General features: G+C 66.8%; 60 protein-coding genes and 2 tRNA genes (1 of these 62 running past the window's edge). 39 read left to right on the top strand and 23 right to left on the bottom strand.

Features of this window, described 5'->3' with window-relative positions:
- The 3 genes in view from B0684_RS07655 to lptM are tightly spaced (each overlapping or abutting the next) and all read right to left on the bottom strand, a layout consistent with a single transcriptional unit that may run on beyond the window.
- A protein-coding gene (locus tag B0684_RS07655; RefSeq protein ID WP_018168778.1) for a class I SAM-dependent methyltransferase crosses the window boundary here: on the bottom strand, positions 1-515 show its 5' portion. It extends 160 nt beyond the left edge of the window; 515 of the gene's 675 nt are visible here — the first part of the coding sequence; its start codon is at positions 513-515; the stop codon falls past the left edge of the window.
- Positions 512-1,801, bottom strand: coding sequence for a diaminopimelate decarboxylase (lysA, locus tag B0684_RS07650; protein WP_018168777.1), 1,290 nt, complete (start codon positions 1,799-1,801; stop codon positions 512-514). Before lysA ends, B0684_RS07655 begins: the two co-directional genes overlap by 4 nt.
- Complete coding sequence (lptM, locus tag B0684_RS07645; RefSeq protein ID WP_018144932.1) at positions 1,802-1,936, bottom strand: LPS translocon maturation chaperone LptM; 135 nt, start codon at positions 1,934-1,936, stop codon at positions 1,802-1,804. It lies immediately after the preceding gene.
- Between the two features lie 79 nt (positions 1,937-2,015).
- On the opposite strand from lptM, the gene B0684_RS13885 reads away from it, so the two are divergent.
- The 14 genes from B0684_RS13885 to B0684_RS07575 all read left to right on the top strand — a co-directional run bounded on the left by B0684_RS13885 (position 2,016) and on the right by B0684_RS07575 (position 11,799).
- Positions 2,016-2,276 carry a hypothetical protein gene (locus tag B0684_RS13885; RefSeq protein WP_196799401.1) on the top strand — a complete coding sequence of 87 codons (261 nt, stop codon included), beginning with the start codon at positions 2,016-2,018 and terminating at the stop codon, positions 2,274-2,276.
- Positions 2,273-2,743: a thiosulfate oxidation carrier protein SoxY gene (gene soxY, locus B0684_RS07635; RefSeq protein WP_018144931.1), complete on the top strand. Its 471-nt coding sequence runs from the start codon at positions 2,273-2,275 to the stop codon at positions 2,741-2,743. The genes B0684_RS13885 and soxY overlap by 4 nt, the downstream gene beginning before the upstream one ends.
- Before the next feature lie 46 nt (positions 2,744-2,789).
- Positions 2,790-3,074: a thiosulfate oxidation carrier complex protein SoxZ gene (soxZ, locus tag B0684_RS07630; protein ID WP_018168776.1), complete on the top strand. Its 285-nt coding sequence runs from the start codon at positions 2,790-2,792 to the stop codon at positions 3,072-3,074.
- Positions 3,075-3,209: 135 nt separating this feature from the next.
- Entirely contained in the window at positions 3,210-3,587 is a 378-nt protein-coding gene (locus tag B0684_RS07625) for a hypothetical protein (protein ID WP_018168775.1), read from the top strand.
- A 409-nt stretch (positions 3,588-3,996) separates the two neighbouring features.
- Positions 3,997-4,590: an imidazoleglycerol-phosphate dehydratase HisB gene (gene hisB / locus B0684_RS07620; RefSeq protein WP_018144928.1), complete on the top strand. Its 594-nt coding sequence runs from the start codon at positions 3,997-3,999 to the stop codon at positions 4,588-4,590.
- Positions 4,591-4,790: 200 nt separating this feature from the next.
- Positions 4,791-5,447, top strand: a complete 657-nt coding sequence (gene hisH, locus B0684_RS07615; RefSeq protein ID WP_018175911.1) for an imidazole glycerol phosphate synthase subunit HisH — start codon at positions 4,791-4,793, stop codon at positions 5,445-5,447.
- A 10-nt stretch (positions 5,448-5,457) separates the two neighbouring features.
- Positions 5,458-6,186 (top strand): 1-(5-phosphoribosyl)-5-[(5-phosphoribosylamino)methylideneamino]imidazole-4-carboxamide isomerase, encoded by a 729-nt coding sequence (hisA, locus tag B0684_RS07610; RefSeq protein ID WP_018144926.1) that lies wholly within the window; start codon positions 5,458-5,460, stop codon positions 6,184-6,186.
- Between the two features lies 1 nt (position 6,187).
- Positions 6,188-6,982, top strand: coding sequence for an imidazole glycerol phosphate synthase subunit HisF (gene hisF / locus B0684_RS07605; RefSeq protein ID WP_018144925.1), 795 nt, complete (start codon positions 6,188-6,190; stop codon positions 6,980-6,982).
- Positions 6,979-7,350, top strand: a complete 372-nt coding sequence (locus tag B0684_RS07600) for a phosphoribosyl-ATP diphosphatase (RefSeq protein ID WP_018175910.1) — start codon at positions 6,979-6,981, stop codon at positions 7,348-7,350. Before hisF ends, B0684_RS07600 begins: the two co-directional genes overlap by 4 nt.
- Positions 7,351-7,570: 220 nt before the next feature.
- A complete protein-coding gene (tatA, locus tag B0684_RS07595) occupies positions 7,571-7,861 on the top strand; it encodes a twin-arginine translocase TatA/TatE family subunit (RefSeq protein WP_018144923.1) in 291 nt (96 codons plus the stop codon).
- 41 nt (positions 7,862-7,902) lie between these two features.
- Positions 7,903-8,604 carry a Sec-independent protein translocase protein TatB gene (tatB, locus tag B0684_RS07590; protein ID WP_018175909.1) on the top strand — a complete coding sequence of 234 codons (702 nt, stop codon included), beginning with the start codon at positions 7,903-7,905 and terminating at the stop codon, positions 8,602-8,604.
- Entirely contained in the window at positions 8,601-9,776 is a 1,176-nt protein-coding gene (gene tatC, locus B0684_RS07585) for a twin-arginine translocase subunit TatC (RefSeq protein WP_018168771.1), read from the top strand. Before tatB ends, tatC begins: the two co-directional genes overlap by 4 nt.
- Positions 9,777-9,880: 104 nt before the next feature.
- Positions 9,881-11,431, top strand: a complete 1,551-nt coding sequence (gpmI, locus tag B0684_RS07580; protein WP_018649593.1) for a 2,3-bisphosphoglycerate-independent phosphoglycerate mutase — start codon at positions 9,881-9,883, stop codon at positions 11,429-11,431.
- 11 nt (positions 11,432-11,442) lie between these two features.
- On the top strand, positions 11,443-11,799 hold the full coding sequence (locus tag B0684_RS07575; RefSeq protein WP_018168770.1) for a cupin domain-containing protein: 357 nt from the start codon (positions 11,443-11,445) through the stop codon (positions 11,797-11,799).
- Positions 11,800-12,048: 249 nt separating this feature from the next.
- On the opposite strand, the gene pyrE is transcribed toward B0684_RS07575, so the two are convergent.
- Positions 12,049-12,684, bottom strand: coding sequence for an orotate phosphoribosyltransferase (pyrE, locus tag B0684_RS07570; protein WP_018168769.1), 636 nt, complete (start codon positions 12,682-12,684; stop codon positions 12,049-12,051).
- A 103-nt stretch (positions 12,685-12,787) separates the two neighbouring features.
- Between pyrE and B0684_RS07565 the strand changes: the two genes are divergently transcribed.
- Both B0684_RS07565 and B0684_RS07560 read left to right on the top strand, forming a co-directional pair.
- Positions 12,788-13,561 carry an exodeoxyribonuclease III gene (locus tag B0684_RS07565; RefSeq protein WP_255349456.1) on the top strand — a complete coding sequence of 258 codons (774 nt, stop codon included), beginning with the start codon at positions 12,788-12,790 and terminating at the stop codon, positions 13,559-13,561.
- 36 nt (positions 13,562-13,597) lie between these two features.
- A complete protein-coding gene (locus tag B0684_RS07560; RefSeq protein WP_018649592.1) occupies positions 13,598-15,007 on the top strand; it encodes an AmpG family muropeptide MFS transporter in 1,410 nt (469 codons plus the stop codon).
- Positions 15,008-15,114: 107 nt separating this feature from the next.
- Here the strand turns inward: B0684_RS07560 and B0684_RS07555 are convergent, their stop codons facing one another.
- Positions 15,115-16,305 (bottom strand): hypothetical protein, encoded by a 1,191-nt coding sequence (locus B0684_RS07555; protein WP_018649591.1) that lies wholly within the window; start codon positions 16,303-16,305, stop codon positions 15,115-15,117.
- A gap of 382 nt (positions 16,306-16,687) precedes the next feature.
- On the opposite strand from B0684_RS07555, the gene B0684_RS07550 reads away from it, so the two are divergent.
- The 8 genes from B0684_RS07550 (at position 16,688) to asnB (ending at position 24,503) form a co-directional block, all read left to right on the top strand.
- A complete protein-coding gene (locus B0684_RS07550; RefSeq protein ID WP_018168765.1) occupies positions 16,688-17,224 on the top strand; it encodes a MarR family winged helix-turn-helix transcriptional regulator in 537 nt (178 codons plus the stop codon).
- A 22-nt stretch (positions 17,225-17,246) separates the two neighbouring features.
- The gene (locus B0684_RS07545) at positions 17,247-17,654 is read left to right on the top strand and encodes a hypothetical protein (RefSeq protein ID WP_018649590.1); all 408 of its coding nucleotides are present in this window, start codon (positions 17,247-17,249) and stop codon (positions 17,652-17,654) included.
- Between the two features lie 81 nt (positions 17,655-17,735).
- Positions 17,736-18,977: a Zn-dependent hydrolase gene (locus B0684_RS07540; protein ID WP_018144912.1), complete on the top strand. Its 1,242-nt coding sequence runs from the start codon at positions 17,736-17,738 to the stop codon at positions 18,975-18,977.
- Positions 18,978-19,002: 25 nt separating this feature from the next.
- Positions 19,003-19,746 carry a cysteine hydrolase family protein gene (locus B0684_RS07535; protein ID WP_018144911.1) on the top strand — a complete coding sequence of 248 codons (744 nt, stop codon included), beginning with the start codon at positions 19,003-19,005 and terminating at the stop codon, positions 19,744-19,746.
- Positions 19,743-21,200: a sodium:solute symporter family protein gene (locus tag B0684_RS07530; protein WP_018168761.1), complete on the top strand. Its 1,458-nt coding sequence runs from the start codon at positions 19,743-19,745 to the stop codon at positions 21,198-21,200. The genes B0684_RS07535 and B0684_RS07530 overlap by 4 nt, the downstream gene beginning before the upstream one ends.
- Positions 21,197-21,319, top strand: a complete 123-nt coding sequence (locus B0684_RS14005; protein WP_018168760.1) for a hypothetical protein — start codon at positions 21,197-21,199, stop codon at positions 21,317-21,319. The genes B0684_RS07530 and B0684_RS14005 overlap by 4 nt, the downstream gene beginning before the upstream one ends.
- Complete coding sequence (locus B0684_RS07525) at positions 21,307-22,389, top strand: aspartate/ornithine carbamoyltransferase family protein (RefSeq protein ID WP_018144908.1); 1,083 nt, start codon at positions 21,307-21,309, stop codon at positions 22,387-22,389. Before B0684_RS14005 ends, B0684_RS07525 begins: the two co-directional genes overlap by 13 nt.
- A gap of 95 nt (positions 22,390-22,484) precedes the next feature.
- Positions 22,485-24,503: an asparagine synthase (glutamine-hydrolyzing) gene (gene asnB, locus B0684_RS07520; protein ID WP_018649589.1), complete on the top strand. Its 2,019-nt coding sequence runs from the start codon at positions 22,485-22,487 to the stop codon at positions 24,501-24,503.
- Positions 24,504-24,730: 227 nt separating this feature from the next.
- Here asnB and glnA read toward each other — a convergent pair whose 3' ends face one another.
- Together glnA and B0684_RS07510 are read right to left on the bottom strand one after the other, a co-directional pair.
- A complete protein-coding gene (glnA, locus tag B0684_RS07515; RefSeq protein WP_018168758.1) occupies positions 24,731-26,140 on the bottom strand; it encodes a glutamate--ammonia ligase in 1,410 nt (469 codons plus the stop codon).
- Between the two features lie 220 nt (positions 26,141-26,360).
- Entirely contained in the window at positions 26,361-27,614 is a 1,254-nt protein-coding gene (locus tag B0684_RS07510) for a cation diffusion facilitator family transporter (protein WP_018649588.1), read from the bottom strand.
- 86 nt (positions 27,615-27,700) lie between these two features.
- On the opposite strand from B0684_RS07510, the gene glyQ reads away from it, so the two are divergent.
- From glyQ to B0684_RS07490, 4 genes are all read left to right on the top strand, one after another.
- Complete coding sequence (gene glyQ / locus B0684_RS07505) at positions 27,701-28,642, top strand: glycine--tRNA ligase subunit alpha (protein ID WP_018168756.1); 942 nt, start codon at positions 27,701-27,703, stop codon at positions 28,640-28,642.
- Positions 28,643-28,711: 69 nt separating this feature from the next.
- Complete coding sequence (gene glyS, locus B0684_RS07500; protein ID WP_018649587.1) at positions 28,712-30,793, top strand: glycine--tRNA ligase subunit beta; 2,082 nt, start codon at positions 28,712-28,714, stop codon at positions 30,791-30,793.
- Positions 30,794-30,802: 9 nt separating this feature from the next.
- On the top strand, positions 30,803-31,558 hold the full coding sequence (locus B0684_RS07495; RefSeq protein WP_018175899.1) for a lysophospholipid acyltransferase family protein: 756 nt from the start codon (positions 30,803-30,805) through the stop codon (positions 31,556-31,558).
- Positions 31,548-32,189: a hypothetical protein gene (locus tag B0684_RS07490; protein WP_018175898.1), complete on the top strand. Its 642-nt coding sequence runs from the start codon at positions 31,548-31,550 to the stop codon at positions 32,187-32,189. Before B0684_RS07495 ends, B0684_RS07490 begins: the two co-directional genes overlap by 11 nt.
- Positions 32,190-32,213: 24 nt before the next feature.
- On the opposite strand, the gene B0684_RS07485 is transcribed toward B0684_RS07490, so the two are convergent.
- The 7 genes from B0684_RS07485 to B0684_RS07455 form a co-directional block, all read right to left on the bottom strand.
- Positions 32,214-32,960 (bottom strand): tRNA threonylcarbamoyladenosine dehydratase, encoded by a 747-nt coding sequence (locus B0684_RS07485; RefSeq protein WP_018649586.1) that lies wholly within the window; start codon positions 32,958-32,960, stop codon positions 32,214-32,216.
- Entirely contained in the window at positions 32,957-33,739 is a 783-nt protein-coding gene (locus tag B0684_RS07480) for a TatD family hydrolase (RefSeq protein ID WP_018649585.1), read from the bottom strand. The genes B0684_RS07485 and B0684_RS07480 overlap by 4 nt, the downstream gene beginning before the upstream one ends.
- Before the next feature lie 12 nt (positions 33,740-33,751).
- The gene (locus B0684_RS07475) at positions 33,752-34,786 is read right to left on the bottom strand and encodes an NADP(H)-dependent aldo-keto reductase (RefSeq protein ID WP_018649584.1); all 1,035 of its coding nucleotides are present in this window, start codon (positions 34,784-34,786) and stop codon (positions 33,752-33,754) included.
- A gap of 30 nt (positions 34,787-34,816) precedes the next feature.
- Entirely contained in the window at positions 34,817-35,947 is a 1,131-nt protein-coding gene (locus B0684_RS07470) for an FIST signal transduction protein (protein WP_018649583.1), read from the bottom strand.
- Positions 35,944-36,402 carry a hypothetical protein gene (locus B0684_RS07465; protein ID WP_018168748.1) on the bottom strand — a complete coding sequence of 153 codons (459 nt, stop codon included), beginning with the start codon at positions 36,400-36,402 and terminating at the stop codon, positions 35,944-35,946. Before B0684_RS07465 ends, B0684_RS07470 begins: the two co-directional genes overlap by 4 nt.
- A 108-nt stretch (positions 36,403-36,510) precedes the next feature.
- Positions 36,511-37,401, bottom strand: coding sequence for a phosphoribulokinase (locus B0684_RS07460; protein ID WP_018144895.1), 891 nt, complete (start codon positions 37,399-37,401; stop codon positions 36,511-36,513).
- Positions 37,402-37,447: 46 nt separating this feature from the next.
- Positions 37,448-39,286, bottom strand: coding sequence for an SLC13 family permease (locus B0684_RS07455; RefSeq protein ID WP_018144894.1), 1,839 nt, complete (start codon positions 39,284-39,286; stop codon positions 37,448-37,450).
- Between the two features lie 267 nt (positions 39,287-39,553).
- Between B0684_RS07455 and B0684_RS07450 the strand changes: the two genes are divergently transcribed.
- On the top strand, positions 39,554-40,402 hold the full coding sequence (locus B0684_RS07450; protein ID WP_018168747.1) for a universal stress protein: 849 nt from the start codon (positions 39,554-39,556) through the stop codon (positions 40,400-40,402).
- A gap of 27 nt (positions 40,403-40,429) precedes the next feature.
- Here the strand turns inward: B0684_RS07450 and trmB are convergent, their stop codons facing one another.
- Genes trmB through thiS form a run of 3 tightly spaced genes read right to left on the bottom strand, consistent with a single transcriptional unit; the run spans position 40,430 to position 42,219 of the window.
- Positions 40,430-41,158 carry a tRNA (guanosine(46)-N7)-methyltransferase TrmB gene (gene trmB / locus B0684_RS07445; RefSeq protein ID WP_018649582.1) on the bottom strand — a complete coding sequence of 243 codons (729 nt, stop codon included), beginning with the start codon at positions 41,156-41,158 and terminating at the stop codon, positions 40,430-40,432.
- 2 nt (positions 41,159-41,160) lie between these two features.
- Positions 41,161-41,964, bottom strand: a complete 804-nt coding sequence (locus B0684_RS07440) for a thiazole synthase (RefSeq protein WP_018649581.1) — start codon at positions 41,962-41,964, stop codon at positions 41,161-41,163.
- Positions 41,965-42,012: 48 nt separating this feature from the next.
- Entirely contained in the window at positions 42,013-42,219 is a 207-nt protein-coding gene (gene thiS, locus B0684_RS07435) for a sulfur carrier protein ThiS (RefSeq protein ID WP_018175889.1), read from the bottom strand.
- A gap of 65 nt (positions 42,220-42,284) precedes the next feature.
- On the opposite strand from thiS, the gene B0684_RS07430 reads away from it, so the two are divergent.
- From B0684_RS07430 to B0684_RS07420, 3 genes are all read left to right on the top strand, one after another.
- Positions 42,285-42,358 (top strand) — tRNA-Gly (locus tag B0684_RS07430).
- An 82-nt stretch (positions 42,359-42,440) separates the two neighbouring features.
- Positions 42,441-42,878, top strand: coding sequence for a Fur family transcriptional regulator (locus B0684_RS07425; protein ID WP_018144889.1), 438 nt, complete (start codon positions 42,441-42,443; stop codon positions 42,876-42,878).
- Between the two features lie 73 nt (positions 42,879-42,951).
- Positions 42,952-43,027, top strand: a tRNA-Thr gene (locus tag B0684_RS07420).
- 28 nt (positions 43,028-43,055) lie between these two features.
- Here the strand turns inward: B0684_RS07420 and B0684_RS07415 are convergent.
- Positions 43,056-44,351: a DEAD/DEAH box helicase gene (locus B0684_RS07415; protein WP_018649580.1), complete on the bottom strand. Its 1,296-nt coding sequence runs from the start codon at positions 44,349-44,351 to the stop codon at positions 43,056-43,058.
- Between the two features lie 115 nt (positions 44,352-44,466).
- Between B0684_RS07415 and trxA the strand changes: the two genes are divergently transcribed.
- Positions 44,467-44,793: a thioredoxin TrxA gene (gene trxA, locus B0684_RS07410; protein WP_012983830.1), complete on the top strand. Its 327-nt coding sequence runs from the start codon at positions 44,467-44,469 to the stop codon at positions 44,791-44,793.
- Between the two features lie 189 nt (positions 44,794-44,982).
- Positions 44,983-46,242: a transcription termination factor Rho gene (gene rho / locus B0684_RS07405; RefSeq protein ID WP_018649579.1), complete on the top strand. Its 1,260-nt coding sequence runs from the start codon at positions 44,983-44,985 to the stop codon at positions 46,240-46,242.
- A 365-nt stretch (positions 46,243-46,607) separates the two neighbouring features.
- Here the strand turns inward: rho and B0684_RS07400 are convergent, their stop codons facing one another.
- The 5 genes from B0684_RS07400 to rph form a co-directional block, all read right to left on the bottom strand.
- The gene (locus tag B0684_RS07400; RefSeq protein WP_018649578.1) at positions 46,608-46,856 is read right to left on the bottom strand and encodes a transcriptional antiterminator, Rof; all 249 of its coding nucleotides are present in this window, start codon (positions 46,854-46,856) and stop codon (positions 46,608-46,610) included.
- On the bottom strand, positions 46,853-47,047 hold the full coding sequence (locus B0684_RS07395) for a CPXCG motif-containing cysteine-rich protein (RefSeq protein WP_018649577.1): 195 nt from the start codon (positions 47,045-47,047) through the stop codon (positions 46,853-46,855). The genes B0684_RS07400 and B0684_RS07395 overlap by 4 nt, the downstream gene beginning before the upstream one ends.
- Entirely contained in the window at positions 47,047-48,315 is a 1,269-nt protein-coding gene (gene hemW, locus B0684_RS07390) for a radical SAM family heme chaperone HemW (protein ID WP_018649576.1), read from the bottom strand. Before hemW ends, B0684_RS07395 begins: the two co-directional genes overlap by 1 nt.
- A gap of 281 nt (positions 48,316-48,596) precedes the next feature.
- The gene (gene rdgB / locus B0684_RS07385; protein ID WP_018649575.1) at positions 48,597-49,220 is read right to left on the bottom strand and encodes an RdgB/HAM1 family non-canonical purine NTP pyrophosphatase; all 624 of its coding nucleotides are present in this window, start codon (positions 49,218-49,220) and stop codon (positions 48,597-48,599) included.
- 7 nt (positions 49,221-49,227) lie between these two features.
- Positions 49,228-49,947 (bottom strand): ribonuclease PH, encoded by a 720-nt coding sequence (rph, locus tag B0684_RS07380; RefSeq protein ID WP_018948416.1) that lies wholly within the window; start codon positions 49,945-49,947, stop codon positions 49,228-49,230.
- 121 nt (positions 49,948-50,068) lie between these two features.
- On the opposite strand from rph, the gene B0684_RS07375 reads away from it, so the two are divergent.
- The 5 genes from B0684_RS07375 (at position 50,069) to B0684_RS07355 (ending at position 54,221) form a co-directional block, all read left to right on the top strand.
- On the top strand, positions 50,069-50,932 hold the full coding sequence (locus B0684_RS07375; RefSeq protein ID WP_018649574.1) for a YicC/YloC family endoribonuclease: 864 nt from the start codon (positions 50,069-50,071) through the stop codon (positions 50,930-50,932).
- Between the two features lie 4 nt (positions 50,933-50,936).
- Positions 50,937-51,155: a DUF2835 family protein gene (locus B0684_RS07370; RefSeq protein WP_018168676.1), complete on the top strand. Its 219-nt coding sequence runs from the start codon at positions 50,937-50,939 to the stop codon at positions 51,153-51,155.
- Between the two features lie 142 nt (positions 51,156-51,297).
- A complete protein-coding gene (locus B0684_RS07365) occupies positions 51,298-51,729 on the top strand; it encodes an Hsp20/alpha crystallin family protein (RefSeq protein WP_018168675.1) in 432 nt (143 codons plus the stop codon).
- 223 nt (positions 51,730-51,952) lie between these two features.
- Positions 51,953-52,858: a DnaJ C-terminal domain-containing protein gene (locus tag B0684_RS07360; RefSeq protein ID WP_018144871.1), complete on the top strand. Its 906-nt coding sequence runs from the start codon at positions 51,953-51,955 to the stop codon at positions 52,856-52,858.
- 13 nt (positions 52,859-52,871) lie between these two features.
- Positions 52,872-54,221, top strand: a complete 1,350-nt coding sequence (locus B0684_RS07355; protein ID WP_018649573.1) for a Do family serine endopeptidase — start codon at positions 52,872-52,874, stop codon at positions 54,219-54,221.
- Positions 54,222-54,518: the final 297 nt, after the last annotated feature.

Genomic DNA, 54,518 nt, shown 5'->3' with positions numbered 1-54,518 from the left:
GGCGCGTCGGCGGCGTACTCCGCGACCAGGGCCCGGACCGTCTCGGTCGTATCCGGCCGTCGCAGGTCCATGATGAACACCGCCGCGCCGGGCGCGCCGTCACGCGCAATGGTTTGCCACAGAGCGGCCGGGTCATGCAGGTGATGCAGCAGGGAGTTGCTGATGATCGTGGCATATGGCGCGCGCGGTCCGCGCGCCTCTGGCAGGCAGCCTTCGGCCAGATGCACCCGGTCCGCGGCTGGGTGCCCGGCCATCAGCGCGTCGCCGGCCGCCAGCATTGCCGGGGCGCCGTCGAGGCCGTCGACCTCGCAGTCGGGGTAGCGCGTGGCGAAGCGCAGCGAGACATCGCCCGGGCCGCAGCCCAGGTCCAGCACCGGCCCGGTCACGGGCCCGGGAAAGGCCTCGGCGAAGGCGTCGACGAAACCCTCGTGCGGGGCGGCGAAGTCGGCCTCGGCATAGGCACGGGCCTGCTCCGGCTCCAGCATCAACTCCGGCTCCGGGCGCCGCGGGATCACGGCTCGACGCTCCCTGACGGGTCCTGGTCCTCCGGATCCCGGGGCAGCATGCTTTCGCGCATCATCAGGTGATCGACCTGCTCGCGGCGGTTGATGATCTGGAAGTGGTCGCCGTCGACCATTACCTCCGGCGGGCGCGGGCGCGAGTTGTAGTTGCCGGACATCACGTAGCCGTAGGCGCCGGCCGAGCGCACCGCGAGCAGGTCGCCGGCGGCCAGCGCAAGCTCGCGTTCGCGGCCGAGGAAGTCGCCGGTCTCGCAGACCGGGCCGACGATGTCGTAGGTGCGGGTCTCGGTGTCGCTGCGCGGTACCACCGGGACGATTTCCTGCCAGGCGCCGTACAGGGCCGGGCGCAGCAGGTCGTTCATCGCGCCGTCGACGATCGCGAAGTCATGGGCCTCGGTGTGTTTCAGGTATTCCACCCGGGTCAGGAACACGCCGGCATTCGCGGCGATTGCGCGCCCCGGTTCCAGCAGGACCTTCAGCGGGCGATCGCCCAGGACCTCGCGCAGGGCGCTGGCCCAGGCATCCGGTTCCGGTGGGGTCTCGTCGCGGTAGCGCACGCCCAGCCCGCCGCCGACATCGATATGTTCCAGCTCGACGCCGTCTGCGGCCAGTTCGTCGACCAGTGCCAGTACGCGCTTGAGCGCGTCGGTGAATGGGTCGATGCGGGTCAGCTGCGAGCCGATGTGGAAGTCGACGCCGGTTGCTTCCAGGTGCTGGCTGTCGCGCACCCGGGCATACAGCGCCGGTGCCTCCTCGATGGCGACGCCGAACTTGTTCTCGCGCAGCCCGGTGGCGATATAGGGATGGGTCTCGGCGTCGACGTCCGGATTTACCCGGATCGACACCGGGGCCAGGACACCCATCTCCATGGCGACGGCCTCCAGCCGGTCCAGCTCCGGGGCGGATTCGACATTGAAACAGTGGATGCCGACCTCCAGGGCCCGGCGCATCTCGGCGGCGGTCTTGCCGACCCCGGAGAACACGACCTTCGCCGGATCGCCCCCGGCGCGCAGCACGCGCTCCAGTTCGCCGCCGGAGACGATGTCGAAACCGGCGCCCATGCGCGCCAGCACATTCAGTACGCCCAGCGCGGAGTTCGCCTTCACGGCGAAGCAGACCTGGTGCGGGGTGCCGATGAGGGCCTCGCTGAACGCGCGGAAGTGGCGCTCCAGCGTGGCGCGGGAATACACGTACGCGGGGGTGCCGACCAGCTCTGCAAGGCGGTCCATTGCTACGCCTTCGCAGAACAGGGTGCCGCGGTGGTAATCGAAGTAGTCCATTCAGCGCCGCTCCTCGGTTTCGTCGTCATCGGGCAGATAGAGATCGCCCTTCTGACCACAGGCGGAGAGCATCTGCATCGTGCCGAGCACGACGATCACGGCAATCAGGAGCCACTGGGCCTTGCAGGAGAACATGGGTCGGATCCGGGGTTCGTTGCATCAAGAGGCGATAGTGTGCCATTGATACGCCCCTGGCTTCAGGTGCTAGCGATAGATGCTGCGGTATCTGTCCGACGAAATTTACCCGATCGTGAACGGCGATGATTCGTTCATCAATGATTCAGCCAGGTTTGGGACGATGCATCTGCGAGACCAGCAAAAGACCACTGAAGCTGGTCAGGGGGCGGAGCCCGATCCGCAGGGAATAGAGACCTGCCGCTCGCCGTCCAAAGCAACAGGCGTCACCGCGGTTCGCCGCCAAGACGTCCCGGATAATCCGGATCTGACCCACAAGATGAGAGGAGATCATCCATGATTAGCACCAAGCGCCGTGTCTTCCTGAAAGGCACTCTCGCCGCCGGTACTGTCGGTGTCGCCGTCGGGGCCGGTCTGCTCGCCCCGAGCAAGCTGCTCGCCGCCTGGCCGTCCGAGGCCTTCGGCGCCGAAGGCCTCGAAGCCGCCTTTGAAGCCGTCACCGGCTCCAGCGACATTGCCGATGGCGACGTCACCCTGAGCGCCCCGGAAATCGCCGAGAACGGCGCCGTGGTTCCGGTGTCGGTCGAATCCAGCCTGGACAACGTGACCGAAATGGCCGTGTTCGTCGAGCTGAACAACCTGCCGCTGGTCGCACATTACGTGCTGGCCGATGGCGCGCATGCGAACATCTCTGGCCGTATCCGCATGGGCGAGTCCTCCAACGTGATCGCCGCCGTGAAGTCCGGCGACACCTGGTACAAGACGGTTCAAGAAGTGAAGGTCACGGTCGGTGGCTGCGGCGGCTAACGCCGACCCCCAACCGCTGATCCGAACACTACTGGAGGTTTAAGATATGTCTATCCGAGTTCGCGCCCAAGAAAGCAACGGCGTTATCAATATCCGTGCGCTGATGAGCCACGACATGCTCGTCCCCGACGACGACGGTGGCCCGCACTTCATCGAAACCGTGGAAATTGCGCGCAATGGCGACACCGCCATTACCGCCAACTGGAACTACACCGTCTCCCGCAACCCGTTCCTGCAGTGCGAGATCGACGGCGCCGCCGGTGACACCGTGACCGTCTCCTGGACGGACAACAAGGGTGAATCCGACTCGACCGACGTCGAAGTGCGGTAAAAAGAGGGTTCCCACTCTCTTTGAAGAAGCCGGGGCTGGTCCCCGGCTTTTTTGTGTCCGGTCATCGGGTGTCTGTGGTCAGCGTCTCTCTGGCGTGGACTACACTCCAGACAGGTCCATGCCGAGCGCACCGCCATGTCCCCGGATATCCCCGCGCCCCGTGAAGCCGATCCGGCCCTGCGCCCGGCGCTGCTCCTCGAGCCCCACCAGCCCCTGTGGCAACGCCTGCCCCGGCGCGACGCCGCAGGCCGCCGGCTGGCGGACTTCATGATGCTGATCCCCGGGCTGCGCCAGCGTCCGCGCTCCGAACTCCATGCCCGGGCGCGCGCCATCGAGCGCGTGTTGAACAGCTATGGGGACGATATCGCGTTCGTCGAGCTGAACCTGAAGCTGAACACCCTGTGGGTCTCGTTGACCGCGCGGCCAGGGCTTTGCACTGAAGTGCCGGGGGCGATCCAGGCGGTGGTGCCCGAGGCGTTATTGGTGGGGCCGAAGCTGACCTCCGGCATGTAGTGGCGGGGGTGAGGCCGCTGTCCGCCCCGACGCTGCTCTAGGGAAACACTGATTAATGTGCACGCTCGCGCTCGAGTCGCTTTTGCGTGCGAACAAGGCGCGGTGACTGCCGTGCAGTCATTCTGCACAAGGGAGCCGTAACGCTGTGCGCGCGCAAAAGCGGCCGAGCCCCTGCTTTCAATGGCTTGTGGGGTTGGCACCCCAGGTTCCCCGATCCTGCGTTGCACCGCTTGCGGGTAGAACCCTACCCGTTGCACGGCGCGCCTTGTCTCGGAAAACCTGGGGTGCCAACGCGAGTGTGTACATTGATCAGTGTTTCCCTAGCGTGAATAGGCCCGTGTTTCCCTGTGTCATACCGGGCGACGGCCAGCCTTGCTACACTGACCTTTTACCGTGCCCGAACCGGAACATGACTGAACGTACTGCATCTGTCCGCCGCGACACCCTGGAGACCCGGATCGCCGTCGAGTTGAACCTCGACGGCACCGGCCAAAGCCATCTTGAGACCGGCATCCCGTTCCTCGACCACATGCTGGACCAGGTGGCCCGTCACGGCCTGGTGGATCTCGACGTGCGCGCCGAGGGCGATCTGCATATCGATGCCCATCACACGGTGGAGGACGTCGGGATCACCCTGGGGCAGGCGCTGGCCAAGGCCCTGGGGGACAAGAAGGGTATCCGCCGCTATGGCCATGCCTATGTCCCGCTGGACGAGGCCCTTTCACGGGTGGTCATCGACTTCTCCGGGCGTCCGGGGCTGGAGATGCACGCGGATTTCCGCCGTTCGCACATCGGCGAATTTGATGTGGACTTGTTCCACGAGTTCTTCCAGGGCCTGGTCAACCACAGCTGGATGACCCTGCACATCGACTGCCTGCGTGGCGACAACGCGCATCATGTCGCCGAGACCATCTTCAAGGCCTTCGGGCGCGCCCTGCGTGTGGCGGCGGAGTTCGATCCGCGCTCCGCGGGGATCACGCCGTCCACCAAGGGCAGTCTCTAAGGAAACACTGATCCATGTACACACTCGCGTTGGTACCCCAAGGGGCTCGGCCGCTTTTGCGCGCGCACGGCGTTGCGGTTCCTTTGTGCAGAATGACTGCACGGCAGTCACCGCGCCTTGTTCGCACGCAAAAGCGACTCGAGCGCGAGCGTGTACATGGATCAGTGTTTCCTTAACGGACCAACGGACGAGACCCGGCCATGGAAACTGTTGCCGTCATCGATTACGGCATGGGGAATCTGCACTCGGTCGTGCGTGCACTGGAGCACGAGGCCGCGGGCGACCAGCGCGTACTGCTGACCGACGACCCCGAGACCTTGCGCGAGGCCGATCGGTTGGTGTTTCCCGGCCAGGGCGCGGCCGGGGATGCCATGCAGGCGCTGTCGAATCGCGGGCTCGACCGGCTGCTGCCGGAGCTGGCGGCCGACCGCCCGTTCCTGGGCCTGTGCCTGGGCCAGCAGATCCTGATGGACGCCAGCGAGGAGAGCGGCGGCGTCGACCTGCTGGGCATCCTGCCGGGCCGGGTCGCGCGCTTTCCCGCCATGCAGGGCCCGGATGGCCGGCGCCTGAAGATCCCGCACATGGGCTGGAACCGCGTGCTGCCGGCGCAGGAGCATCCCCTGTGGCACGGCCTGCCGGAGACCCCGTGGTTTTATTTCGTCCATAGTTACCGGGTGCAGCCCGAGCGCGAGGCCGATGTCGCCGGGCGCACCGATTATGGCGAGACCTTTGCCTCGGCACTGGCGCGGGGCTCGTTGTTCACCATGCAGTGCCATCCGGAGAAGAGCGCCGCCTGCGGGCTGCGTCTGCTGCATAACTTTCTGCGCTGGGACGGTGACGGTCCCGGGGCGTCGTGAGGAGTCGAAGATGCTGGTCATTCCCGCAATCGATCTGAAGGAAGGCAAGTGCGTTCGCCTGCGCCAGGGGAACATGGACGATTCCACCGTGTTCGGCGAGGACCCGGTGGAGATGGCGAAGCGCTGGGTCGATGCCGGGGCCGAGCGGTTGCATATCGTTGATCTCGACGGCGCCTTTGCCGGTCAGCCGCGCAATGCCAAGGCGGTGCACGCGATTGCCAAGGCCTTCCCCGACCTGCCGATCCAGATCGGCGGTGGCGTGCGCGACGAGGACACGGTTCAGGCCTATCTGGATGCCGGGGTCGAATACGTGATCATCGGTACCCGCGCGGTCAGCGCGCCGCACTTCGTGAACGACCTGTGTCTGGAATTCCCCGGCCGTATCATCGTCGGGCTGGATGCCAAGGACGGCAAGCTGGCGGTGGATGGCTGGTCCAAGCTGTCGCACCACGACGTGATCGACCTGGCCCAGCACTTCGAGGCGGACGGCGTGGTGGCCTTCGTCTACACCGACATCGCCCGCGACGGGATGATGAAGGGCCCCAACGTGGAGGCTACCGCGCGCCTGGCGAGCAACGTGCGCGTGCCGGTGATCGCCTCCGGCGGCATCAGCTCGCTGGACGACCTGCGCAACCTCGCAGCCCGCGAGGACGAGGGCATTACCGGCGCCATCGTCGGCCGGGCCTTGTACGACGGCGCCTTCACCCTGGAGGAGGCCCGCAAGGCCCTCGCAACCTGAGATGCTCGCCAAGCGCATCATTCCCTGTCTGGATGTCGACGCCGGCCGCGTGGTCAAGGGTGTCAACTTCGTCGGCATCCGCGATGCCGGGGACCCGGTGGAGATCGCCCGGCGCTACAACACCCAGGGTGCGGACGAGATCACCTTCCTCGACATCACCGCCTCCAGCGACGACCGCGAGACCATCGTGCACGTGGTCGAGGCCGTCGCGCGCGAGGTGTTCATCCCGCTGACTGTGGGTGGTGGCGTGCGCGCGGTCGAAGACATCCGCCGCCTGCTGAACGCCGGGGCCGACAAGGTCTCCATCAACACCGCCGCGGTGCACCGGCCCGAGCTGGTGCGCGAGGCCGCCGACTGGGTCGGCAGCCAGTGCATCGTGGTCGCGATCGACGCCAAGCAGGTCAGCACGGGGAATGAACCACCGCGCTGGGAGGTCTTTACCCACGGAGGCCGCCGCGAGACCGGGCTGGACGTGGTCGAGTGGGCGCAGCGCATGGAGTCCCTGGGGGCCGGCGAGATCCTGCTGACGAGCATGGATCGTGACGGCACCCGTATCGGCTTCGACCTGCCCCTGACCCGCGCGGTCAGCGATGCGGTCGGCGTGCCGGTGATTGCTTCGGGCGGGGTCGGTGAGCTGCAGCACCTGGTGGAGGGCGTGACCGAGGGCCATGCCGATGCCGTGCTGGCGGCCAGTATCTTTCACTTTGGTCAGCACACGGTGGGCGAGGCCAAGGACGCAATGGCGGCGGCCGGTGTCCCGGTGCGGCCGAACGATGCCGAGGTGGCCGCGCAATGACCGATTCGACTCCCGCTCGTCCGGGTGGTGCCGAGGTGCTTTCCGCGCTCGCCGAGGTGATCGAGCAGCGTCGCCAGGCCGACCCGGAGCAGTCCTACGTGGCGAAGCTTCACGCGCGCGGGCTGGACGAGATGCTCAAGAAACTGGGCGAGGAATCGGCGGAGACGCTGATTGCCGCCAAGAACGACGACACCGACGCCCTGGTGTCGGAAATGGCCGACCTGTGGTTTCATGCCCTGGTGGTGCTCGCGGCCCGCGGACGGCACCCGGACGATGTCCTCGATGAACTGGGCCGGCGTTTCGGTCTGTCGGGCGTTGCCGAGAAGGCCGCGCGCGAAACCAGTGGTCGCCGGTCCGACCATTCGTAGCGTGTACATTGATCGGTCTTTCCCCGGGGGCCGCATTTAGTCGCCGGCCGTAAAGCGTTCGTTCATGTGGCGCGGCTACACTGCAATCACCGCGCCCTGTCCGCGAAGAAACAGCGACTCCAGCACGAACGCCCACAGTGGCCGGTGTGCCCCAGAGTTGATTATGGGCCTGGCGCCGTTCAGGCTAACCCCAAAGTTGTATGACTGGAGAACAGAGTCCATGGGTATTGGTGGTATCAGCATTTGGCAGCTCCTCATCGTCCTGCTCATCGTCGTGCTGCTGTTCGGCACGAAGAAGCTGCGCAACATGGGTGGGGATATCGGCTCGGCGATGAAAAACTTCCGCCAGGCGGTCAAGGATCCCGACGCCGAGAAGAAGGAAGGCGAAGAAGACGAAGAGCCGCGCGAGGTCGAGAACCAGACCGACAGCGAAGGCCGGGTGGTCGACGCTGAGGTGAAGAAGAGCAGCGAAAAGGATTCCGACGCCTCGCAATCGGACAAGAAGTCCTGAGCCTCGCGCCCTGCGCGGCGGCCAGGCTCGAGCGATAGCCCATGTTCGACATCGGCTTCTGGGAAATCATCATCATCGTGCTGGTGGCGCTTCTGGTCGTGGGGCCGGAGCGTCTGCCCGGGCTTGCGCGCGAGATCGGGCGCTGGGTCGGCAAGACCCGGCGTTTCGTCCATAGCGTGCGATCGGACTTCGAGCAGGAGCTGCAGACCGACGAACTGCGCAACATGCTGAAGAGCCAGGATCGCGAGATCCGCCAGCTCAAGAACATGATGGACGAGACCGAGACCAGTCTGCGCGAGGATATCGAGGATACCGAGCGGGACCTGCGCGAAGATATCGAGGGCAAGCCGAAGACCCGCAAGGATCTCTCCGGCAAGGAGCAAAAGGCCCTGGCCGAGAACAAGGCCAAGCCCGCGGTGCGGGACAAGCCATCCATGCGCAGCCCGGATGCGTCGGCGCGTGCTTCGGACACGGGTGCGCCGGAGGCAGCCGACGACGCGGATGCGCCCGAGGTTCGGCGTGTGCCCACCCAGGGCGATCTGGATGGCAACTTGATGACCGACGACCCGGCGCTGGCCGCCGAGCAAAAGGCGCGCGCCTCCGATGGCCCGCGTCCGGAGCGGACGAAACCGGCGGTGCGCGAACGGCGTACCCCGGACCCTGCCGAGTCACGGGGGGGCGAGGCCTCTGATCCCGAAGCGGATACCACCCACAACGACCAGACCCCTGACAAGCACTCATGAGCAAGACCAAACCGGGGGTCGAGCCGAGTCCGGAAGCGACCGAGACCCTGCTCACGCACCTGATCGAGCTGCGCGACCGCATCCTCAGGATGTTCATTGCCATCCTGGTGATGTTCCTGATCCTGTTCCCGTTCGCCAACCCGATCTACACCTGGTTGGCCGGCCCGCTGATGCAGCACCTGCCGGAAGGCACCAGCATGATCGCGATCGACGTGGCCGCGCCGTTCCTGATCCCGTTCAAGCTGACCCTGCTGCTGGCGGTGGTGCTCAGCATCCCCTACCTGCTGTATCAGGTCTGGTCCTTCGTGGCGCCCGGACTTTACTCGCACGAAAAGAGCATGGCGCTGCCGCTGGTGGCGTCGTCCACCGCGCTGTTCTATCTGGGGATGGCGTTCGCCTACTTCGTGGTCTTCCCGCTCATTTTCGCGTTCTTCACGGCCACGGCGCCCGAGGGCGTGGCCGTGATGACCGATATCTCGCGCTATCTGTCGTTCGTCATCATGCTGTTCATCGCCTTCGGCATTGCCTTCGAGGTGCCGGTGGCAACGATCCTGCTGGTCTCCATGGGGGCCACGACCCCGGCCAAGCTGTCGCAGAAGCGCCCCTATGTGATCGTCGGCGTGTTTCTGGTCGGCATGGTGCTGACCCCGCCGGACATCATCTCGCAGACCCTGCTGGCGCTACCGATGTGGCTGTTGTTCGAGATTGGCCTGATCCTGTCGCGCATCATGGAGCGCAAGAAGGCGCAACGCCGTGCGACTGCGGGCGGTGACGATGCGGCCGACGCCGATGATGGTCCGGACGACGATGGACCGGGTGGCGGCGGTGGTACGCCGCGCGGTGGCCCCGGCGGTTCGGGCAAGGCGTCCGGCACCACGCGGGCCACTTCGTCCACGGCGGCCGCATCCGCCGGCGGGGGCGCGAGCGCCGCCGCGCGCACCGGGTACACGCCGTTGACCGACGACGAGATGGACGCCGAGCTCGACCGCATCGAGGAAGAACAGGCCGAACTGCGTCGCCAGCGCGAGTCCGCGAGCACACTCGCCACTGACGCCCCCGCCGAGCCGGCGCCCGTGGCGGACGAGAGCCAGGGTGGCGAGGGCCCAGCTGACGACGGCCAGCCCGACGCGGACGCATCGCAGGAGGATGGCGATACGGCGCGCGATCGTTGAGTCACCGCGCCGGCGGCCGTATTTGTGCAGGCCTGCGCCCCCGCCAAGCATCGGAAGTTGCTAAAATACCCGGGTAACCCATTGACCCAGGTAATGATCCCGCGATGGCACACCCGCGTCCCACCCCCCGCCGCCCTGTCCTGCTGATCATCATGGACGGGGTGGGCGTGAACCCGTCCAAGCTGAATAATGCCTACGCCGAGGCCGATACGCCGCGCCTCGACGAGTACCTCTCCACTCATACCCACACGACACTGGACGCCTGTGGTCGCGCCGTCGGGCTGCCGGATGGGCAGATGGGCAACTCCGAGGTCGGGCATCTGACCCTGGGTGCGGGCACCGTGATCAACCAGGACCTGGTGCGTATCGACGACTCGATCACCGATGGCAGCTTCTACGAGAACGACGCCCTGGTCAGTGCTGCGCGCGCCGCGGCCGCGAAGGACCAGCCGCTGCATCTGATCGGTCTGGTGTCCGATGGTGGCGTGCACTCGCATATCCGCCACCTGCGCGCCCTGGTGGAGATCTGCCAGCGCGAGGGCGCGCGCCCGATGGTGCACATGATCACCGACGGCCGCGATACCGCACCCCGTTCCGCGCTCCACTACCTCGATCCGCTGGAGGAAGAGCTGGCGAACGCTGGCGGCGCCATCGCCACCGTGTGCGGGCGTTACTACGCGATGGACCGTGACAAGCGCTGGAAGCGCACGGAAAAGGCCTTCCGCGCGATGGCCTACGCCGAGGGGGAGGCCGCCGGTTCCGCGCGCGAGGCGATCGAGGCGGCCTATGCGGCGGGCGAGGACGACGAGTTCATCAACCCGCGCATCATCAACGGTGGCGAGCCGCTGGGACAGGATGCGGTCTGCGTGCTGTTCAATTTCCGTAATGACCGTCCGCGTCAGCTGACCGCGGCCCTGGGCATGGACGACTTCGACGGCTTCGACCGCGGTGACTTTCACCCGGTCTCCGAGACCTGCCTGACCGAGTACGACCCACGCTTCCTGTCGCCGATCGCGTTCCCGCCGGAACGCCCGTCGACGACTCTGGGCAGCACCATCGCCTCCGCCGGCATCCCGCAGTTCCACTGTGCGGAGACCGAGAAGTACGCCCACGTGACCTTCTTTTTCAACGGCGGCAAGGAAGAGCCCTACGCCGGCGAACAGCGCGTGATGGTCCCCTCGCCGTCGGTGGATACCTACGACGAGCAGCCGGAGATGAGCGCGGTCGAGGTCGCCGACCAGACCATCCAGGCGATGGAGAGCGGGCGCTACGGGTTCGTCCTGGTCAACTTCGCCAATGGCGACATGGTGGGTCATACGGCCAAGCGCGAGGCCCTGATCGAGGCCGTCCAGGTCCTGGATCGTGAGGTCGGGCGGGTGCTGGATGCGGCGAAGAAGCTCGAATATTCGGCGATCGTCACCGCGGACCATGGCAACTGCGACGAATACGTGGATCCGGTGACCGGGGCCCCGCACACCCAGCACACCATCTATCCGGTGATGTGCATGATTACCGACTCGCAGCGCTGGCGTCTGCGCACCGGCGGCGGCCTGGCCGATGTGGCCCCGACCGTGCTGGAGCTGATGGGCGTGCCCAAGCCCTCTGCAATGGGCGGGCGCAGCCTCCTGTTCGAGGAAGTGCCGGCCTCGGCCTGAGGGAGCGCGCCATGCATACACGCTACAGCGACACACCGGCCTACGACACGAAGGACGGCTCCGAGATCCGCGAGCTGATGCACCCTGACGTGCACGGCAATGCGGCCCAGAGCCTGGCCGAGGCGGTGGTCGAGCCGGGTGCTGTCACGCGCCTGCATCGCCATGCCCGCACCGAGGAGATCTATCACGTGACCCGCGGGCAGGGCGAGATGCGTCTGGGTGAGGAGACCTTCCCGGTGGCCGTGGGTGACACCGTCTGTATCCATCCCGGCACGCCGCACAACATCCTCAATACTGGCACCGAGCCGCTGCACATCCTCTGCAGCTGCTCCCCGGCCTACTCGCACGACGATACCGAACTGCTGTAGCGCCGATCGGCGCACATGCCGCCACCCTGCGTAAACCCCTGCCCCGTCATTGCGAGGAGGCGTAGCCGACGAAGCAACCTCCGTCCGGAACCGCCCGATCCCGGCCCGGCCCCCTGCCAGCTCCGGGAGGTTGCTCGCTTCGATCGCCCTGCGGGCCGGCCTGCGGCCGTTCAACGCAGCTTCGCTGCTTTTGTGCTTCGTCGCTTCACTCCTCGCAATGACGGGGGGCGATGCCGCGGTACGCGCCCCCTAAACGCCGTACTCGGCGCGGTACGCGCGCAGGGCCTCCAGGTGTTCGGGCGCGCGGCCCGTATCCTCCAGCATGGTCACGAGATCGGTCAGCCCGGCAACGCGGATGACCTGCAGGCCCAAGTCGGCTTCGACCTCCTGGATCGCCGAGCGCTCGCCGCGGCCGCGCTCCTCGCGGTCCAGGGCGATCGCCACGCCCACTGGCGTCGCCCCGGCCGCGCGGATCAGGTCCACCGATTCGCGGATGGCGGTGCCGGCGGTGATCACGTCGTCCACGATCAGCACCCGGCCCTGCAGCGGCGCGCCGACGATGTTCCCGCCCTCGCCGTGGTCCTTCGCCTCCTTGCGGTTGAAGGCCCAGGGGAGGTCCATGCCGTGATCGCGGAACAGCGCTTCGGTGACCGCCGCCGCCAGCGGGATGCCCTTGTAGGCGGGGCCGAACACCAGGTCGAATTCGATGCCGGAGTCCACGATCGCACGGGCGTAGAACTCGCCCAGGCGGGTCAGGTCGGAGCCGCGGTTGAACAGGCCCGCGTTGAAGAAGTACGGACTGGTCCGCCCGGACTTCAGCGTGAACTCGCCAAAGCGCAGGACGTCGCGTTGCAGGGCGTATTCCAGGAAGGCGTGGGCGGTCATCGGGGTGCTCCGGTCGTAAAACGCCGTATTCTGACACAGGGACACGCGGATTCCGCAGCCAGGCCCTTTCCCGCGCGTGCGCGCGCCGGTATCGTTCCCCGCCATGCGCATACTCTCGATGAACGCCAACGGCATCCGTGCCGCCGCCCGCAAGGGTTTCTTCGACTGGCTCCCGGGGACCGGGGCCGACGTGGTCTGCATCCAGGAGACCAAGGCCCAGATCCACCAGATCCAGGGCGAGCCCTTCCATCCACCCGGGTACCACAGTGTCTATGTCGATGCCGTAAAGCCCGGCTACAGTGGCGTGGCCCTGTACAGCCGCCGCCAGCCGGACGAGGTCATTACGCGTATCGGCTTCGAGGAGGCGGACAACGAGGGCCGGTATGCCGAGATGCGTTTCGGCAATCTGTCGGTGGTCTCGTTGTACCTGCCGTCCGGCTCCTCCGGCGATCATCGCCAGGATTCCAAGTGGCGTTTCCTGGAGTTCTTCCGGCCCTGGCTGACCGAGCGCATGCAGGACGGGCGCGAATGGGTGATCTGTGGCGACTGGAACATCGCCCACCGCGAGATTGACCTGACCAACTACAAGTCCAACCGCAAGAATTCGGGCTTCCTGCCGGAAGAGCGGGCCTGGCTGGACCACCTGTTCGACGAGATCGGCATGGTGGACGTGTTCCGGCGGCTGGACGAACGCCCGGAGCAGTACACCTGGTGGTCCAACCGCGGCCAGGCCTGGGCCAAGAACGTGGGCTGGCGCATCGACTACCAGATCGCCACGCCGGGCATCGCGGCCACCGCGCATGACCCGTACATCCATACCGACGATCGCTTCTCCGACCACGCGCCGTTCTGGATCGACTATGACTACCAGCCCTGATCGGGGCATGTTCCTCGCATTCGGTGACGTCCGCGCATGACCGGAGTCGCTGAAGCGCAGCGTCCCCCGAGCCGCGACTGGCGCGCGGCCCTGGCGGTCTACCGCCACCCACGGGTCATCGGGATGCTGTTCCTCGGCTTCGCCGCGGGGTTGCCGCTGCTGCTGACCGGCGGGACCTTCACCGCCTGGCTGCGCGATCTCGGGGTGGAGCTGGCCTCCATCGGCTTCCTGTCCTGGGTCGGCATGGCCTACAGCATCAAGGTGTTCTGGGCACCGGTGGTCGACCGCCTGGCCCTGCCGATCCTGACCCGTGTATTCGGGCGCCGCCGCGCGTGGATGCTGTTCGCCCAGGCCGTGATCATCCTCGGGCTGGTCGGGATCGCCCTGACCGACCCGGTCGAACAGCTCTGGCTGGTTGCGGTTCTGGCCGTGCTCACCGCCTTTGGCGCCGCCACCCAGGACATCGCCATCGACGCCTATCGCATCGAGGCCGTCAGCCAGGAGCGCCAGGGCGCCATGGCGGCGGCCTACGTGTTCGGTTATCGCGTCGCACTGCTGACCGCGGGGGCCGGGGCGCTGCACATCGCCGCCGTCGGTAGCTGGAGCCTGTCCTATGCCGCCATGGCCGCGCTGATGCTGGTAGGTGTCGTCTGCTCGTTGATCGTGCGCGAGCCCGAGGTCGCGAAACGCGATGCCGCCACGGCCCGGCTCGAGGATCGCGTGGTCCATTACCTCAACAGCACCTCGGATACCGGCTGGTGGCGGGACCTCAAGGCCTGGGTCATCGGCGCGGTGGTCTGCCCCTTTGTCGAGTTCTGGCAGCGTTTCGGCCGCATCGCCCTCGTTGTTATCGCGTTTATCGCGGTCTTTCGCATCAGCGACATCTTCATGGGGGTGATGGCCAACCCGTTCTATCTGGACATCGGATTCACCAAGGAAGAGATCGCCAATATTGCGGCCGCCTTCGGCCTGGCCATGACCCTGACCGGTGCGGCCCTGGGCGGATTGCTGGTGGTGCGCTTCGGCATCATGCGCATGCTGATCGCGACCGCGATCCTGGCGCCGCTGACCAACCTCACCTTCTCCTGGCTGGCGACGCTCGGGCCCGAGACCTATGGGCTGGTGTTCGCGATCATGGCCGACAATCTATCGGGTGGGATGGCGATTTCGGTGTTCATCGCCTATCTCTCCAGTCTGACCAACAGCGCCTACACCGCCACCCAGTACGCCCTGTTCAGCTCCATCATGACCCTGCCGGGGCAATTCCTGGCCGGCTTCACCGGCGTGCTGGCCGAACACATCGGCTGGGTCTGGTTCTTCGCCAGCTCCGCCCTGATCGGCATCCCCACCATCCTGCTCGCCTTCGCCCTGATGCGCTGGGCCAACCCCGACCGTATGCCCCAGCCCGGTCGACCAGACACCTCGCCGGCGTCCGCTCGCGAGTAGCCGCACCTGATCCGAGTGGCTTTCGGCGGGCACAAAAAAGCCCGCACCAGACGGCACGGGCTCGGGTTCGGCGGATGGCCGCCTGGTGACGGCCTTGCCCGTACGGCTTAGAAGTAGTAACCAAAGTTGATGTTCACTCGGGCTTCCCAGTTGTCTTCCTCGTTGGCCCCAAGGCGATCGCCAAACGGGTTGTCGCCGCGACGGTTACCGCCCACGAACTCGTTACCGTTGGAGTAGGCCAGGTCGGTGTAGATGTACCAGTTACCCCGCGCCCAGGCCGCCCCTAGAACCAGTAGATCGCTGTTGTTGAAGTCGCTCTCGCTCTTCACGATGGAGGAGACCTCGGCGTAGGGGATCACGTAATCCAGCCATGGGATGTTGCTGGTTTCCTTGTAGTAGCTGAGCGAAACGGCCGGAATCCAGCCCTCTGCGGCCACGGTGTTAGGGAAGTCGTAGGCGCCCATCTGAACGAGCTTGTCTGTGCCCAGCGGCTGGTTCTCGTCGACGTCAAACTTGTAATAGGTCAGCTGGCTGGCCAGGGTCCAGTTGCCCCAGTTGTTGACCATATGGCCGGAGACTGCGTAGTGGTCCCCGTCACTTTGCGGGCCCCTGCTCTTCAGCTCGCCGTACTGCGCCGAGAAGCCGACATCGGCATTGGCGTTCGGGATGCTGTAGATACCGCGGACATTGAACTGGTTGCGTTCTTCGTAGCCGTCACCGGATTCGTTGACGACATCGTAGGAGTACCGCGAGCTGTCCTCGGTATCGCCGGAATAGTTTCCTTCATCCCGTGCGTAGTAGCCGAAGTCCCAGGTCCAGTCACCCATCGGCATGGAGTACTTCACGCCGAGGTCCATGTCATCGGACAGGCCGACATAGTAATGCTGGTCGAAGAACCAGCTCTGGGAGACACCGTAGGGCCCCGGGCCGAAGGGGACGCGGTTCACGCCGACCTGCAGCTGGCTCTCGTTCTCGAAGTTGTAGCCCGCCCAGCCGGTGTGCAGCATGTTGTAGCCGTCGTACCAGCGGTACTCCAGTTTCCCGAGCCAGGGGCCATTTTCGTAATCGAGATTGATCCGGGCGGTGTCCAGCAGGAAGTTGCCGCCCTTGTCCCACGAGCGGCGATCAGAGTCGGGGTAGTCACCGACCACATAGTTTGCGCGCAGGGCGCCGCCGATCGACAGGTTGCCGACCTGGATGCTGTCGTATTCCGCGGCAGCGACATTCGGGCCCAGGAACAGGGCCAGGGCGACGGCACCGGAAAGGGGTGTCAGGGTCCAGCTCATCGTCTTCTTCATTGCGATCCTCTCTGGTCGGGCGGTTCGGGTGTCGCCAGAGGCCATCCTGGGCGGACACGGAATGCGCGTCTGTGCGTCTTCATCGTAGCCGGCAACGTTTATAAGCAGTTTCTAATGCGTTGTAAACAAGATACGCGAGCTCGGCGCACTGTGGTGTGACCACCACACCCGCCCCCGTGTTCCTCCTTGTGGCCCCGAGGGTTCGGGGCCCTTCGGTCACGCGTCTCGCACCCGGCGGGGAGGCGGGTTTCTCGCCGGGGCAGGTACCCCAACTCACTTGTTTAGAGCCCGTGGCGCGATTTCGCCAGTTCGACCTCGAGTTGCAATAAAACTATTTTTGTACAAAAATAAATAGACGAATGATTTATTGCGAGAAGTTTTCATGACCTCCACCCAAGCCGTGCACCAGGCACCCCAGGATGAATCCGGCACCCCTGCCGGTGCGCCGGCCGAGCCGGATGTCGCGCGGTCGGTGATCCGCCAGCTGCGCGTGATCATCCGCGCCCTGCAGGGGCATTCGCGGTCGGTGGAGCGCGCCTGTGGCATTAGCGCCTCGCAGCTGTGGGCGTTGTGGGAGTTGCAGCGCACGCCGGGACTGAACGTCAGCGACCTGTCGCGCCGGCTATCGGTGCATGCCTCCACCACGTCCAATCTTCTGGACAAGCTGGAACACCGGGGTCTGATCGAGCGCCGGCGCCCGGAAAAGGACCAGCGCATCGTCCGGCTCTACGTCACCGATGCCGGGCTGGAACTGCTGGAGAGGGCGCCGGCCGCCCCGCAGGGCGAACTGAACCGCGCCCTGCAGTCGTTGCCGAAGGGACGTCTCGTGGAGCTGGACCAGGGCCTGGACCTGCTGGTCGAGGCGATGAATACCACCGAGCCCAAGGCCGGCCTGCAGCCGTTCGACGGCAAGTCCTGAAACGTCCGACGCGGAGGCCCTGATGCGATTGTTTCGCGTGCTGCTGCCGTTTCTTCTCTGCCTTCCACTGGCGGCGGGTGCGCAGCCCACGTTTGATGCGCCACCCGAGCGCTCAACGGATGGCGGCTTCACCCTGGCGTGGGAGGCAGATGCGCCCGTGGTACTGGAGCAGGCCTCGGGTCCCGTCCACGCGGATGCGCGCATCCTCTATCGGGGCGGCGATACCAGCACGGTCATCAGCGGCCTGCCCGATGGTGACTACCGGTTTCGCCTGCGCGCCGCGGATGCCGATCCGGACACCTGGGCCGATCAAGCCATGGTGTCGGTGGAGCATCACAGCCTGGCCCGAGCCTTCGGTTTTTTTGCCGTGGGCGCAGTCGTCTTTCTGGTCCTGATCGGGGCCATCCTGCGCGGGCGTCCGCGCAGCTGATTCACTTGGTCCAGCCCTGCCGATCCGTGTCGAGCTAACGTTCTCGCGTGATCCGGGGTGGGCCCGCTTTCGGAGGTATCCATGACGGATCTCAAGATCAACATGCAGCGCCTGCAGCAGGACATCAACGATCTCGCGCAGATCGGCCGCGATGCCGACCGGGGCCTGCATCGTCGCGCGTTCAGCGACGGCGACCGCGCCGGGCGCGAGTGGTTTCGCGGGCGCCTCGAGGCCGCCGGCCTGGATGTCTGGCAGGACGGTGCCGCCAACCTGCACGGGCGCCTCGACTACGACGGCAAGCGCCCGGTAGTGGCCATGGGTTCGCACCTGGATACGGTGCCCGGTGGGGGTCCGCTGGACGGGGCGCTGGGCGTGCTGATCGGGCTGGAGGTGCTGCGCACCGCCAAGGAGAACGCGGTCGACCTCGCGTACCCGCTCGAGGTGATCGACTTCACCGACGAGGAGGGCCGTTTCGGCGGCATGTTCGGCTCGCAGGCAATGGCCGGCAAGCTGACCCCGGAGAGCATCAGCCATGCGCGTGATCTCGAAGGCGTGACCCTGGTCGAGGCCATGGCCAACTGGGGGCTGAACGCCGACGACGCGCTGGCCGCGCGGCGCGATCCGCACAGCCTGCATGCCTTCATCGAGACCCACATCGAGCAGGGCCCGGTGCTGGACCGGCGCGGCCTCAGTGTCGGGGTGGTCGAGGCGATCACCGGCTTGTTCAAGTGGGAGGTGCGCCTGAAGGGCCAGCCCAACCACGCGGGCACCACGCCGATGGACATGCGCATCGATCCCTTCCAGGGTCTGGCGGAGTTCGGCGGCGAGATCAATCGCCTGATCGAGGAGCACGGCAGTCCGAACTCGCGCGCCACCATCGGCCGCGTGGAGCTGGCACCGGGGGCGGCGAATACCGTGCCGGGCATGGCGACCTTCTCCTTCGAGGTGCGCGACACCGACGAGAAGGTCCTGACCGCGCTGGCCCATGCGGCCCGGCGCACCCTGTCCAGCCTGGCGCGCCGGCGCGACCTGATGTTCGAGTTCGACGTCCTCTCCGAGATCGATCCGGTGCGCTGTGACCCCGGCGTCGTGCAGACCATCGAGGCGCAGGCCGAACGCATGGGGCTGGAGTACATCACCATGCCCAGCGGTGCAGCCCACGATACCCAGAGCATGAGCCGCATCACCCGCACCGGCATGATCTTCGTGCCGAGCCTGCAGGGGCGTAGCCATTCCGCCGCGGAATGGACAAACTGGGAAGACATCGAGACCGGCGCCAATCTGACCCTGCAAAGTGCCCTGGCGTTGGCCGCTCGGCAATAAATCGCGACGAGAGGAAGCGCCCGGAATGGCCGAACACGACAACGTCACCCAGTTGACCGACTACGACTCCCTGGATCCGCTGCGCGAGCAGTACCAGGAAAGCCTGATCACCACGCCGGTGCTGCGTCAGGAGTTGCGGGAGCACCATGTCGCCCTGCTGTGCATCGACTTGCAGTATCTGGATGCCGCGCGCGGCCACGGCGTGTTCGCGAACTCCGCCGACTCTGGCGTGCCGCTGGAGGCCCAGGAGTATTACTTCAATCGCCTGGAGCAGACGGTGCTGCCCAATGTGCGCCGCCTGCAGGACGCCTTCCGCGAAGAGGGGCTGGAGGTGATCCATACCCGCATCCGCTCGCTGACGCATGATGGCCGCGACCGCAGCCCGGGCCACAAGCGCCTGAACCTGCATGCGGCCCCCGGCTCCAAGGATGCCGAGTTCGTCGAGCAGGTGGCCCCGGTCGGGGACGAGATCGTGCTGGACAAGACCGCCAGCGGGGTCTTCAACTCCACCAACCTCCACTACATCCTGCGCAACCTGAACATCAGCGCGCTGTTCATCGTGGGCGTGTATTCCAACGAGTGCGTCTCCACCGCCGTGCGGGATGCCTGCGACCTGGGCTTTTATGTCACCCTGATGGACGACGCCACGGCCACGGTGACGCCGGAGATGCAGAAGGCCACGCTCACGACCATCAAGGACCGCTACGCCCGCGTGATGACCACCGACGAGGCGATCCGCGAGATCAAGAAGGTGCAGGAGGCTTCGTGACCGGTCTCGACGACCCGATCCTCCCGACCTCCATCGCCTGGGGGCTGCTGGCGGCGTTCAGCGTCCTCTGGGTGGTGCTGGGCTGGTGGCTGGGTCGTCGCAACAAGACCGCCGAGGATCACATGCTGGCGGGGCGCAACGTTGGCCTGGCGCTGGCCACCGCCACCGCGATGGCCACCTGGGTCACCGCCAACACCACGATGACGGCCCCGCAGCTGGCGCTGCAACTGGGCGTCTGGGGCATGCTCGGCTACTCGCTGGGTGCGCTTGGCCTGATCCTGTTCGCGCCGCTGGCGCGGCGTATCCGCGAACTGATGCCCGAGGGCTTTACCTCCGGCGACTTTATCCGGCTGCGCTACGGCAAATTCACCTGGCGGGTGTTCCTGGTGGTGTCATTGATCTACGCCTTCGGCTGGCTGGTCTCGATGGCGATGGCCGGCGGCGTGCTGATCAACGCCCTGGCCGGCATCGACTACCGCGTGGGCATGACCGTGATTTTGACCGTCTGCGTGCTCTACACCCTGCTGGGCGGCCTGCGCGCGGTGATCGGGACCGACTTCATCCAGACCGTCATCATCATCGCCGGCGCGGCGTTCATCGCCTGGCTGACCATCGACAAGGTCGGCTTCGAGGCGATCCACTTCAACCTGATGGAAGAGCGCCCGGAGCTGCTGAACCTGCTGTTCCCGGCCGCGATCATGTTCCTGTTCAACAATCTGCTGTTTGGCGTCGGCGAGATCTTCCACTCCAATGTCTGGTGGTCGCGCGCCTTCGCCTTCGGCCGCAACGTGGGCTTCCGGGCCTACCTCTTTGGCGGCCTGCTGTGGCTGCCAATCCCGATCGTGGCCGGCTTCATCGCCCTGGCCACGCCAGCGCTGGGCCTCAACGTGCCCGCCGCGGACATGGTCGGGCCGCTGGTGGCCGCCGAGGTGCTGGGCCTAACCGGGGCGATCGTGGTGTTCATCGTGGTCTTCGCCGCGCTCGCCTCCAGTCTCGACTCGCTGCTGGCGGCCACCTCGGACCTGGTGACCCGTGACATCTACCGCGGCCACATCCGCCCGCAGGCCAGCGAACAGCACCAGTTCCACGCGACCAAGGTGATCGTGGTGCTCCTGGGCCTCGTGACCTGGCTGGCGGCCAGTTACCGCGGCGAGCTGCCGATCGTCGGCTCGCTGGCCGAGCTTCTGTACTTCACCGGCGCCTTCGTGGCCTCCGCGATCTGGCCGATCGTCGCCGGGCTGTACTGGCAGCGGGCGAACCCGCAGGGCGCGGCCTGGTCGATGATACTGGGGTCGGGCATTGGCCTGGCCAGCTACTTCCTGATTGGATTCTATGTGGCCGCGCTGGTCGGGGCCGCTGTCTCGCTGGCCGTGATGGTGCTGAGCACCTGGCTGATGCCGCGGCCATTCGACTGGGGCCGCCTGGCCCGTCCGGACGGCGAGGTGGCCGCATGACGATCTCCATTACAGCCCTGTCCGTGATCGTGATCATCGCCACACTGGTGGCGAGCCTGACCCCGATCCTGCTGATTGCCCTGTTTATCCGCGACTGGAAAAAAGGATGCCTCTGGTGAACTACACCGAAGATCCCCTGCACGTGCTCCACCCGAAAGACGGCGCCGCCGGTACCGACCGGCCGAAGGCGTTGCTGGCGGCGGTGGAGGAAGACCCCGACCCGCTTCTCAAGCTGGCGGCCTCGCATGTGGTCTCCAGCCAGCAGTTCTCGCGCGACGAGCTGCTGCAGCTGTTCCGCCTGGCGGCGCAGTACGAGACCACGCCGGCGCTGATGCACCTGCCGCTGGCGGGCAAGATCCTGATCAGCGCGTTCTACGAGCCGTCCACGCGCACGCGGCTGTCGTTCGAGAGTGCCTGGCACCGCCTGGGCGGCTCGGTCATGTCGATTACCGACCCCAAGAGCACCGGTATTGCCAAGGGGGAATCGCTGGCGGACATCGCGGAGATGTTCAACAACTACGGCGATGTTCTGGTCCTGCGCTCCTCCGACGGCGAGGCCGCGCACAACATGCTGGAGAACCTGCGCATCCCGCTGGTGAACGCCGGCAACGGGATCGACGAACACCCGACCCAGGCGCTGGCGGACGTCTACGCCCTGGCCAAGTGGCGCCCGGAGCTGTTCACCGGCGAGGTGGCCCCGGAGCAGCGCATCAAGGTCGGCATCATCGGGGTGCCCTCGCGCATGCGCACGGTGCGCTCCCTGCTGCGCCTGTTGAGCCTGTTCCCGCAGGCGATCGACGAGATCGTGCTCGTCTCGCGCGAGGACGAGAATTTCGATCCGGGTCAGCGCGAGGAACTGGAAGAGGCCGGGATCTCGCTACGCGTGGTGCACGACCTGGACCCGGCGCTGCCGGATCTGGATGTCGTGTACATCAACGCGATCGCCTGGGTGGGTGACACCTTCGAGGCGATGGGCGAGGGGCTGAAGCTGGATCGCCACTCCCCGCTGAAGGAGGGCGCAGTGGTCCTGCATCCGCTGGCGCGAGGTGAAGAGCTGTCCACCGACCTCGATGCCACCCCGCACAACTGGTATTTCGCCCAGGCTCGCGGGGCCGTATTCGTGCGCATGGCGCTGCTGACCACGGTGGTACGCCGCATCAGCGCGGTGATGGATACCCCGGACGGCTGACGCCGCCTTTTAGTTGAATCGCGAGCGGCGTGGCGCGCCGGGCCTGCCCGGCCCGCGCCCCGCTCGCCCCGAACGGATAACCAAGGAGACATGCCATGTGTGGCATTGCAGGAATCTTTCACGCCGACCCGACCCGCAAGGTCGACCCGCAAACCCTGGTCAACATGGCCGCGATCCAGTATCACCGCGGCCCCGACGGCTTCGGTTACCGCACCCAGGATGACCGCGGTGTGGGCTTTTCCCATGCGCGTCTGTCGATTATCGACCTGGACGAGAACCGCGGCCGTCAGCCGTTCTGCATGGACAGCGGCGAGATCATGACCGCGGTCAACGGCGAGCTGTACGACTACAAGCGCATCCGCACGGATCTCACGTCGCGCGGGGTGAAGTTCCGCACCAAGAGCGACTCCGAGATGGTCATGCACCTGTACCAGCGCGAAGGGCTGGAGGACGCGGTCAAGCATTTCCGTGGCGAGTTCGCGATCTCGCTGTACGACCGCAAGCACGACCGGCTGATCCTGATCCGCGACCGCTTCGGCATCAAGCCGCTGTACTTCACCGAGGCCAACGGCAGCTTCGTGTTCGGCTCCGAGCTGAAGGTGCTGTTCGCCAACCCCGATGTGCCGCGCCAGTTTTCCGATGACGGCCTGTACCACCAGCTGATGCAGACCATGGTGCCCGGCACCACCGCCTTCGAAGGCATCCAGCAGGTGAAGCCCGGCCACATGGTGATCGTCGAGCGCGCCCACGGGAAGCTGAAGATCCGCCAGGAGAAGTACTGGGACATGGACTTCCCGCTGGCCTCCGAGCGCCCGCCCGAGAGCGAGACCGACGAGGCGTACTGGATCGAGGGCGTGCGCGACCAGCTCATGGAGGCAGTGCAGTTGCGCCTGGAGGCCGACGTGCCGGTCGCCTGCTACCTCTCCGGCGGGATCGACTCCTGCATCACCCTGGGGCTGGCCTCGGCCAGCCAGCAGGCGCCGGTCAAGGCCTTCACCATCGGCTTCGACAACGACGACTATGACGAGACCGCGATCGCCCGCGAGATGGCCGAGAGCGTGGGTGCCGACCAGGACATCATGACCCTGGACGCCAACCACCTCTACGACAACTTCGAAGAGGCCCTCTGGCACGCCGAGCGCACCATCTACAACACCCTGGGTGTCGCCAAGTTGCTGATGAGCCGCCACGTGAACAAGGCCGGCTACAAGGTCGTCGTCACCGGCGAGGGTTCGGATGAGCTGTTCGGCGGCTATCCGGCCTTCCGCCGCGACATGTTCCTGCACGGCCTGGATACCCTGCCGGAGGCCGACCGCCAGGCCTGGCAGCAGATGCTGAACGAGTCCAACGAGCTGGTCTCTGGTGCGATGCTGGCCGAGGACGAGGTCAACGACCCCGACTTCACGCAGATGATGGGCTTCACCCCGTCCTGCCTGCAGCCGTGGCTGGCCGCGGCCGACCACGTGCCGGGCCTGCTGCACCCGAAGCGCCGCGAGCGCATGCAGGACTACAAGCCGGGCAAGGCGATTGCCAACGCCCTGGATGACGACATGCTGGAAGGCCGGCATCCGCTGGACAAGGCTCAGTACGTCTGGATCAAGACCATGCTGGAGGGCCAGATCCTGACCTGGGGCGGCGACCGCATGGACATGGCCAATTCGATGGAGGCGCGTCCGCCGTTCCTCGATCACCACCTGGCCGAGTTCGCCGCCCACCTGCCGCCGACCATGCGCATCAAGGGCTCCACCGAGAAGTACGTGTTGCGCGAATCGATGAAGGGCCTGTTGCCGAAGGTGCTCTACGAGCGCGAGAAGTTCGCCTTCATGGCGCCGCCCGCGCACACCGACCCGGTCAAGTGGGCGGCGATGAAGGCCCTGGCCGATCGCTATCTGTCCCCGGAGAAGGTCGCCGAGGCCGGGTTGCTGGACCCGGAGGGCGTGCGTCAGGTGTTTGAGCTGCACGAGTCCGAGGACACGCCGGCCGCCACCCAGGTTCAGCTGGACGCGGTGATCAACCACATGATCGGGGTCCAGGTGCTGCACGACAAGTTCGTCGCCACCGACATCCCGGCGCTGGCGCGGCAAAAGGCCGAGGAGTTCGGCTGGCACGCCTGATCACGGGTGCAAGCCTCGAGTGACCCAGAAGGCCCCGCGGACGAAGATCCGCGGGGCCTTTTTCGTTCTAGCCAACAAGGCCGGTCGGGGGCTCGACGGGGGTGAGCGCCCTCATCCGTTGCCCGCCGCGCACGGATCGCGCTCGACCGGCACAAAAAAGCCGCCCGCGGCCAGGGGCCGGGGGCGGCTGATGGCTTCGCGGCCCCGAGGGGCCGGAAGCGGCTGCCTTACAGGCTGTAGTACATGTCGAACTCGATCGGATGGGTGGTCATGCGCATCTGCGTGACGTCTTCCATCTTCAGGTCGATGTAGGCATCGATCATGTCGTCGGTGAACACGCCACCCTGGGTCAGGTATTCGCGATCCTGGTTCAGGGCTTCCAGCGCCTGGTCCAGCGAATGGCAGACCTGCGGAATGCCCTTCTCTTCTTCCGGCGGCAGGTCGTAGAGGTTCTTGTCCATCGCATCGCCCGGGTGGATCTTGTTCTGGATGCCGTCCAGGCCGGCCATCAGCATCGCCGCGAAGGCGAGATACGGGTTGGCGGTGGAGTCCGGGAAGCGCAGCTCGACGCGACGGCCCTTCGGGTTCATGACGAACGGGATACGCAGCGAGGCGGAGCGGTTGCGGGCGGAGTAGGCCAGCATGACCGGTGCCTCGAAGCCCGGCACCAGACGCTTGTAGCTGTTGGTGGACGGGTTGGTGAAGGCATTCAGCGAGCGGGCGTGCTTGATGATCCCGCCGATGTAGTACAGCGCGGTCTCGGACAGGCCGCCGTACAGGTCACCGGAGAACAGGTTCTTGCCGTCCTTGGACAGCGACTGGTGCACGTGCATGCCGGAGCCGTTGTCACCGACGATCGGCTTGGGCATGAAGGTCGCGGTCTTGCCGTGGACGTGGGCCACGTTCTGGATCACGTACTTCAGGATCTGCACCTCGTCGGCCTTCTGCGTCAGGGTCGCGGGACCCACGCCAATCTCGCACTGGCCGGCGGTCGCCACCTCGTGGTGGTGCACCTCGGTCTCGAGGCCCATCTCGGTCAACACTTCGCACATGGTGGAGCGGATGTCGTGCAGGCTGTCGACTGGCGGGACCGGGAAGTAGCCGCCCTTCACGCCCGGGCGGTGACCGATGTTGCCGTCCTCGTAGACGCGTTCGGAGTTCCAGGAGGCCTCCTGGGAATCCACGCGGCAGTAGGAGCCGGACAGGGTGGTGCCCCACTTCACATCGTCAAAGATGAAGAACTCGTTCTCCGGGCCGAACAGCGCGGTGTCGGCGATGCCGGTGCTTTGCAGGTAGGCCTCGGCGCGGCGCGCCAGGGAGCGCGGGCAGCGGTCGTAGCCCTGCATGGTGGCCGGTTCGACCACGTCGCAGCGGATGTTCATGGTCATGTCTTCGAAGAACGGATCGAGGACCGCGGACTCGGCGTCCGGCATCAGGATCATGTCGGACTCGTTGATCCCCTTCCAGCCGGCGATCGACGAGCCGTCGAACATCTTGCCTTCCTCGAAGGTCTCTTCGTCGATGTCGTGGGCCGGCACGGTCACATGCTGTTCCTTGCCCTTGGAGTCGGTAAAACGGAAGTCGATGAAGCGAACTTCCTTTTCCTTGATCTGGTTCAGCACGTCGGCTGCGGACATGGGGATCTCCTTGGTCTTTACTTGGGTATTCAAAGGTGGCCGGCCGGCCCGTCGGGCGCTTGCGCGGCGTCGCGATTCATTATGCAGGCATCATGCCATCCGGTCCTGTTTGGCCCGGGCGCGCGAAAAACGGGCCCCCGGGGCGCCCCGCCACATCCTGTATGCACCAATCTGGTGCCTTATATGCACAACTTTCGTGCGCATCTTTGGTGGCGCGCACCTAATGAGTGCAGGGCCGATAGAGTAGCGTGACCTCGCCCAGCATGTCGCCTACCCCGGGATGGCGGTGCAGCCGGTCGGCCAGGGCCTGGGTGCGGGCCTCGAGGTCTGCCGGGGTGGCTGCCCCGTCAAGGCGCAGGGTCAGCGTCACGTGTACCCGACCGCCGAGATAATGCAGCGACAGGTGCTCCACCGCATCCAGCTCCGGGGCGTCCGCCCAGGCCTCGCGCAGCGCCTCCACCAGCGTCGGGCGCAGCGGCAGCATGGAACTCCGGGCCTGTTCCGCGTCGTTTTCCGGATCCACGTGCACGGTGATGTCGTTCACCCGGTCATGTGCATCGGTCACCGCGTGGAACACCGCATCGGCGATCCGATGGCCCTCGGAGACCGAGATCATCGGCGCGACCTGGATATGCACGTCCACGACGACTTCGCTGCCGTGGCGCCGCGTGCGCAGCATATGCGCATCCTTGACCCCGGGCACATCCATGATCGTGCGGTGGATGCGCTCGACCTTCTCCGGCTCCAGGGCCGTGTCGATCAGCTCCGCCGCGCTGCGTACGATCAGCCGCCCGGCGATATGCAGGATGAACAGCGCGACGATCAGCGCCGCGAGGGCATCCGCCCACGGGAACCCGGCCACCGCAGCGGCCACCCCGGCCAGCACGAACAGCGACGAGATCGCATCCGTGCGGTGATGCCAGGCGTTGGCATCCAGCATCCGCGACTTCAGGCGCTTCGCCACCCGGTGGGTGTACTGGTACAGGCCTTCCTTGGCCACCAGGGTCAGCAGGGCAAAGGCGATCGCCATGTTTGCGGGGCCGGTCATGGCCTCGGGCTCGACCAGGCGGTTGCCGGCAGCCCAGGCAATCGCCAGACCCGCGAGCGCCAGAAAGACTCCGACGATCACCGTGGCCAGGGTCTCGATCCGCGCGTGACCGTAGGGGTGTTCCTGATCGGGGGAGGCGGCGGCCTTGCTTGCCGCGAACAGCACCACCCCGTCGGTGATCAGGTCCGACAGGGTATGCACGCCGTCCGCCACCAGGGCCTGCGAGTTCAGCAGCCAGCCACTGACGAGCTGCGCCACGGCGAGGAAGCTGTTCACGGCCGCGCCGACCAACGTGACCCGGCGGGTATCACGATAGCGCTGGCCGCTCTCCGGCGTGACCGAAGGTCCGGAATTGGCGAGGGGGTCGCTCAGGGCCGCTCTCCCGAACAGAATCAAGGCCCCAGTATGGGCGCGCTTTGGCTGCATGCAAAACGCCCGCGCCAACGCGAGCGGTGGCCGTGGCCGAAGCCGGGCCGATATACTGTCGGCTTTGCCCTGACCCGGGATCCCGCATGTCGCAAGAACGCACCCCGCCCAGCAGTCCGACCTTCCAGGACCTGATCCGCCGCCTGCAGGACTACTGGAACGATCACGGCTGCGTGGTCCTGCAGCCCTACGACATGGAGATGGGCGCGGGGACCTTCCATCCGGCGACCTTCCTGCGCTCCATCGGGCCGGAGCCGTGGCGCGCGGCCTATGTGCAGCCGAGCCGCCGCCCGACCGACGGGCGCTACGGCGACAACCCCAACCGGTTGCAGCACTACTACCAGTTCCAGGTCCTGCTGAAGCCCTCGCCGCCGGACATCCAGGCGCTCTACCTGGGCTCGCTGGAGGCGCTCGGGTTCGACACCCTGACCCACGATGTGCGCTTCGTCGAGGACAACTGGGAGTCCCCGACGCTGGGCGCCTGGGGTCTGGGCTGGGAGGTCTGGCTCAACGGCATGGAGGTGACCCAGTTCACCTACTTCCAGCAGGTGGGCGGACTGGACTGCCACCCGGTCTCCGGCGAGATCACCTACGGCCTCGAGCGCCTGGCGATGTACTTGCAGGGGGTGGAGAGCGTGTTTGATCTGGTCTGGACGATCGGGCCCGACGGCCGCGCGATCACCTACGGCGACGTCTACCACCAGAACGAGGTGGAGCAGTCCACCTACAACTTCGAGCATGCCGACCGCGACGCCCTGTTCGCCGCCTTCGACCAGCACGCGACCGAGAGCGATCGCATGATCGAGCTGGGCCTGCCCCTGCCGGCCTACGAGCAGATGCTGCGCGCCTCGCACAGCTTCAATCTGCTGGATGCGCGCGGCGCGATCTCGGTCACCGAGCGCCAGCGCTATATCCTGCGCGTGCGCGAGCTGTCGCGGAACGTCGCCCGGAAATACTACGAGTCGCGCGAGGCCCTGGGCTTCCCGCTGTGTGCCGAAGACGACGCGAACAAGCCCGACGCCGCCTGAATCCCGCAATCCCGCGCCGGCCGGCCCCCTGGGTCGCGCGGCGCGTACTGGACCCAACCTGGACCCAACATGGCCGAAGCCCGAGAACTCCTGATCGAACTTGGCACCGAGGAGCTGCCCCCGACCGCCCTCGCGCGCCTGCGCGACGCCCTGGCCGAGGGCCTGACCACCCGCCTGCGCGAGGCCGGGCTGGAGCCGGGCGAGCCCGAGGCCTTCGCCACCCCGCGGCGCCTGGCCGTGTTGTTCCCGAGCGTACCCGCGCGCCAGCCGGACCAGCTGCAGGAGCGCCGCGGCCCGGCGGTGGCCGCGGCCTTCGACGATGCCGGCGAGCCGACCAAGGCCGTGCTGGGCTTTGCCCGATCCTGTGGTGTCGAGGTCGAGCGCCTGGAGCGCGAGACCACCGACAAGGGCGAATACCTGGTGTTTCGTCAGCTGCAGCCGGGGCGCGCCCTTGGCGAACTGCTGCCGGAGATGCTGGAGGCCGCGCTGGACGCCCTGCCCACACCCAAGCGTATGCGCTGGGGCAGCAGCCGTACCGAGTTCGTGCGGCCCGCACACTGGCTGGTCGTACTGCACGGGCCCGAGGTGCTGGAGATGACCGTGCTGGAACAAACAGCGGGTCGGGAGACCCACGGCCACCGCTTCCATCAGCCCGGCGCCCTGGAGCTCAAGCGCGGGAACGACTACGCCGAGCGGCTGCGTCGCCCGGGGTTTGTCGAGCCGTCTTTCGAGGCGCGCCGCGAGCGCATCCTCGAGCAGGTCCACGAGCAGGCGAAGGCCCTGGGTGGGCGTGCGCTGGTGGATGCGGACCTGCTGGACGAGGTGACCGCGCTGGTCGAGTGGCCGGTGGCGCTGACCGGCGGCTTTGATCCGCGTTTCCTGGATGTCCCGCAGGAGGCGCTGATCTCCACCATGCAGGACAACCAGAAGTACTTCCCGGTGGTCGACGAGGCCGGCCGCATGCAGCCGCACTTCATCGTGATCAGCAACATCGAATCGCGTGATCCGCATGCGGTGCGCGACGGCAACGAGCGCGTGTTGCGCCCGCGCTTCGCGGATGCCGAGTTCTTCTGGCAGCAGGACCGCAAGAAGCGCCTGGAGGAACGCCTGGAGGCGCTGGACTCGGTCGTGTTCGAGAAGCGCCTGGGCACGCTGCGCGACAAGTCCATGCGGCTGGAGGCCCTGATGCAGCGCCTGGCCGGGCTGATGGGCCTCGACGCGCCCCTCGCTGCGCGCGCCGCACGTCTGGCCAAGTGCGACCTGGTTACCCAGATGGTGTTCGAGTTCACCGAGCTGCAGGGCACCATGGGGCGTTACTACGCCCTGCACGACCGCGAGGACGAGACCGTCGCCGCCGCGATCGAGCAGCACTACTGGCCGCGCCAGTCCGGCTCCGAGCTGCCGGACGCCCCGATCGCCCAGGCGCTGGCGCTGGCCGATCGTCTCGACACCCTGGTCGGCATCTTCGCCATCGGCAAGCAGCCCAGTGGCACCAAGGACCCGTTCGCCCTGCGCCGCGCCGCGCTGGGGCTGGTGCGTATCCTGGTCGAGCGCGAACTGCCGCTGGCCTTGACCCCCTTGCTGCAGGCCGCCGCCGAACCCATCCGCGAACGCGTGCCGGAGGCCGATCAGGCCGTGGAACCGGTACGCGAGTACATCCTCGAGCGCCTGCGCGGGTACCTGCTGGAACAGGGTCAGGCGCACGAGACTATCGAGGCGGTGGCCGCGGTCGCGCCGGATGCCCCGCTGGATTTCGTGCGCCGCGTGCGCGCGGTCAGCCTGTTCCGCGAACGCCCGGAGGCCGAGGCGCTGGCCGCCGCGAACAAGCGGATCCACAACCTGCTGCGCAAGGCCGGCGAGGAGGCCGAGGCGGAACTCGATCCGGAGGCCCTGGCGCTGGACGAGGAGCGTCAGCTGTACCAGGGCCTGCAGGCCGTGCGTCCGGGGGTCGAGCAGGCGGTGGCCGACGGTGACTACCTGCATGCCCTCGGCGAACTGGCAGGCCTGCGAGATCGGGTGGACACCTTTTTCGACCAGGTGATGGTGATGGCCGAGGACGCCGCAGAGCGGCGCAACCGCCTGGCCCTGCTGCGTGAACTGCGTCGCGCGTTCGAGACCGTGGCCGACATCGGCCGCCTGGCGACGGGGTAGGGCCGGGCGATGCTGCCCCTGATCCGAGGTCTGCTGTTCCAGCTGGGGCTCGTTGGCTCCATCCTGGTCTTCGGGCTGCTGGTACCGCCGCTGATCTGGCCGTTTTCCCGCCCCGTCCGCTACCGTGTCCTGACCCTGTGGGGCCGGTTCAACGTCTGGTGGCTGCGTGTCAGTTGCGGCATCGATTACCGGGTGCACGGGCGCGAGCACATCGACCCCTCGCGCCCTCATGTGGTGCTGTCCAAGCACCAGTCGGCCTGGGAGACCGTGGCCTTCGTCGCGATCTTTCCCATGCAGACCTGGGTGCTCAAGCGTGAACTGATGCGGATCCCCCTGTTCGGCTGGACGTTGTCCATGCTCGATCCGGTACCGATTGATCGCGAGGGCGGACGCCAGGCCCTGGAGAATCTGGTGGCCGAAGGCAAGCAGCGCCTGGACCAGGGCCGCTGGGTGATCGTGTTTCCCGAGGGCACGCGCGTGGCCCCGGGCGAACACGGGCGTTACCGTCAGGGCGGCGCGATGCTCGCAGTGCGCACCGGCTACCCGGTCCTGCCGGTGGCGCTGAACAGCGGGAGCTTCTGGCCGAAAAAGGGCCTGCGGCGCTATCCCGGCACCATCGAGGTGGTGATCGGGGCGCCAATCGAGACCGCTGGTCGCAAGCCGGTCGAGGTGCTGTCCGAAGCCGAGAGCTGGATCGAGACCACCATGACCGAGATCGAACCTCGCCCCGCCACCCTGTCGACGGAGAAACCCGATGGCCAGTGAACCCCTGATCAGCGCCCCATTGGTCGAACTGCGTGACCGGACCATCTACCGGATCGGCGATTCGGAACCGGCCGTGTGGCTGATCGACGACCTCGAGCTCGGCGGCATCCTGGTGAACGCGCCGATCTATTCGGAGTCGCTCCTGGAGGCGATCCGGGCCATCAGCAAGCCCGCGTACCTATTCCTGCCCAGCCGGTATGGGGCGCAGGATCTGGATGCCTGGCGCGCTGCGGGACTGGAGACCCTCACGTTCGAGGCCGAGGCCCCGGCGATCCGCGCAGCGGGCGGCGAGATCGATATCGCCTTCAACCGCAAGCAGCGCCTGTCGCGCACCATCGACTTCCTGCCGATGGCCGGCGTAACCGATGGCACCTGTGCACTGCGCCTGAAGAATCTGCCCGGCGTGGTCTTCTTCGGCCCTGCCCTGGCCCCGGGCGCGGACGGCTGGCCCACGCTGATCCAGAACCCTGAGGATCATTCCTTCGAGGCACGCCTGTTCGGTGCCCTCGGAGTGAAAGACCTGAAGTTTGCCTACGCCTTCTGCGACCGCTTTGATCCAGCCACTACACAGTTCGGCCCGGACGCTGGCCAGCACATCCAGGCCCGCATCGAGGCCATCTTCGAGGAATAGCCGGTTCGCCCGTCCTGGGCGTGGTCAGGCGCGGGTGATCAGGGTCTGGATCACGTGGCCGGCGGCGGTCAGGCCGAAGATCGCGGGCAGGTAGGAGATGGTGCCGTTGACCGAGCGCGGGCGCCCGCCGTCGCCGACCGGCCGGTGCTCCGTCCCCTTGCGCGGCTGCTCGATGGAGAACACCACGGGATAGTCGAGATGTGCGCCCAGGCGCCGCAGCCGCTTGCGCATCTGCCGCGCGAGCGGGCACACGCGGGTCTCGGTCAGCGGCCCTACGCGCACGGCCGTCGGGTCGATGCGCCCACCTGCGCCCATGCTCGAGATCACGGCCTGCCCGCGGGCCTGGGCGGTCGCGACCAGCGCGGCCTTGCAGACAATGGAGTCGATCGCGTCCAGCACGAAGTCGGCATCCTCGGGGACCAGGTCGCCGATGGTGTCGGGCTGGAGGAAGTCCTGGCGAATGATGACCTCGATGTCGGGATCGATGTCGCGGATGCGGTTCGCCATGATCTCGGTCTTGGGCCGGTCCACGGTGGAGCGCAGCGCGACGAGCTGGCGGTTCAGGTTGGAGGCCCCGACCACGTCGTGATCGGCGAGGGTCATGCGTCCGACCCCGGCCCGCGCGATCGCCTCGGCCGCGTAGCTGCCCACACCGCCCAGTCCGGCGATGAAGACATGCCGATCGCGCAGGCGCGCGGTGACGTCATGCCCCAGCAGCAGATCCGTGCGTTCGGTAAAGGGATTGTGCGGGGCGTCGGCGGGCGAGCTCATGCAGCGGAACCGGTCGGGAGCCGGAGGACCCGGCGTGCGTTTTGTGACGTGATTATAGCCATCTCGGCCGGATCCATGTCTCGCAGGGCCGCGAGCTGGCGGTTGACCTCGGCGGTCATGGCCGGTTCGTTGCGCTCGCCCTGGTGTCCGGCCAGCGGTTGGTCCGGGGCGTCCGTCTCCACCACCAGCGCCTGCAGCGGTGCGTCGCGCACCACGCGGTGCAGTTTCTTTGCGCGCTCGTAGGTCACGGGCCCTCCGATCCCGAGTGCAAAGCCGAGATCCGCCGCCTGCCGAGCCTGCTGCGGACTCCCGATGAAGGCATGCAGGATGCCGCTGATGCCGGGGTACTGGCGCAGGCCCTTCAGGACCTCGTCGAGCGCGCGTCGGCTGTGGATGATCACCGGCAGCTCGCGTTCCCGGGCGATGGCCAGTTGCCGCGTATAGAACCGCCACTGACGGTCCCAGTCGAGCTCCTGGTGGTAGCCGTCCAGTCCGATCTCGCCGACGGCGACGGTCTCCGGGTGCGCGTCCAGCCAGGCCTCCAGCGCGTCGAGGTCGTCATCGGCATGGTCTTGCAGGAAGATCGGGTGCAGACCATAGGCGACATGCAGGCCGGCGTCCTGCCGGTGCAGGGCGTCCAGATCCGGCCAGCGCGCACGCGTGACGCCGGGCAGAACCAGCTCCTGCACGCCGGCGGCCCGGGCGCGGTCCAGCACCGCCGGGCGGTCCGGATCGAACGCGTCGAGGTCCAGGTGGACGTGCGTATCGATCAGGTGCATCGGGACCAACCCCTACGGACAGGGGTTGGTGTAGCGGGCGTGGATCGCCTCAATGGCCTCCAGCACGGCGGCGGACAGGGTGATATCCACAGTCGCGATGTTCTCGCGCAACTGTTCCATGGTGGTCGCGCCGACCAGGTTGCTGGTCACGAACGGCTGCTGGTTGACGAAGGCCAGTGCCAGCTGGGTTGGGGTCAGTCCGTGTTCGGCGGCGAGCCTGGCGTACTCGGCGGTCGCGGCCAGACCGGATGCGTTGCTGTAGCGCTGGAAGCGCTCGAACAGGGTCAGCCGGGCACCTGCCGGCTTGGCGCCATCCAGGTATTTTCCGGAGAGCATGCCGAAGGCCAGCGGCGAGTAGGCCAGCAGGCCGGCGTCCTCGCGGATCGCCATCTCGGCCAGGCCGGCCTCGAAGCTGCGGTTGAGCAGGTTGTAGGGATTCTGGATGGAGACAATGCGCTCGGACAGGCCGCGGTCATGCGCGCGGATCCATTCCATGAAACCCCACGGGGTCTCGTTGGATATACCGATAGTCCGTACGCGGCCGCTGTCGACCATGGCCTTCAGGGCGGCGGCGGTCTCCTCGATCGGCGTGGCATCATCATCCGGCTTGTGGCTGTAGCCGAGCTGGCCGAAGAAGTTGGTCGCGCGGGCCGGCCAATGGACCTGGTAGAGGTCCAGATAGTCGGTCTGCAGCCGCTTGAGGCTGTCGCTCAGGGCCTGTTCGATATGCTCGCGGTTCAGCTGCGGTCCGCCGCGCAGGTAGTCGATCATGCCGGGGCCGGCGACCTTGCTGGCCAGCACAACTTGATCGCGGTTCTTGCGCTGCGCCAGCCAGTTGCCAATGTAGGTCTCGGTCAGGCCCTGGGTCTCCTCGCGCGGCGGCACCGGATACATCTCGGCGGCGTCGATGAAGTTCACCTTCTGCTCCAGCGCGTAGTCGAGCTGCTCGTGCGCCTCGGCCTCGGTGTTCTGCTCGCCCCAGGTCATGGTGCCCAGGCCGATCAGGCTGACTTCGATATCGGTACGTCCCAGCTTGCGGTACTGCATGCCTTCTCCCGGGGTGTGGTGGAGTGCGTTTCAGGTGAACAGGGTCAGGACCCCGGTGTAGCCGTACAGGCGGTTGGCGAAGATCTCGCCATTGGCGAAGAAGCCGACCAGGGGTACGTCCCCCAGTCCCTTTTGCACGATAGCCAACTCCGCGCCTTCCTGCCCGAACTGGTGGCGTCCGCGCCCGACACAGGAGACGTAGAGCGCCCCGCGAATGCCGTTGGGTGCCTGGGCGCGCACCTGTTCCAGCATGCGTTCCAGGTCGTCGCGGGCGGCCTGGCCGTCGCGGCGCACGAACAGGATCTGCGACCCCGGTTCCAGCATCTCGCCGATCGCGAGCACCTCCTGGTCCAGGTCCACCCCGATAATGTTGCGCACGCGATAGTCGCCGGTATCCGAGCCGGCGATGGGAAAGCCGACCAGGATGTAGCCCAGCGCGCGTTCCAGATCGCGCGACAGGACATCGCCGATGATGCCCTTGAATGCCGGCAGCGCCTGCTGCCCGTCAAGGCGCACGATGATGTTGCGCCAGGTCTCGGTCAGCTCGTGCTGGCCGGGCAATGGTGTGCAGCCCTGGCTGTGGCGCGCGGCGATGGCGACATCGTCGCGCAGCGCCAGGCCGGTGATGCCCGAGGCGGAGACCCCGTCGGCGATCTGTACCACGCCGGGCTCGCCGGAGTTGACACCCCCGGTGGCGAACCAGGCGGTCTGCTCGCCGATCTCGGTCAGTATGTCTTCCAGGCCCTCCGTTTGGGGGTCGGCATTCAGGATCAGACGCCCCGGGGTCTGCGGGTCGAGGAAGCCGTCCAGTTCCTGTACCAGATCCTCGAAGCGACGTACCGGATGGTAGATGACCCGAACACTGGATGCCGGGAACTCGCCGATCATCAGGGTCACACCGGGCTGCTCGTAGAGCTCGTCGCGCGGGCCGATGATCGCCATGGCCATGCCGCCGACGAAGTGATCGATCCCGAGGCCTTCGCGCAGGTGTTTCAGCAGGCTGCGGGCGTGGCGGCTCAGGGGGTCGGAGAGATAGATGAAGCCGACGCGTACCTCATCATCGCCACGTACCGGCTGTTCGCCGAGCTCGGCGATCAGGGTGGTGGCCAGGGCCCCGGGCTCGTCGCCGTGGGCGGTGGCGCTGCGAAAGGGTGTGGTCATAAACCGAGATGCTCCAGCATGCTGAGGGCCTCGTTGTCTTCGACCGGCAGGCCGGTGTGCACGTGCAGGCCGCCGTCTTCGGCGAAGACCAGGCGGGCGTGGTGGCGAGTGTCCAGTTCCTCCAGAAACCAGGCGATCTCGGAGGGGTGCACGGCATGCTGCCCGCGCGTCAGGTGGCGCACGAGGATGGCGTCCTCGCGTACGTCCAGAAACAGTGGCTGAGGGAGGTCCAGCGGCAGGATGTAGGTCTGCACCAGCCATTCCACCGGGGTGGGGCGCCGCCGCGGCAGTGGCCGGCTGTCCATGCGGAAGTGCCCGCCGCCACCCGGCTGCTTGATGAGCTCCTCCAGCCAGTCCCCGTTGAAACCCTGGTGCACGATCAGCGAGCGTCCGTCGTAACGGCTGCGAAAGCGCTCCATCTGTTGGGCCGGCCGTGGCCCGAAGAGTCCGAACACGCCAACTCCGTCCTGTTGGTTAAAGCCCGAATCCTAGCGGAATGCCCGGCCTTGAACGAAAAAAGCCCCGCCGGAGCGGGGCTTGGGAACTTCTCTTGGGCTTGCGGATCAGCCGCGACGCGACAGCATCTCGTGGATGATCGGGGCCAGGATGACCTCCATCGCGAAGCTCATCTTGCCGCCCGGGACCACCAGGGTCTTGGGATCGGACATGAAGGAGTCCGGGATCATGTTCTGCAGGTACGGGAAGTCGATGCCGAGCTTCGCCGGATCCTTGAAGCTGATCACCACCATCGACTCGTCCGGGGTCGGCACCGCGCGGGCGATGAACGGGTTGGAGGTGTCCACCGTCGGCACGCGCTGGAAGTTGATGTCGGTGTAGCCGAACTGCGGGGTGATGTAGTTCACGTAGTCCGGCATGCGCCGCAGGATCGTGTCGACGATCGCCTCGGCGGAATAGCCGCGCTCGGCGTTGTCGCGGAAGATCTTCTGGATCCACTCGAGGTTCACGATCGGCACCACGCCGATACCCAGGTCCACGTGCTGCGCGGCGTCCACTTCGCCGTTCACGACCAGGCCGTGCAGGCCTTCGTAGAACATCAGATCGGTGCCCGGCTGGATCTCTTCCCAGGGGGTGAACTCGCCCGGTCCAAGGTTGGTGCCAAGGCGCTCGTTGTGCTCGGCGGCCTCTTCGTCGGAGTGCAGGTAGTAGCGCTTCTCGCCCTGGCCGGTCTCGCCGTAGGTCTTGAACAGCCCCTCGATGCGATCGAACAGGTTGGCTTCGGGGCCGAAGTGCGAGAAGTGATCGTTGCCGTCGGCGGCGGCCTTCTGCATCGCCTCCTTCATTGCCTTGCGGTCATAGCGATGGAAGCTGTCGCCCTCGATCACAACCGGGCTGATCTGCTCGCGACGGAAGATGGACTCGAAGGAGCGCTTGACGGTGGAGGTGCCGGCACCCGAGGAACCGGTCACCGCAATCACGGGATGCTTCTGGGACATGGGATTTCTCCTTGCAAACGGGTTGCTAAAGGTTGCGTTTAACAGACTAGAAAATCAGGTTGAGCATGAACATGGCGACCACGGCGAACAGGATGGTCATGATGCCGCCCGCCTTCATGAAGTCCTTCACCCGATAGCCGCCGGGGCCCATGATCAGGGCGTTCACCTGGTGGGTCGGGATCAGGAAGGAATTCGAGGTGGCGATCGCCACGGTCAGCGCGAACACGCGCGGGTCGGCATCCATGCCCGCGGCCTGCGCGGCGATCGCGAAATTGATCGCCAGCGGCACCAGCAGCACGGTCGCGCCGACGTTGGACATGACCAGCGTGAAGAACGTGGCCAGGGCAAAGATCGTCGCCTGCAGCACCCAGGGCGGTACGGTCCCCAGCATCTCCAGCGTGTTCTGCGCGATCCAGGCGGCGGTTCCGGTGTTCTCCACCGCCATGCCTAGCGGGATCAGTGACGCCAGCAGGAAGACGGTCTTCCAGCTGACGGCGCGATAGGCGTTGTCGAGGCTGATGACGCCGGTCAGGATCATGCCCAGTGCGCCGGTCAGCAGTGCGACCGAGAGCATCAGGTCGGTGAACACGATCAGGCCCACGGTCAGCGCCAGGAAGAACAGCGCATGCGGCACCTTGGACGGTACCAGTTCCTCGCGCGGATAGTCCGACGTGATCACCACGAAATCGCGGTCCTGCTCCAGCCGGGCCAGCGATTCCCAGGTGCAGTGCACCACCAGGATATCGCCCGGTTCCAGGGGGATGTCGCGTAGCCCCTCGCCGTAGGTCTCGTTGCCGCGCTGGATGCGCATCACCGACAGGCCGTAGGTCTGGCGCATCGCCAGTTCGGTGACCGTCTTGCCGGCGAGGTTCGAGCCCGGCGCGATGGCGACCTCGGCGACGCCGGAACGCCCACTGTCCAGGGCGTTGGCGAACACGTCGAGATGGGTGCTGGGACGCTTGCGCGTGCCCTCGCACAGCTTTTCCATGCGTGACGGGCTGGCCAGCACGGCCAGGTGCGAGTTGGCCTGGATCTCGTAGCCGGTCCACGGTGCCATGCGCAGCTCGTCGCGCATGTAGGTGCCGACGATCGCGATCCCGGTCTCGCGCTCGATCTCGGCCACCGTGCGCCCAACCATCGGGTCGTTCTCCGGGACGAACAGCTCATGGATCTCGTAGGACAGGCCGTACACGCGCTGGAAGTAGTCCTGTGCACTTTCGCGCTGGGTGGCCTTGCTCTTGACCGACGGCAGTACGAAGCGGCCCAGCAGCACGAAGTAGACGATGGCGGTGGCCAGCAGGGCCAGGCCGATCGGGGTCACGTCGAACAGCTGGAACGGTTCCATGTCCGACGGCAGCAGGTCGTTCAGCAGGATCAGCGGGCTGGACCCGACCAGGGTGATGGTGCCGCCGACGATCGCGGCGAAGCCCATCGGCATCAGCAGGCGCGACAGCGGGATGTTCAGGCGATTGGAGATGCGGCTCATCACCGGCATGAACAGCGCGGCTGCGCCGATGTTCTGCATGAAGCTGGAGATTACGCCGACGGTTCCGGAGACGGTCGGGATGATGCTTTTTTCGGTGGTGCCACCCACGCGCATGATGAACGCCGCCACCTTGTGCATCACGCCGGTCTTGTCCAGGCCGGCGCCGATAATCATCACCGCGATGATCGAGATCACCGCATTGGAGGCGAAGCCGCTGAACAGCTCTTCCTGGCCGACCAGCATCCCGAGTCCGGGCACCAGCGTCAGCAGGCCGAGCAGGACCATCACCGAGATCGCCGCCAGGTCGACCCGGATGATCTCGGAGACAAACAGGAAGATCGTGAACGCGAGCAGCGCAAGCACCACGATCATCTCGGTGGTCAGCGTAAGGTTTTCCATGTTCCAGTCGTGTCCTGAGGACCCGCGCCGGACGGCGCGTGGCCAGAAGCCGAAAAAGGGGACTCGCGCCGGGCGCAGGCGCCGAGGCGGGTCGGCGGAAACAGATTCCGCCTTTCCCTTGAAAGCGCGGGATTATTTCATCCCGCGGGCACGGACGCAAAAAATGCGCTGGCGTTGGGTAGGCGGTTCGTTCGGCGCGGCCCCGAGTGCTGGCGTTTGCCGGCATGTCGGTTATGCTTGGAAAAAAGTCCAGGTGGAGACCCCAGCATGTCCGATTCAGATGCCCCGCTGTGCCGTTTCGAGACCATCGTCCTGGCGACGGATGGCTCCGAGTTCAGCGAATCCGCCGAGAATGTGGCGCTGGATCTGGCGCAGCGCTGTGGTGCGCGCCTGATCGTCGCACGGATTATCCGCACCGATACCCAGCACGATGCGTTGTCTCCGCCGCGCAGCCACGAGGCGAGCGTTGCCGGCCAGACCGATCTGGACGCACTGGAAAAGCGCGCCCGCGAGGTGGGCATCGATGCCTCCATGATCCTGCGCCACGGGGTCGACCGGCACCAGGAGATCGTCGCCATTGCCGAGGAGTTCAAGGCCGGGCTGATCGTCATCGGCCGACGCGATCGAGGTGACCTCTCGCGCCTGATGGTGGGCGACGCCACGCGCAAGGTCGTGGGGCTCGCACCCTGCAACGTGATGATTGTCCCGCGCGGCGCCCAGGCGCCGCATCGCGGGCTTCTGGTGGGGACCGACGGCTCCGACCTTGGGGACCAGGCCGCGCGCGCCGCAATCGAGCTGGCCGGCTATTGCAAGCTTCCGATCACGATCGTGTCCGTGGCGGTCCCGGGGCAGAACGAGGAGCGGCGTCAGGAGGGTGTCCAGGCCATCCAGCGTCTGCAGGGCGAGGCCCGCGAGAAGGGGCTGGAGGCCGATGCGACCTTCGAGGAGGGGCGCCCCGAGGTCACCCTGCTGGAGGTCGCTGCGCGCGACCATCGCGATCTGGTGGTGGTCGGCAGCCACGGGCGTACCGGGCTCAAGCGCCTTCTGATGGGCAGCGTGTCCGAGCGCGTGATTGGCGGGGCTGACTGCCCGGTCCTGGTGGTCAAGAACGCCTGATCCGACCCGGCATCGCGCCGGGTATCATCAGGCGGGTTCGTCGGTGCGCCGGTAGAGCAGATCGGCGACCTGGTGGCCGCGTTGCTCCCCGCGCCGTTCGAACTTGGTCACCGGGCGCTCCGGCGGCCGGCCGGGAGCCGGGATCGGGCCGTCCGGCACGAACCATGGCCGGCATTCCTCCAGCACCACCATCATGTGTTCGGCATATTCGGCCCAGTCGGTCGCCAGATGCAGCCGTCCGCCCGGCCGGATGCGCGTCGCCAGGTGGCGCACGAAGGCCGGCTGGATCAGGCGCCGCTTGTGGTGGCGCTTCTTGTGCCAAGGGTCGGGGAAGAACACCTGCACGCAGTCCAGGCTGGCGGGCGTCAGGTAGCGCTCCAGCAGTTCCACCGCATCGACGTCGCTGACGCGCACATTGGTCAGGCCGCGCTGCTCCACCTCGCGCAGAAGATGCCCGACCCCCGGCCGGTGCACCTCGATACCGATGAAGTCGCGTTCCGGCTGGTTCGCGGCCTGCTCGGCCAGGCTCTCGCCGTCCCCGAAGCCGATCTCCAGCGTCACGGGTGCCGTGCGCCCGAAAACGGAAGTCAGGTCCAGCGGTGCCGCGGGTTCCGGTAGCTGCAGGCCAAAGCGCGGTAACAGGTCGTCCAGTGCCCGCTGCTGGCCCGGCGTCAGCCGGCCCTCGCGGCGCACGAAGCTGCGGATGCGGCGGTAGAACGGCTTGTCGTCCGTCTCGGCGTTGGCGTGGTCGCTCATGCTCAGCTGAAGAACAGGCCGGTCTGCGGTGAGGAGGCCGAGGCGTAGCGCCGCGGCGCCATGCGCCCGGCGCGAAAGGCCTGGCGCCCGCCGATGATCGCGTGGCGCATCGCCGAGGCCATCAGCACCGGGTCGTCGGCGGCGGCGATGGCGGTGTTCATCAGCACGCCGTCGCAGCCCAGCTCCATTGCGATCGCGGCGTCCGAGGCGGTGCCGACCCCGGCATCCACCAGCACCGGAACCGTGGCGTTCTCCACGATCTCGCGGATGTTGTAGCGATTCTGGATGCCCAGGCCCGAGCCGATCGGCGCGGCCAGCGGCATGATCGCCAGGCAGCCGATGTCTTCCAGGCGCTTCGCCAGCAGCGGGTCGTCGGTGGTGTAGACCATCACGTCGAAGCCTTCGGCCACCAGCGTCTCGGCGGCCTTCACGGTCTCGAAGACGTCCGGGTACAGGGTCTTCTCGTCGCCCAGGACCTCCAGCTTCACCAGGTTGTGGCCGTCGAGCAGCTCGCGTGCCAGGCGGCAGGTGCGGATCGCATCCTCGGCATTGAAGCAGCCGGCAGTATTCGGCAGCAGCGTGTAGCGCTCCGGCGAGATCACGTCCAGCAGGTTGGGTTCGTCCGGGTTCTGGCCGATGTTGGTGCGGCGGATGGCGACGGTCACGATCTCCGCGCCGCTCGCCTCGATGGCGTCGCGGGTCTGGTCGAGATCGCGGTACTTGCCGGTCCCAACGAGCAGGCGGGAGGTGAACTCGCGCGTGCCTACGCGGAACAGGTCGTCGGCGGACGCGGCCGATTCGGTCATGGTCATTCCTTCGTTGAAAAGTGGTCGCAGGCCGGGCGGCTGGCCAATCTAGCCGCCCCCGATCGCCTGCACGATCTCCACGCGATCCCCGGGTTTCAGGGGATGGGCCGCGTGCTCGCTGCGCGGGACCAGCTCTTCGTTCACCTCCACCGCCAGACGGCGGCCACCAAGGCCGCGTGCCTCGATCAGCGCGGCCAGGGTGGCCTCGCGATCATCGGGGAGTTCAAAGGGTTCGCCGTTCAGCTGAATCTGCATGGTTCTTCGACTGCTCAGTTTACCGTTGAGCCGGAGGCCGACAAGGCCTACAATCGGCGGCGCAAGCGGGTGTAGTTCAATGGTAGAACGGGAGCTTCCCAAGCTCTTAATGTGGGTTCGATTCCCATCACCCGCTCCATTCTATCAGGCTTCCCGGCCTCACCGGTCCCCGGAAAGCGGGATATGGACTTGCTCCAGATCCCTGTTATATCGTCGGAATCATGAACATCGACTCCAACAACCCGGATCTGCTCTCGGTCCACGCCGCGCGCGAAATGCTGCGCGAGCACGCGATCTCCCCGACCGAGCAGCGCGTCGAGATTGCCCGCGTGATGTTCGCCCGCCATCAGCACCTCAGCGCCGAGCAAATCCTCGGGCAGCTAATGCGGCATGCCTCGCGGGTGTCCAAGGCCACGGTGTACAACACCCTGAACCTGTTCGCCGAGAAGGGGCTGGTGCGCGAGGTCGTGATTGATCCGGCCAAGCTGTTCTACGACTCCAACCTGAATCCGCATCACCACCTGTTCCATACCGATACCGGGCAACTGGAAGACGTGGATCCGGCGCGGATCGACATCTCCGATCTGCCCGCCCTGCCGGAAGGCAAGGAACTCGAGGGTGTGGACGTCGTCTTCCGCGTGGGCCGCCGCCGCTCCTGAGCCGGTGATCGGTCGATTGTCCGGGCTCGCCGGATTGTGGTCGGCACCGGCCCTCGCTATCATGTCGCGCTTCGCCGGTGTAGCTCAGTTGGTAGAGCAATCGATTCGTAATCGATAGGTCGGAGGTTCGACTCCTCTCGCCGGCACCATCTTTTTCTGTGGTTTTCCCGCGTCCGCTCAGCCCCGGTTGCCGCTGCGCTGCGGGCGGCTGCCTCCGGGGCGGCCGCCTCCGCCGGAGCGCGGGCCACCGCGGCGATCGTCGCGCGGCTTGCGCGGGCGCGGTTTCGGCTTGACCGCATCCTGGAACAGGCGTGCCGGGTCCACGCTCGCGGTGGGGATGCGCTCGCCCAGGTAGCTCTCGATATCCGGCAGGTAGAAGGCCGAGTCCTCGCAGCCGAAGCTGATCGCGTCACCTTCGGCGCCCGCACGTGCGGTGCGCCCGATACGGTGCACGTAGTCCTCGCCGGACTGCGGCAGATCGAAGTTGAAGACATGCGTGACCGCCGGGATGTGCAGCCCGCGGGCGGCCACGTCGGTCGCCACCAGGTAGGTGTATTCGCCAGCGGCGAAGTGTCCCAGCAGCTGCGAGCGCTTGTTCTGCGGCACGTCGCCGGACAGCAGCGCGGCCTTCTGGTCGTTCACGTTCAGCCAGTCGCAGACCTTCTCGGCGCCGTGCTTGGTGTTCACGAACACGATGGCGCGCTCCGGCTTGAGGTCGCGTGCGAGCCCGAGGAGCAGCGGGATCTTTTCGTCGTTGGCCGGGTAGTAAATCACCTGGCGCACGCGGTCGGCAGTCAGGGTCTCGGCCTCGACCTGGACCTTTTCCGGATTGTTCATGTGCTCGTACGCCAGCTCCATCACGCGGAAGGACAGCGTGGCGGAGAACAGCATCGACAGGCGTTCGCTGGCCGGCGCGCAGCCACGCATCAGAAAGCGCACATCCTTGATGAAGCCGAGATCGAACATGCGATCCGCCTCGTCCAGCACCACCACCTCCGTATGCTTGAGGCCGAAGACCTTCTGCTTGAAGTAGTCGATGATGCGTCCGGGCGTGCCGATCAGGATGTCGGCGCCGGCCTCCAGCTGTTCGCGCTGGCTGTCGTAGCCGGTGCCGCCGTAGGCCAGCGCGAGCTTCAGCCCGGTCTCGGCGCCCAGCGATTCGGCATCCTTGTGGATCTGGATCGCCAGTTCGCGGGTCGGGGCCAGGATCAGGGCGCGCACGTCCGTGGGCCGCCGGTTGGGCGAAGGCTGCTGGCGCAGCAGGCGGTTGAAGGTCGCGATCAGGAAGGCGGCCGTCTTGCCGGTCCCGGTCTGGGCCTGGCCGGCGACGTCGTGGCCGGCCAGCGCGATCGGCAGGGTCTGTGCCTGGATCGGGGTGCAGGTTTCGAAACCGGTGGCGCGGATGCCCGCCTGGACGGGTTCGGGCAGATCGAGCTGGTCGAAGCGGGGTGTGTCCTGCACGGTTTCGGTCATGGGGTTCCTCGGTTCCTGCGTATTACTTGAACTGTCCGGCGTTGATCGTCGATAGTAAGGGCCGTGCAGCCGGCGGTGCGGGCTGCTCCCCCAACCCAAGTCATGAGGGCTCGGAGTGAGCGACAAAATTGTGTACACATCGGACGCCGGTTTCGACGAGGACGTCCTGAAGGCGGATCAGCCGGTCCTGGTGGACTACTGGGCCGAGTGGTGCGGGCCCTGCAAGATGATCGCCCCCATTCTGGACGAAATCGCCGAAGAATACGCCGGCAAGGTCAAGGTCGCCAAGCTGAACATCGACGAGAACCCGTCCACGCCGCCGAAGTACGGCATTCGCGGGATCCCGACGCTGATGCTGTTCAAGAACGGCGATGTCGAGGCCACCAAGGTCGGTGCCCTGTCCAAGTCGCAGCTGACTGCGTTCCTGGATCAGCACCTGTAACACCCGGGCCTGGCGGTTAACCGCCAGGCCTCGCAGGCGCCCGGCTTCACCGGGGTTGCCCCGCGCCGCCGCCTCGCTTACCATCGAACCAGTTCGAGTGGCCGCCAGGCCATTCCCTGCCTCCTTCCAGTCAATCCGAGTGACCACCCCCGGTCGCCGATCATCCACGTTGAACACAGCATCCCACGCATGAATCTGACCGAATTGAAGCGGATGTCCGCTGCCGATCTCGTGGCCTTTGCCGAAGAAAAAGGCATCGAGAACATGTCCCGTGCCCGCAAGCAGGAGATCATCTTCGCCCTGCTCAAGGCTCACGCGAAGAGCGGCGAAGCCATCTTTGGCGACGGTGTCCTCGAGATCCTCTCCGACGGCTTCGGCTTTCTCCGCAGTGCCGACAGCTCCTATCAGGCCGGGCCGGACGACGTCTATGTCTCGCCCAGCCAGATCCGACGCTTCGGACTGCGCACCGGCGACACCATCTCCGGCAAGATCCGCCCGCCCAAGGACAACGAGCGCTACTTCGCGTTGTTGAAGGTCTCGGAGATCAACTTCGAGCCGCCGGAGAACGCCAAGCACAAGGTGCTGTTCGAGAACCTCACCCCGCTGCATGCCAACAAGCGCATGCGCATGGAGCGCGGCAATGGCTCCACCGAGGACATCACCGCGCGGATCATCGACATCGTCTCGCCGTTCGGCAAGGGCCAGCGCGGCCTGATCGTCTCCCCGCCCAAGGCGGGCAAGACGCTGATGCTGCAGAACATTGCCCAGAGCATCGCCGGCAACTACCCCGAGTGCTATCTGATCGTCCTGTTGATCGACGAGCGCCCGGAAGAGGTCACCGAGATGGACCGCATGGTCCAGGGCGAGGTCGTCTCCTCCACCTTCGACGAACCGGCCCAGCGCCACGTGCAGGTCGCCGAGATGGTGATCGAGAAGGCCAAGCGCCTGGTCGAGCACAAGCGCGACGTGGTGATCCTGCTGGATTCCATCACCCGCCTGGCGCGCGCCTACAACACCGTCTCGCCCAGCTCCGGCAAGGTGCTCACCGGTGGTGTGGATGCCAACGCCCTGCATCGCCCGAAGCGCTTCTTCGGTGCCGCGCGCAACGTGGAAGAGGGCGGCAGCCTGACCATCATCGCCACCGCACTGGTCGAGACCGGGTCGAAGATGGACGAGGTGATCTACGAGGAGTTCAAGGGCACCGGCAACATGGAGCTCCAGCTGGAGCGCCGCATCGCGGAGAAGCGCATTTATCCTGCGATCAACGTGAACCGTTCCGGTACCCGCCGCGAGGAGCTGCTGACCGCACCCGAGGAGCTGCAAAAGCTCTGGATCCTGCGCAAGTTCCTGCACGGCATGGACGACATCGAGGCCATGGAATTCCTGCTCGGCCGCATGCAGTCGTCCAAGACCAATTCCGAATTCTTCGACCAGATGAAGCGCAGCTGACAGGGGGCGGGCTGCGCCCGCCCCCTGTCAGCGCGAGCGCCAGCGAAGCGATCGCCCCACACAGCCCCGGTCCCTTCCCGGGCTGGCGCTCCGAGCCCTCCTGGTTGCCCGCAGAGGGCGCGGAGCGCATAGAGAAGGCCCATTCTGGTCCAGCGGGATTGCAGGGCTGTTGATTCGCAGGGGATGGCAAGTTGCCGGAAGCCCGGTTACGGCGTACCCCAAAAGGGTCCACGCCTTCTGCGTTGTGCATGATCCAGCGGTGTCTACCGCCCCCGACAACCCCTGCGCCTTTCTCCGTGTCCGCTGTGCCCTCTGTGGTGCGGCGATCAGACGAGCCAGCTCGCCGGTCGCAGCCCGGATGGCGTTCAGCCCGGGATCGGCTCGAAGCTGATCAGCCGGTCCAGGCGCCACCATTGCCGCCGGCCCTCGGCGTCACGCAGGATCAGGTACTCCGCGCTGCGCCGGGTGCGCAAGTCCAGCGGCCGCACGATCGCGATGCGGTCCATCTCCCCGCGGCGCCAGTGCGTGCGCAGGGACTGACCGCGTAGGATGGCCAGCTCCAGCTCGGAATAGCGCTCGCAGTCGATCGGGGTATACGGTGGCGCCGCGCTCACTCGCCCTCCCGCTGGGCAGCGACGCGCGGAATCTCCTCGTCGCCGGCATCCTCGCGGCGGAACACGATGGGGGCACAGCACACCGCGCAGTCCTCGACCCATTCGCGGTCATTGCTGACCATGTCCACCGTGATCTCGCCGGGCTCGCCGCACCAGGGGCAGGCGAAATCAACAAACTCGACGGGACGCATTATCGACCCTCCTCCCGGCCCGCGGGCCAGGCTATCGGCGTGGCGATCGAGTCCTGCGGAGTCCCTTCCGGAAGAAAACGCTCCAGCACGTCATTGAGAAACGCCAGGCCCCGTTCCGTGGCCTGCAGGCGCTCCGTATCCGCCCCCAGCAGCCCGTCCGCGCGCAGTTCGGAAAGCGCCGGCTCGAGCGCCGCCAGCGGCAGGCCGCAATGCGCCTCGAAGCTCGCGGCCGGAACCCCTTCCACCAGCCGCAGCGCGTTCAGCATGAACTCGAAGGGGCGTTCCGCCGTCGGCACGGTCTGATCGTTGTGCTGCTGCGGCCCGGCGAGATAGGCCTCCGGCTGGCGCGGCTTCATCCGCCGCAGGATCGTGCCATCGTGCACCTGCGTCAGCTTGCCGTGGGCCCCGGCGCCAATGCCGAGATAGTCGCCGAAGGTCCAGTAATTGCGGTTGTGGCGACATTCCTGCCCCGCGCGGGCATAGGCGGATATCTCGTATCGAGTATAGCCAGCTGCCGCCAGATGGGACTGGCCGCGGGTGAACAATTCCTCGATTGTGACGTCCTCCGGCAGTTCGGGTGGGCGCGCCGCGAATAGGGTGTTCGGCTCGAGGGTCAGCTGATACCAGGAGATGTGCCCCGGCTCCTGTTCGATGGCCGCCTGCAGGTCCGCCAGCCCGGCCGCCACCGACTGACCCGGCAGGCCGAACATCAGATCCAGATTGATCGCCTCGAAGCCGGCGGCGCGGGCGTGCGCCACTGCGTCGCGGGCCTCGGTGGCGCCGTGGATGCGGCCCAGCCGGGCGAGCATCGCATCGTCGAAGCTCTGGACACCCAGCGACAGCCGATTGACCCCGGCCTCGCGGTAGCCGCGAAAGTAGGCGCGATCGGCGGTGCCAGGGTTGGCCTCCAGGGTCACCTCGCAGTCCGGGCGCAGCGGCAGCCGGGCACGCAGACCAGACATGAGAGCGTCCAGCGCCTCCGGCGGGAACAGGCTCGGGGTCCCGCCACCGATGAACACGCTCTCCAGCCGTCGCCCCCATATATCCGGGAGCTGGCCCTCCAAATCCCGCAGCAGCGCCGCCACGTAGTCGTCGAACGGCGCCTCGCCGCGGGGCTCGTGGGAGTTGAAGTCGCAGTACGGACACTTGCGCACGCACCAGGGCAGGTGCACGTACAGCGCCAGTGGCGGCGGATGGATCAGGGTGGAGTTCATGTGCGGAGCATAGGCGAGCCCCCGGGTGGCGTCGAAAGCACCCAGTCCCGTCATTGCGGCCTCCGACGTCTGGGTTTTCGCGCCGATCGCCTCGGCGCTGCGCGCCTCGCGATGACGGTGACCGGAATCACGGTCATCGCGAGCGCCGCAGGCACGCGGCGATCTCCCGGGCCGGACCCCGACGCGGGCCCGAATATGCGCCGGGGTGTCGTCGGGAGGTTGCCACGGCCCCTGCGGGGCCTCGCAACGACGAGCACAAAGACACCGTTATCACGAGGCGCGCAGCGCCGTGGCGATCTCCCTGGATGCGCCCCGGAGCCAGGCAGGACCGGGTGTCAGGCCGTCGGGTTGCCCATACGGTTGCGCAGGCTGGCCACGAGCTGTTGCAGGGCCTGGCCGCGGTGGCTCAGGCGGTTCTTGGTCGCCGGGTCCAGTTCGGCCGAGGTGCAGCCTTCCTCCGGAACGAAGAACAACGGGTCGTAGCCGAAGCCCTCGGCGCCGCTGGCCTGCTCGGCGATGCGTCCGGGCCACACGCCCTCGGCGATGATCGGGGCCGGGTCCTCGGCGTGTTCCAGGTACACCACCACGGCGCGGAAACGCGCACCCCGCTGTTCCGGTGGAACGCCTTGCAACGCCTCCATCAGCCGCGCGTTGTTGGCGGCATCGTCGGCGTCCGTACCGGCGTAGCGCGAGGAGTAGATCCCCGGCTGGCCGCGCAGGGCCTCCACCTCCAGCCCGGAGTCGTCGGCGATCGCCGGCAGTCCGGTGTGCCGGGCGGCGTTGCGCGCCTTCAGGATGGCGTTCTCCACAAACGTCAGGCCGGTCTCCTCGGCCTCCGGCACGCCATGCTCCGATTGCGGCTCGACCGCCAGGCCCAGTGGTTCCAGCAGGGCGCGGATCTCGCGCAGCTTGCCGGGGTTGCCGGTGGCCAGCACCACGCGCCGTGGTTCGCCCGCCATGCCCGGATCAGCCTTCGGCCAGAACGGCGCTCTGGGCCTCGCAGATCTCGCGGATGCCCTTCTCGCCCAGATCCAGCATCTGGTCCAGCTCGTCGCGGCGGAAGGCGTGGCCCTCGGCCGTGCCCTGGATCTCGATCACCCCGCCGGCCTCGTTCATCACCAGGTTCAGGTCGGTCTCGGCCTGGGAGTCCTCGTCGTAATCGAGATCCAGCACCGGCGTGCCATTGAAGATGCCCACGGAGACCGCTGCCAGGTGCCCGTGCAGCGGGTCCTTGCGGATCAGGCCCTGTTCGCGTGCCTTGCGGATGGCATCGCGCAGCGCGACGTAGGCCCCGCTAATCGCGGCCGTGCGGGTGCCGCCATCGGCCTGGATCACGTCGCAGTCGACGATGATCTGGCGTTCGCCGAGGGCCTCGAGGTCGACCGCGGCACGCAGCGAGCGGCCGATCAGGCGCTGGATCTCCATGGTGCGACCGCCCAGCTTGCCCCGGGCGGCCTCGCGCACCATGCGCTCGTGGGTGGAGCGTGGCAGCATGCTGTATTCGGCGGTGACCCAGCCGCGGCCCTTGTTCTTCAACCACGGCGGCACGCGCGACTCCACCGTGGCGTTGCACAGCACACGCGTGTCCCCGAATTCCACCAGTACGGAACCCTCCGCGTGACGGGTGAAATGGCGGGTAAAACGCACGGGGCGCATCGCGTCGGCTGCTCGGCCACTGGGTCGCATGCTGTGATCCTTGCTAGATTTGAGAGGGGCGCAGTATACGGGCCATGAGTGTAGTGCGTCGCCCGATGGGGTGACGCACTACACTCATGGCTTGCGCGGCAGGGATCGCAACGGGGGAATAATGATTACCAGCATGACCGGATTTTCCCGGCACGCCATCACCCTGGATGGGGGCGTGTTCGACTGGGAGCTCAAGAGCGTCAATCACCGCTACCTGGAGCTGCGGATCCACCTGCCGGATCACCTGCGCTCGCTGGAGGCCGAGGTGCGTAAACGCCTCAAGGGCCATTTGGCGCGCGGCAAGGTGGACGTGGTGCTGCGTGACCGGGGCCAGGCGGACAACGCCCCGGAGGCCTTCGATCAGGAGCGCGCGCAGGCGCTGATCGATGCCTGCGCGGCGATCGAGCGAAGGATGCGCAATTCGGCCCCGGTCTCGCCGCTGGACGTGCTGAGCTGGCCCGGCGTCCTGCAGGGCGCCTCGGATGCCGGCGAGGTCCTGGCGGAGCCGCTACTGGCCGGCTTCGACACCGCGCTGGAGGCCCTGGTCGCAATGCGCACGACGGAGGGGGCGGCCCTGGCCGATGGCATGCGCACGCGCCTGGAGGCCCTGGCGGAGCATGCCCGGACGGTCCACTCGCGGCGTCAGCCGATGCTCGACGAGCAGCGCGAACGCATCCTGGCGCGCATCCGCGAACTGGACCTGCACCTGGACCCGAAACGCCTGGAACAGGAGGTCGCGTTGCTGGCCCAGCGCATGGATATCGCCGAGGAGCTGGATCGCATCGATGGTCACGTGACGGCCGTGCGCGAGATCCTGGACCAGGGCGGGCCCAGCGGTCGGCGGCTCGACTTCCTGATGCAGGAGTTCAACCGCGAGGCCAACACCATCTCCTCCAAGTCGCACGATCTGGAGATCACGCGTGCCACAGTGGAGATGAAGGTCCTGATCGAGCAGCTGCGCGAGCAGGTGCAGAACCTGGAATAGCGCGATGCGCCGGTTTCGCCTGCGCCTGGCGATCTCGCGCCAGGAGATGGAGGACTACTACACCGGGCGTGCCGCGGTGGTCTTTGCGCAGGCCGACAGCGGCGAAAGTGTGCAATTCCCGGCGCGGCTGCTGCGCAGCCATCTGGATCAGCGCGGCGTGCATGGCGTGTTCGAGCTGATCACCGACGATGACTACAAGCTGAGGGAGTTTCGGCGCCTGTAGCGGAGACACTGATCACTGTGCACAATCGACTCGAGCGCGAGCGGGTGCCGTGATCCGCGTCTTCCTCAGGCCCTTGAAAACGCGGGAAGTGTCCCCTATTGCTATGGGTGAGTCAGATGACGCCCACACAGGAGGGAACACCATGACCATGACCCGCTACGAACCGTTCAGCCTGCTCGGTCAACTGTCGCGCGAACTCGGTCGCATGCCGGACATGCCCGGCGCCGAGGACTCTTCCGCGACCTCAGACTGGGCCCCCGCGGTAGATATCCGCGAAGAGACCGATGCCTACGTGCTGCATGCCGATATCCCCGGGGTAGACCCGAAGGACATCGAACTGAACATGGAGAATGGCGTGTTGACCCTGCGCGGCGAGCGCAAGCACGAAAGCGAGGAAGAGAAGGATGGCTACAAGCGCATCGAACGCGTGCGTGGCACGTTCTTCCGCCGCTTCTCGCTGCCGGATACGGCGGATGCCGAAAACATCTCCGCGCGCAGCGAGAACGGCGTGCTGGAGGTGCGCATCCCGAAGCAGGCCCGCGTGCAGCCGCGCCGGATCCAGATCGAGAACTGATCCGGCCTCACGTGCCCGGTGGGGATGCTCGCCCACCGGGCGAGACACGGGCGCTGCCCGGGGTTCCACCCGCGGTGGCGCCCGTTTTTTTGAACCTTGGGAGGCACGGATCTTTTTCTGCGGCTCCTGTCTCCCGGGGTGACAGCCGCATCCCGGCTATCATGCCCACTGGCGGGATCCGGGTGTCACCCGAGGACGCAGCCGCAACCGCTCGAGGAAAGCAATGGAATACAAGGACTACTACAAGGTCCTCGGTGTGAGCCGCGACGCGAGCCAGGACGAGATCAAGAAGGCCTACCGCAAGCTGGCGCGCAAGTACCACCCGGATGTCAGCAAGGACCCGGACGCCGAGACCCGCATCAAGGAGGTCAACGAGGCCTACGAGGCCCTGGGCGACGCGGAAAAGCGCAAGGCCTATGACCAGCTGGGCTCTAACTGGCGCCAGGGACAGGACTTTCGTCCGCCGCCCGGATGGGACGGCCGGGCGCAATACGGCGGTGCCCGCGGGGGCGCCGATGCCGGCGGCTTCTCGGACTTCTTCGACTCGATCTTCGGCGGTGGCGGCATGGGTGGGGGGCGTCGCCGTGGTGGGGCCGGCTTCAACATGCGCGGCGCCGACCGCGAGGGGCGCGTGGACATCAGCCTGGATCAGGCGCTCAAGGGCACCGAGGTCTCGGTTCAGGATGCCGAGGGCCGGGTGCAGCGCGTGCGCATCCCCGCCGGGGCCAAGGATGGCTCGCGCCTGCGGGTGCGCGGCCAGGGCGACCCGGGCGTTGGCAGTGGTGGCGCCGGCGACCTGCTGCTGGAGATCCGGGTGAAGCCGGACAATCGCTACACGCTGGACGGTCGCAACCTCTACCGCGACATCCCGATCACCCCTTGGGAGGCCGCGCTGGGCGCGACGATCGAGGTGCCCACGCCGCATGGCTGGGTCAACCTGAAGGTCCCGGCTGGTACCCAGTCGGGCAAGCAGATGCGCCTGAAGGGCAAGGGACTGCCGGGCAAGCCACCGGGCGATCTCTACCTGAAGCTGCTGGTGCAGGTCCCGCCGGAGGACGAGGCCGGTGACTGGTACCGCAAGATGGCCAAGGAGTCGTCCTTCGCCCCGCGCGCCAACCTGGCGCCCTGATCGAGGATCGCCCATGCGTCGGCTGGTTCCCCTTCTGATCCTGGCCCTGGCCCTGCTCGGGGCCGCACCGGCCGCCGCCCAGCTCCCGGCCGCGGTGGACGGTGAGCCCCTGCCCTCCCTGGCGCCGATGCTCGAGCGCACCATCCCCGGGGTGGTGAACATTGCCACCCGCGCGCGGGTGGTGGAGTCGGTTAGCCCGCTGTTCGACGACCCCTTCTTCCGCCGGTTCTTCGATGTCCCCGAGCGTTCGCGTGAACGCGAACGCCAGGGTCTGGGCTCCGGCGTGATCGTGGACGCCAAGGCCGGCACCATCCTGACCAACAGCCACGTGATCGCGCGCGCCGACGCGATCCTGGTCACGCTCTACGATGGCCGCCAGTACGAGGCCGAGGTGGTGGGGACCGACCCGGCCACCGACGTCGCCGTGATCCGCATCGACGCGGAGGACCTGCAGGCGATCCCGCTGGCGGACTCCGACGCCCTGCGCGTGGGCGACTTCGTGGTCGCCATCGGCAACCCCTTCGGCCTCGGCCAGACGGTGACCAGCGGCATCGTCAGTGCCCTGGGCCGCAGCGGACTGGGTGGTGACGGCTTCGAGGACTTCATCCAGACCGATGCCTCCATCAACCCCGGCAACTCCGGCGGGGCGCTGGTCAACCTGCGTGGCGAGCTGGTTGGAATCAATACCGCCATTCTCGCGCGCGGCGGGGGCAACATTGGTATCGGCTTCGCGATCCCCGCCAACATGGCCAGCCAGATTCGCGACCATTTGCTGGCGGAGGGTCGTGTCGAACGCGGCGCGCTGGGCGTGGAGATGCAGGATCTGACCCCGGCGCTGGCCCAGGCCTTTGAGTTGGATATTTCCCAGGGCGCCGTGATCACGCGCGTGGTGCGTGGATCCGCGGCCGAACGCGCCGGCCTCCAGAGCGGAGACATCGTGCTGCGGGCGGACGACCAGCCGGTGCGCAGCGCCGGCGATCTGCGCAACCGGCTCGGCCTGCTGCGCGCCGGTTCCGATGTGCGCCTGGACGTCCTGCGCGACGGGGCCGAACAGCGGATCGTGGCCCGCCTGGATCGCCCCGAAGAGCGGCGCATCGAGGGCGCGGCCGTGCATCCGCGGCTGGAGGGTGTTCGCTTGTCCGAGGCCACCGGGCGTGACGGGGGCAGTCGCGTGGCGGTGATCGCGGTGGAGCCCGGCACCCCGGGGGCGCGCGCCGGTCTGCGCGCGGGCGACGTGCTGCTGGCCATCAACCGCCAGCGCATCCAGCGCCTGTCCGACCTGCCGCAACAACTGGCCGCACACCAGACCCTGGAGCTGCAGCTGCGTCGCGGCAACCAGACCCTCTTCCTCACCCTGCGCTGAGGACCGGCCGTGTTCCAGTGCGCCCGCGCGCAGCTCCGTCACCCGGCTAACCCCGTCATCCCGGCCGGAGCGAAGCGGAGAGCGCGGGATCTCCCGCGCTGGAGCCTCCGCGGACGCCCGGCTCATCTCCGGCGGTGGAGATCCCGGATAACCGCTGTGCGGTTTCCGGGATGACGATGTGGGGGCGGCGGCCGGAATGCCCGATGTCCTGAGCTGGGCCCCGTGGGAGCCTGCTCGCAGGCGAAGCTCCTGCCAAAGTCGGACGCGGGCCGGGGCATTCGCCTGCAAGCAGGCTCC

This window comes from Thioalkalivibrio versutus (assembly GCF_001999325.1).
GTDB lineage: Bacteria > Pseudomonadota > Gammaproteobacteria > Ectothiorhodospirales > Ectothiorhodospiraceae > Thioalkalivibrio > Thioalkalivibrio versutus.
Note: the sequence above shows the minus strand (reverse complement) of the source record. Positions and strands in the feature narration are given on the sequence as shown.

Coding starts and splice junctions, on each gene's coding strand:
- lysA (WP_018168777.1), bottom strand. CDS start 1,801: ATGGACTACTTCGATTACCACCGCGGCACCCTGTTCTGCGAAGGCGTA.
- lptM (WP_018144932.1), bottom strand. CDS start 1,936: ATGTTCTCCTGCAAGGCCCAGTGGCTCCTGATTGCCGTGATCGTCGTG.
- B0684_RS13885 (WP_196799401.1), top strand. CDS start 2,016: ATGCTGCGGTATCTGTCCGACGAAATTTACCCGATCGTGAACGGCGAT.
- soxY (WP_018144931.1), top strand. CDS start 2,273: ATGATTAGCACCAAGCGCCGTGTCTTCCTGAAAGGCACTCTCGCCGCC.
- soxZ (WP_018168776.1), top strand. CDS start 2,790: ATGTCTATCCGAGTTCGCGCCCAAGAAAGCAACGGCGTTATCAATATC.
- B0684_RS07625 (WP_018168775.1), top strand. CDS start 3,210: ATGTCCCCGGATATCCCCGCGCCCCGTGAAGCCGATCCGGCCCTGCGC.
- hisB (WP_018144928.1), top strand. CDS start 3,997: ATGACTGAACGTACTGCATCTGTCCGCCGCGACACCCTGGAGACCCGG.
- hisH (WP_018175911.1), top strand. CDS start 4,791: ATGGAAACTGTTGCCGTCATCGATTACGGCATGGGGAATCTGCACTCG.
- hisA (WP_018144926.1), top strand. CDS start 5,458: ATGCTGGTCATTCCCGCAATCGATCTGAAGGAAGGCAAGTGCGTTCGC.
- hisF (WP_018144925.1), top strand. CDS start 6,188: ATGCTCGCCAAGCGCATCATTCCCTGTCTGGATGTCGACGCCGGCCGC.
- B0684_RS07600 (WP_018175910.1), top strand. CDS start 6,979: ATGACCGATTCGACTCCCGCTCGTCCGGGTGGTGCCGAGGTGCTTTCC.
- tatA (WP_018144923.1), top strand. CDS start 7,571: ATGGGTATTGGTGGTATCAGCATTTGGCAGCTCCTCATCGTCCTGCTC.
- tatB (WP_018175909.1), top strand. CDS start 7,903: ATGTTCGACATCGGCTTCTGGGAAATCATCATCATCGTGCTGGTGGCG.
- tatC (WP_018168771.1), top strand. CDS start 8,601: ATGAGCAAGACCAAACCGGGGGTCGAGCCGAGTCCGGAAGCGACCGAG.
- gpmI (WP_018649593.1), top strand. CDS start 9,881: ATGGCACACCCGCGTCCCACCCCCCGCCGCCCTGTCCTGCTGATCATC.
- B0684_RS07575 (WP_018168770.1), top strand. CDS start 11,443: ATGCATACACGCTACAGCGACACACCGGCCTACGACACGAAGGACGGC.
- pyrE (WP_018168769.1), bottom strand. CDS start 12,684: ATGACCGCCCACGCCTTCCTGGAATACGCCCTGCAACGCGACGTCCTG.
- B0684_RS07565 (WP_255349456.1), top strand. CDS start 12,788: ATGCGCATACTCTCGATGAACGCCAACGGCATCCGTGCCGCCGCCCGC.
- B0684_RS07560 (WP_018649592.1), top strand. CDS start 13,598: ATGACCGGAGTCGCTGAAGCGCAGCGTCCCCCGAGCCGCGACTGGCGC.
- B0684_RS07555 (WP_018649591.1), bottom strand. CDS start 16,305: ATGAAGAAGACGATGAGCTGGACCCTGACACCCCTTTCCGGTGCCGTC.
- B0684_RS07550 (WP_018168765.1), top strand. CDS start 16,688: ATGACCTCCACCCAAGCCGTGCACCAGGCACCCCAGGATGAATCCGGC.
- B0684_RS07545 (WP_018649590.1), top strand. CDS start 17,247: ATGCGATTGTTTCGCGTGCTGCTGCCGTTTCTTCTCTGCCTTCCACTG.
- B0684_RS07540 (WP_018144912.1), top strand. CDS start 17,736: ATGACGGATCTCAAGATCAACATGCAGCGCCTGCAGCAGGACATCAAC.
- B0684_RS07535 (WP_018144911.1), top strand. CDS start 19,003: ATGGCCGAACACGACAACGTCACCCAGTTGACCGACTACGACTCCCTG.
- B0684_RS14005 (WP_018168760.1), top strand. CDS start 21,197: ATGACGATCTCCATTACAGCCCTGTCCGTGATCGTGATCATCGCCACA.
- B0684_RS07525 (WP_018144908.1), top strand. CDS start 21,307: ATGCCTCTGGTGAACTACACCGAAGATCCCCTGCACGTGCTCCACCCG.
- asnB (WP_018649589.1), top strand. CDS start 22,485: ATGTGTGGCATTGCAGGAATCTTTCACGCCGACCCGACCCGCAAGGTC.
- glnA (WP_018168758.1), bottom strand. CDS start 26,140: ATGTCCGCAGCCGACGTGCTGAACCAGATCAAGGAAAAGGAAGTTCGC.
- B0684_RS07510 (WP_018649588.1), bottom strand. CDS start 27,614: ATGCAGCCAAAGCGCGCCCATACTGGGGCCTTGATTCTGTTCGGGAGA.
- glyQ (WP_018168756.1), top strand. CDS start 27,701: ATGTCGCAAGAACGCACCCCGCCCAGCAGTCCGACCTTCCAGGACCTG.
- glyS (WP_018649587.1), top strand. CDS start 28,712: ATGGCCGAAGCCCGAGAACTCCTGATCGAACTTGGCACCGAGGAGCTG.
- B0684_RS07495 (WP_018175899.1), top strand. CDS start 30,803: ATGCTGCCCCTGATCCGAGGTCTGCTGTTCCAGCTGGGGCTCGTTGGC.
- B0684_RS07490 (WP_018175898.1), top strand. CDS start 31,548: ATGGCCAGTGAACCCCTGATCAGCGCCCCATTGGTCGAACTGCGTGAC.
- B0684_RS07485 (WP_018649586.1), bottom strand. CDS start 32,960: ATGAGCTCGCCCGCCGACGCCCCGCACAATCCCTTTACCGAACGCACG.
- B0684_RS07480 (WP_018649585.1), bottom strand. CDS start 33,739: ATGCACCTGATCGATACGCACGTCCACCTGGACCTCGACGCGTTCGAT.
- B0684_RS07475 (WP_018649584.1), bottom strand. CDS start 34,786: ATGCAGTACCGCAAGCTGGGACGTACCGATATCGAAGTCAGCCTGATC.
- B0684_RS07470 (WP_018649583.1), bottom strand. CDS start 35,947: ATGACCACACCCTTTCGCAGCGCCACCGCCCACGGCGACGAGCCCGGG.
- B0684_RS07460 (WP_018144895.1), bottom strand. CDS start 37,401: ATGTCCCAGAAGCATCCCGTGATTGCGGTGACCGGTTCCTCGGGTGCC.
- B0684_RS07455 (WP_018144894.1), bottom strand. CDS start 39,286: ATGGAAAACCTTACGCTGACCACCGAGATGATCGTGGTGCTTGCGCTG.
- B0684_RS07450 (WP_018168747.1), top strand. CDS start 39,554: ATGTCCGATTCAGATGCCCCGCTGTGCCGTTTCGAGACCATCGTCCTG.
- trmB (WP_018649582.1), bottom strand. CDS start 41,158: ATGAGCGACCACGCCAACGCCGAGACGGACGACAAGCCGTTCTACCGC.
- B0684_RS07440 (WP_018649581.1), bottom strand. CDS start 41,964: ATGACCGAATCGGCCGCGTCCGCCGACGACCTGTTCCGCGTAGGCACG.
- thiS (WP_018175889.1), bottom strand. CDS start 42,219: ATGCAGATTCAGCTGAACGGCGAACCCTTTGAACTCCCCGATGATCGC.
- B0684_RS07425 (WP_018144889.1), top strand. CDS start 42,441: ATGAACATCGACTCCAACAACCCGGATCTGCTCTCGGTCCACGCCGCG.
- B0684_RS07415 (WP_018649580.1), bottom strand. CDS start 44,351: ATGACCGAAACCGTGCAGGACACACCCCGCTTCGACCAGCTCGATCTG.
- rho (WP_018649579.1), top strand. CDS start 44,983: ATGAATCTGACCGAATTGAAGCGGATGTCCGCTGCCGATCTCGTGGCC.
- B0684_RS07395 (WP_018649577.1), bottom strand. CDS start 47,047: ATGCGTCCCGTCGAGTTTGTTGATTTCGCCTGCCCCTGGTGCGGCGAG.
- hemW (WP_018649576.1), bottom strand. CDS start 48,315: ATGACGGGACTGGGTGCTTTCGACGCCACCCGGGGGCTCGCCTATGCT.
- rdgB (WP_018649575.1), bottom strand. CDS start 49,220: ATGGCGGGCGAACCACGGCGCGTGGTGCTGGCCACCGGCAACCCCGGC.
- rph (WP_018948416.1), bottom strand. CDS start 49,947: ATGCGACCCAGTGGCCGAGCAGCCGACGCGATGCGCCCCGTGCGTTTT.
- B0684_RS07375 (WP_018649574.1), top strand. CDS start 50,069: ATGATTACCAGCATGACCGGATTTTCCCGGCACGCCATCACCCTGGAT.
- B0684_RS07370 (WP_018168676.1), top strand. CDS start 50,937: ATGCGCCGGTTTCGCCTGCGCCTGGCGATCTCGCGCCAGGAGATGGAG.
- B0684_RS07365 (WP_018168675.1), top strand. CDS start 51,298: ATGACCATGACCCGCTACGAACCGTTCAGCCTGCTCGGTCAACTGTCG.
- B0684_RS07360 (WP_018144871.1), top strand. CDS start 51,953: ATGGAATACAAGGACTACTACAAGGTCCTCGGTGTGAGCCGCGACGCG.
- B0684_RS07355 (WP_018649573.1), top strand. CDS start 52,872: ATGCGTCGGCTGGTTCCCCTTCTGATCCTGGCCCTGGCCCTGCTCGGG.